At 67.5% G+C, this 56,651-nt stretch carries 51 protein-coding genes and 2 pseudogenes (2 of these 53 cut by a window edge); 27 read left to right on the forward strand and 26 right to left on the reverse strand.

What is annotated here, in order from left to right; genetic code table 11:
* On the forward strand, positions 1–561 hold the 3' end of the coding sequence (locus CGK74_RS10290) for a ribonucleotide-diphosphate reductase subunit beta (protein ID WP_094268396.1). The gene continues 618 nt to the left of window position 1, outside the view; only the last 561 of its 1,179 coding nucleotides appear in the window; its start codon lies off the left edge, out of view; it ends in the stop codon at positions 559–561.
* A 192-nt stretch (positions 562–753) separates the two neighbouring features.
* Positions 754–3,399 (forward strand): annotated as a pseudogene (locus CGK74_RS19435) (molybdopterin-dependent oxidoreductase).
* Between the two features lie 56 nt (positions 3,400–3,455).
* Here the strand turns inward: CGK74_RS19435 and torT are convergent.
* Entirely contained in the window at positions 3,456–4,574 is a 1,119-nt protein-coding gene (gene torT, locus CGK74_RS10300) for a TMAO reductase system periplasmic protein TorT (RefSeq protein ID WP_240498687.1), read from the reverse strand.
* 86 nt (positions 4,575–4,660) lie between these two features.
* On the opposite strand from torT, the gene CGK74_RS10305 reads away from it, so the two are divergent.
* The gene (locus CGK74_RS10305) at positions 4,661–7,618 is read left to right on the forward strand and encodes an ATP-binding protein (RefSeq protein WP_094268398.1); all 2,958 of its coding nucleotides are present in this window, start codon (positions 4,661–4,663) and stop codon (positions 7,616–7,618) included.
* 5 nt (positions 7,619–7,623) lie between these two features.
* Here CGK74_RS10305 and CGK74_RS10310 read toward each other — a convergent pair whose 3' ends face one another.
* The 6 genes from CGK74_RS10310 to CGK74_RS10335 all read right to left on the reverse strand — a co-directional run bounded on the left by CGK74_RS10310 (position 7,624) and on the right by CGK74_RS10335 (position 15,100).
* Entirely contained in the window at positions 7,624–8,370 is a 747-nt protein-coding gene (locus CGK74_RS10310; protein ID WP_094268399.1) for a response regulator, read from the reverse strand.
* 68 nt (positions 8,371–8,438) lie between these two features.
* Entirely contained in the window at positions 8,439–9,791 is a 1,353-nt protein-coding gene (locus CGK74_RS10315) for a sigma-54-dependent transcriptional regulator (RefSeq protein ID WP_094268400.1), read from the reverse strand.
* Complete coding sequence (locus tag CGK74_RS10320) at positions 9,788–11,596, reverse strand: sensor histidine kinase (protein ID WP_165770069.1); 1,809 nt, start codon at positions 11,594–11,596, stop codon at positions 9,788–9,790. The genes CGK74_RS10315 and CGK74_RS10320 overlap by 4 nt, the downstream gene beginning before the upstream one ends.
* A 16-nt stretch (positions 11,597–11,612) precedes the next feature.
* On the reverse strand, positions 11,613–12,011 hold the full coding sequence (locus tag CGK74_RS10325; RefSeq protein ID WP_094268402.1) for a DUF1850 domain-containing protein: 399 nt from the start codon (positions 12,009–12,011) through the stop codon (positions 11,613–11,615).
* A 13-nt stretch (positions 12,012–12,024) separates the two neighbouring features.
* Positions 12,025–14,058 carry a TRAP transporter permease gene (locus tag CGK74_RS10330; RefSeq protein ID WP_094268403.1) on the reverse strand — a complete coding sequence of 678 codons (2,034 nt, stop codon included), beginning with the start codon at positions 14,056–14,058 and terminating at the stop codon, positions 12,025–12,027.
* Between the two features lie 91 nt (positions 14,059–14,149).
* Entirely contained in the window at positions 14,150–15,100 is a 951-nt protein-coding gene (locus tag CGK74_RS10335) for a TAXI family TRAP transporter solute-binding subunit (RefSeq protein WP_094268404.1), read from the reverse strand.
* A gap of 371 nt (positions 15,101–15,471) precedes the next feature.
* Here CGK74_RS10335 and CGK74_RS10340 point away from each other — a divergent pair, with 371 nt between their 5' ends.
* A complete protein-coding gene (locus CGK74_RS10340; protein WP_094268405.1) occupies positions 15,472–16,575 on the forward strand; it encodes an NAD(P)/FAD-dependent oxidoreductase in 1,104 nt (367 codons plus the stop codon).
* 4 nt (positions 16,576–16,579) lie between these two features.
* Here the strand turns inward: CGK74_RS10340 and gabD are convergent, their stop codons facing one another.
* The 3 genes from gabD to CGK74_RS10355 are packed head-to-tail and all read right to left on the reverse strand — an operon-like array spanning position 16,580 to position 20,485.
* The gene (gabD, locus tag CGK74_RS10345) at positions 16,580–18,037 is read right to left on the reverse strand and encodes an NADP-dependent succinate-semialdehyde dehydrogenase (protein ID WP_094268406.1); all 1,458 of its coding nucleotides are present in this window, start codon (positions 18,035–18,037) and stop codon (positions 16,580–16,582) included.
* A 20-nt stretch (positions 18,038–18,057) separates the two neighbouring features.
* Positions 18,058–19,281: a CaiB/BaiF CoA transferase family protein gene (locus CGK74_RS10350; protein WP_094268407.1), complete on the reverse strand. Its 1,224-nt coding sequence runs from the start codon at positions 19,279–19,281 to the stop codon at positions 18,058–18,060.
* A 16-nt stretch (positions 19,282–19,297) separates the two neighbouring features.
* The gene (locus tag CGK74_RS10355; RefSeq protein WP_094268408.1) at positions 19,298–20,485 is read right to left on the reverse strand and encodes an acyl-CoA dehydrogenase; all 1,188 of its coding nucleotides are present in this window, start codon (positions 20,483–20,485) and stop codon (positions 19,298–19,300) included.
* Positions 20,486–20,613: 128 nt separating this feature from the next.
* On the opposite strand from CGK74_RS10355, the gene CGK74_RS10360 reads away from it, so the two are divergent.
* On the forward strand, positions 20,614–21,537 hold the full coding sequence (locus CGK74_RS10360; RefSeq protein ID WP_094268409.1) for a LysR family transcriptional regulator: 924 nt from the start codon (positions 20,614–20,616) through the stop codon (positions 21,535–21,537).
* Positions 21,538–21,544: 7 nt separating this feature from the next.
* Here the strand turns inward: CGK74_RS10360 and aroG are convergent, their stop codons facing one another.
* Positions 21,545–22,630 carry a 3-deoxy-7-phosphoheptulonate synthase AroG gene (gene aroG / locus CGK74_RS10365; protein WP_094268458.1) on the reverse strand — a complete coding sequence of 362 codons (1,086 nt, stop codon included), beginning with the start codon at positions 22,628–22,630 and terminating at the stop codon, positions 21,545–21,547.
* A 161-nt stretch (positions 22,631–22,791) separates the two neighbouring features.
* Here aroG and msrP point away from each other — a divergent pair, with 161 nt between their 5' ends.
* Together msrP and CGK74_RS10375 are read left to right on the forward strand one after the other, a co-directional pair.
* Positions 22,792–23,730, forward strand: a complete 939-nt coding sequence (gene msrP, locus CGK74_RS10370; RefSeq protein WP_094268410.1) for a protein-methionine-sulfoxide reductase catalytic subunit MsrP — start codon at positions 22,792–22,794, stop codon at positions 23,728–23,730.
* 89 nt (positions 23,731–23,819) lie between these two features.
* Positions 23,820–24,500 (forward strand): protein-methionine-sulfoxide reductase heme-binding subunit MsrQ, encoded by a 681-nt coding sequence (locus CGK74_RS10375; protein ID WP_094268411.1) that lies wholly within the window; start codon positions 23,820–23,822, stop codon positions 24,498–24,500.
* Between the two features lie 12 nt (positions 24,501–24,512).
* Here the strand turns inward: CGK74_RS10375 and CGK74_RS10380 are convergent, their stop codons facing one another.
* Genes CGK74_RS10380 through yjgA form a run of 3 tightly spaced genes read right to left on the reverse strand, consistent with a single transcriptional unit; the run spans position 24,513 to position 26,922 of the window.
* Positions 24,513–25,670: a methyltransferase gene (locus CGK74_RS10380; protein WP_094268412.1), complete on the reverse strand. Its 1,158-nt coding sequence runs from the start codon at positions 25,668–25,670 to the stop codon at positions 24,513–24,515.
* 5 nt (positions 25,671–25,675) lie between these two features.
* Positions 25,676–26,266, reverse strand: coding sequence for a molybdopterin adenylyltransferase (gene mog, locus CGK74_RS10385; protein WP_048705652.1), 591 nt, complete (start codon positions 26,264–26,266; stop codon positions 25,676–25,678).
* A 44-nt stretch (positions 26,267–26,310) separates the two neighbouring features.
* The gene (gene yjgA / locus CGK74_RS10390; protein WP_094268413.1) at positions 26,311–26,922 is read right to left on the reverse strand and encodes a ribosome biogenesis factor YjgA; all 612 of its coding nucleotides are present in this window, start codon (positions 26,920–26,922) and stop codon (positions 26,311–26,313) included.
* A gap of 63 nt (positions 26,923–26,985) precedes the next feature.
* Between yjgA and pmbA the strand changes: the two genes are divergently transcribed.
* Positions 26,986–28,332: a metalloprotease PmbA gene (gene pmbA / locus CGK74_RS10395; protein ID WP_094268414.1), complete on the forward strand. Its 1,347-nt coding sequence runs from the start codon at positions 26,986–26,988 to the stop codon at positions 28,330–28,332.
* A gap of 89 nt (positions 28,333–28,421) precedes the next feature.
* Complete coding sequence (locus tag CGK74_RS10400; protein ID WP_094268415.1) at positions 28,422–29,528, forward strand: TRAP transporter substrate-binding protein; 1,107 nt, start codon at positions 28,422–28,424, stop codon at positions 29,526–29,528.
* 115 nt (positions 29,529–29,643) lie between these two features.
* Here CGK74_RS10400 and CGK74_RS10405 read toward each other — a convergent pair whose 3' ends face one another.
* Positions 29,644–31,281, reverse strand: coding sequence for a TRAP transporter large permease (locus CGK74_RS10405; protein ID WP_094268416.1), 1,638 nt, complete (start codon positions 31,279–31,281; stop codon positions 29,644–29,646).
* Positions 31,278–31,886, reverse strand: a complete 609-nt coding sequence (locus CGK74_RS10410; RefSeq protein WP_165770070.1) for a TRAP transporter small permease subunit — start codon at positions 31,884–31,886, stop codon at positions 31,278–31,280. Before CGK74_RS10410 ends, CGK74_RS10405 begins: the two co-directional genes overlap by 4 nt.
* Positions 31,887–32,022: 136 nt before the next feature.
* On the opposite strand from CGK74_RS10410, the gene CGK74_RS10415 reads away from it, so the two are divergent.
* The 7 genes from CGK74_RS10415 to ribD all read left to right on the forward strand — a co-directional run bounded on the left by CGK74_RS10415 (position 32,023) and on the right by ribD (position 39,471).
* Positions 32,023–32,691, forward strand: coding sequence for a histidine phosphatase family protein (locus tag CGK74_RS10415; RefSeq protein ID WP_094268418.1), 669 nt, complete (start codon positions 32,023–32,025; stop codon positions 32,689–32,691).
* A 128-nt stretch (positions 32,692–32,819) separates the two neighbouring features.
* Entirely contained in the window at positions 32,820–33,902 is a 1,083-nt protein-coding gene (locus tag CGK74_RS10420) for a TRAP transporter substrate-binding protein (protein WP_094268419.1), read from the forward strand.
* Positions 33,903–34,046: 144 nt separating this feature from the next.
* Complete coding sequence (locus CGK74_RS10425) at positions 34,047–34,637, forward strand: TRAP transporter small permease subunit (protein WP_048705671.1); 591 nt, start codon at positions 34,047–34,049, stop codon at positions 34,635–34,637.
* Positions 34,634–36,448: a TRAP transporter large permease gene (locus CGK74_RS10430; RefSeq protein WP_094268420.1), complete on the forward strand. Its 1,815-nt coding sequence runs from the start codon at positions 34,634–34,636 to the stop codon at positions 36,446–36,448. Before CGK74_RS10425 ends, CGK74_RS10430 begins: the two co-directional genes overlap by 4 nt.
* A gap of 124 nt (positions 36,449–36,572) precedes the next feature.
* Entirely contained in the window at positions 36,573–37,823 is a 1,251-nt protein-coding gene (gene glyA, locus CGK74_RS10435) for a serine hydroxymethyltransferase (RefSeq protein ID WP_094268421.1), read from the forward strand.
* A 60-nt stretch (positions 37,824–37,883) separates the two neighbouring features.
* Positions 37,884–38,396 (forward strand): transcriptional regulator NrdR, encoded by a 513-nt coding sequence (gene nrdR, locus CGK74_RS10440; protein WP_094268422.1) that lies wholly within the window; start codon positions 37,884–37,886, stop codon positions 38,394–38,396.
* On the forward strand, positions 38,377–39,471 hold the full coding sequence (ribD, locus tag CGK74_RS10445) for a bifunctional diaminohydroxyphosphoribosylaminopyrimidine deaminase/5-amino-6-(5-phosphoribosylamino)uracil reductase RibD (protein WP_094268423.1): 1,095 nt from the start codon (positions 38,377–38,379) through the stop codon (positions 39,469–39,471). The genes nrdR and ribD overlap by 20 nt, the downstream gene beginning before the upstream one ends.
* Here the strand turns inward: ribD and CGK74_RS10450 are convergent.
* The 4 genes from CGK74_RS10450 to CGK74_RS10465 are packed head-to-tail and all read right to left on the reverse strand — an operon-like array spanning position 39,468 to position 43,506.
* Complete coding sequence (locus CGK74_RS10450; protein ID WP_094268424.1) at positions 39,468–40,226, reverse strand: HesA/MoeB/ThiF family protein; 759 nt, start codon at positions 40,224–40,226, stop codon at positions 39,468–39,470. The two genes, ribD and CGK74_RS10450, sit on opposite strands and share 4 nt — an antisense overlap.
* Before the next feature lie 18 nt (positions 40,227–40,244).
* On the reverse strand, positions 40,245–40,694 hold the full coding sequence (locus tag CGK74_RS10455) for a hypothetical protein (RefSeq protein ID WP_094268425.1): 450 nt from the start codon (positions 40,692–40,694) through the stop codon (positions 40,245–40,247).
* Positions 40,695–40,712: 18 nt separating this feature from the next.
* Positions 40,713–42,086 carry a S41 family peptidase gene (locus tag CGK74_RS10460; protein ID WP_094268426.1) on the reverse strand — a complete coding sequence of 458 codons (1,374 nt, stop codon included), beginning with the start codon at positions 42,084–42,086 and terminating at the stop codon, positions 40,713–40,715.
* Positions 42,087–42,132: 46 nt separating this feature from the next.
* Entirely contained in the window at positions 42,133–43,506 is a 1,374-nt protein-coding gene (locus CGK74_RS10465) for a murein hydrolase activator EnvC family protein (protein ID WP_094268427.1), read from the reverse strand.
* A gap of 130 nt (positions 43,507–43,636) precedes the next feature.
* On the opposite strand from CGK74_RS10465, the gene CGK74_RS10470 reads away from it, so the two are divergent.
* From CGK74_RS10470 to CGK74_RS10495, 6 genes are read left to right on the forward strand one after another with little or no spacing between them, the layout of a single operon-like run.
* Positions 43,637–43,966: an ArsR/SmtB family transcription factor gene (locus CGK74_RS10470; RefSeq protein ID WP_094268428.1), complete on the forward strand. Its 330-nt coding sequence runs from the start codon at positions 43,637–43,639 to the stop codon at positions 43,964–43,966.
* 24 nt (positions 43,967–43,990) lie between these two features.
* A complete protein-coding gene (locus CGK74_RS10475; protein ID WP_094268429.1) occupies positions 43,991–44,407 on the forward strand; it encodes a rhodanese-like domain-containing protein in 417 nt (138 codons plus the stop codon).
* Between the two features lie 2 nt (positions 44,408–44,409).
* The gene (gene grxC, locus CGK74_RS10480) at positions 44,410–44,679 is read left to right on the forward strand and encodes a glutaredoxin 3 (RefSeq protein WP_206186232.1); all 270 of its coding nucleotides are present in this window, start codon (positions 44,410–44,412) and stop codon (positions 44,677–44,679) included.
* Between the two features lie 48 nt (positions 44,680–44,727).
* On the forward strand, positions 44,728–45,192 hold the full coding sequence (gene secB / locus CGK74_RS10485; protein ID WP_094268430.1) for a protein-export chaperone SecB: 465 nt from the start codon (positions 44,728–44,730) through the stop codon (positions 45,190–45,192).
* A gap of 14 nt (positions 45,193–45,206) precedes the next feature.
* Positions 45,207–45,671: an SH3 domain-containing protein gene (locus CGK74_RS10490; protein ID WP_094268431.1), complete on the forward strand. Its 465-nt coding sequence runs from the start codon at positions 45,207–45,209 to the stop codon at positions 45,669–45,671.
* A complete protein-coding gene (locus tag CGK74_RS10495; RefSeq protein WP_094268432.1) occupies positions 45,659–46,660 on the forward strand; it encodes an NAD(P)H-dependent glycerol-3-phosphate dehydrogenase in 1,002 nt (333 codons plus the stop codon). The genes CGK74_RS10490 and CGK74_RS10495 overlap by 13 nt, the downstream gene beginning before the upstream one ends.
* Before the next feature lie 12 nt (positions 46,661–46,672).
* Here CGK74_RS10495 and CGK74_RS10500 read toward each other — a convergent pair whose 3' ends face one another.
* Together CGK74_RS10500 and CGK74_RS10505 are read right to left on the reverse strand one after the other, a co-directional pair.
* Entirely contained in the window at positions 46,673–47,137 is a 465-nt protein-coding gene (locus tag CGK74_RS10500) for a tRNA (cytidine(34)-2'-O)-methyltransferase (protein WP_094268433.1), read from the reverse strand.
* A gap of 53 nt (positions 47,138–47,190) precedes the next feature.
* The gene (locus CGK74_RS10505; protein WP_094268434.1) at positions 47,191–47,910 is read right to left on the reverse strand and encodes a ComF family protein; all 720 of its coding nucleotides are present in this window, start codon (positions 47,908–47,910) and stop codon (positions 47,191–47,193) included.
* A gap of 57 nt (positions 47,911–47,967) precedes the next feature.
* Here CGK74_RS10505 and CGK74_RS10510 point away from each other — a divergent pair, with 57 nt between their 5' ends.
* Positions 47,968–48,900, forward strand: coding sequence for a methyltransferase domain-containing protein (locus CGK74_RS10510; protein ID WP_094268435.1), 933 nt, complete (start codon positions 47,968–47,970; stop codon positions 48,898–48,900).
* Between the two features lie 47 nt (positions 48,901–48,947).
* Positions 48,948–49,595: a pyrimidine 5'-nucleotidase gene (locus tag CGK74_RS10515; RefSeq protein WP_094268436.1), complete on the forward strand. Its 648-nt coding sequence runs from the start codon at positions 48,948–48,950 to the stop codon at positions 49,593–49,595.
* Between the two features lie 3 nt (positions 49,596–49,598).
* On the opposite strand, the gene CGK74_RS10520 is transcribed toward CGK74_RS10515, so the two are convergent.
* The 3 genes from CGK74_RS10520 to yihA form a co-directional block, all read right to left on the reverse strand.
* The gene (locus CGK74_RS10520) at positions 49,599–50,072 is read right to left on the reverse strand and encodes a GNAT family N-acetyltransferase (protein WP_240498688.1); all 474 of its coding nucleotides are present in this window, start codon (positions 50,070–50,072) and stop codon (positions 49,599–49,601) included.
* A gap of 26 nt (positions 50,073–50,098) precedes the next feature.
* Entirely contained in the window at positions 50,099–51,115 is a 1,017-nt protein-coding gene (gene hemB / locus CGK74_RS10525) for a porphobilinogen synthase (RefSeq protein WP_094268438.1), read from the reverse strand.
* A gap of 196 nt (positions 51,116–51,311) precedes the next feature.
* The gene (yihA, locus tag CGK74_RS10530) at positions 51,312–51,989 is read right to left on the reverse strand and encodes a ribosome biogenesis GTP-binding protein YihA/YsxC (RefSeq protein WP_106408402.1); all 678 of its coding nucleotides are present in this window, start codon (positions 51,987–51,989) and stop codon (positions 51,312–51,314) included.
* Between the two features lie 122 nt (positions 51,990–52,111).
* On the opposite strand from yihA, the gene CGK74_RS10535 reads away from it, so the two are divergent.
* The 3 genes from CGK74_RS10535 to ccsB all read left to right on the forward strand — a co-directional run bounded on the left by CGK74_RS10535 (position 52,112) and on the right by ccsB (position 56,127).
* Positions 52,112–52,741: a c-type cytochrome gene (locus CGK74_RS10535; RefSeq protein WP_094268439.1), complete on the forward strand. Its 630-nt coding sequence runs from the start codon at positions 52,112–52,114 to the stop codon at positions 52,739–52,741.
* A 126-nt stretch (positions 52,742–52,867) separates the two neighbouring features.
* Positions 52,868–54,946 carry a cytochrome c biogenesis protein ResB gene (locus tag CGK74_RS10540; RefSeq protein WP_094268461.1) on the forward strand — a complete coding sequence of 693 codons (2,079 nt, stop codon included), beginning with the start codon at positions 52,868–52,870 and terminating at the stop codon, positions 54,944–54,946.
* Positions 54,943–56,127: a c-type cytochrome biogenesis protein CcsB gene (gene ccsB / locus CGK74_RS10545; protein ID WP_240498689.1), complete on the forward strand. Its 1,185-nt coding sequence runs from the start codon at positions 54,943–54,945 to the stop codon at positions 56,125–56,127. Before CGK74_RS10540 ends, ccsB begins: the two co-directional genes overlap by 4 nt.
* Before the next feature lie 12 nt (positions 56,128–56,139).
* Here ccsB and CGK74_RS10550 read toward each other — a convergent pair.
* Positions 56,140–56,651, reverse strand: a pseudogene (locus tag CGK74_RS10550) (ferritin-like domain-containing protein) (it continues 339 nt past the right edge of the window).

The raw sequence follows: 56,651 nt of genomic DNA on the forward strand, positions 1-56,651 counted from the left end.
CGCCGCCTCGAGCGTGTGATGCGGGCCGACTTCGACCTCACCGACCGCGACAACCTGCACGAATTCGCGCTCTCCTACCTCTTCTTCGCGGCCATCTTCGAGGGCTGCTGGTTCTACAACGGCTTCACGCCCATCTTCGCGCTGCAGCGGCGCGGGCTGATGAAGGGCACGGCCGAGCAGCTGCAGTACATCATGCGCGACGAGGTGCTGCACTGCGCCTTCGGCATCCGCACCGTGCGCACGCTCATCGCCGAGGAAAACCTGCAGCTCGATCCCGCGGCGCTCGCCCGCCTGTGGGAAGAGGCCGAGGCCGCCGAAGCCGCCTACGCCGGCTATCTGCTGCGCGAGCCCATCCTCGGCTACTCGGCCGCGCAGCACATGGGCCAGTTCCGCTACATCGCCAACCGCCGCGCCCGCCAGCTCGGGCTGGCCGAGCCCTTCCCCGGTGCGGAAAACGTGCTGCCCTGGCTGGACGAGCAGGCCAACCTACGCAAGGAGAAGAACTTCTTCGAGACGCGGGTCACGGAGTACCAGACCGGCGGCGCACTGAGCTGGGAGTGAGTCGCTGCCGGGTAGCAGACGCGGGCATCGGGCCGCGCTGCACCCGGCGCCCGGCGGTTTCGTTAATCCCATTCACACACCCGCAGCCTGCATTAGCAATTCTCCGGCCGCCGTTAACCCGTGCGGCGGAAGATCACGCTCAACAGGACCGCCGACCTTCGTCGGACGGGAGCGTGATCAAGGAGAAGCATCATGTCGTTCAGCCGCCGCGCCTTTCTGAAGTCCACCGCCGCCTTCGCCGTCGCCAGCGGCGGGCTCAAGCTGTTCGGGGTCCACGAGGTGTTCGGCGCGGACACCGTGCTGATCCCCCACGCCTCGCACTACGGCCCGTTCAAGGCGGTGGTGAAGAACGGGGTCCTGGTCGGCGTGCAACCGCTGAAGCACTTCGACCCGATGCCCACGCAGATGCTGCTCGAAGGGGTGCTGAGCCGCACCTACCACCCGACCCGGGTGCAGTATCCGATGGTGCGCCGTTCCTACCTCGCCAACCCGCGCGGCGACATCAAGGGGCATCTGCGCGGCAAGGAACCCTTCGTGCGCGTGTCGTGGGAAGACGCGCTCGCGCTGGTCGCCGACGCCAGCCTGCGCACGATCGAGCAGCACGGCAATGACGCGGTGTTCAGCTCGTCCTACGGCGGCTGGTCGCACGCCGGCGTACTGCGCCCGCAGGTGCTGCAGGGGCGGCTGTTCGGCCTCATCGGCGGCCACAGCGTCACCACCGGCGACTATTCCGGCGGCGCCTCGCAGGTCAGCCTCCCGCACATCATCGGCGACATGGAGGTGTACTCACCGCAGACGTCCTGAGAAGTGATCCGCGACCACACCGAGGTCTTCGTGCTGGTCGGTTGCGACCCGTGGAAGAACAACCGCATCGAATACACGGTGGCCGACCACCAGATGTACTCGCGCTGGGAGGCAATCCGCGATGCCGGCGTGAAGTTCGTGTCCATCAACCCGCAGCGCACCACCACCGACGAGGCCATGCGCGCCGAGTGGGTGAAGATCATCCCCAACACCGACACCGCGCTGTTCCTGGCGATGTGCTGGCACGTCTATACCACAGGCAAGTACGACAAGACCTACCTCGACAAGTACACGGTGGGCTTCGACAGGTTCCTGCCTTACCTGCTCGGCAAGGACGCCGACGGGACCCCGCCCAAGACGCCGGAATGGGCCGCGAAGATAACCGGCATCCCGGCGGCGAAGATCGTCGAGATGGCCGACCTCTTCGCCAGCAAGCGCACGGAGTTCGCCGGCGCGTGGTCGCTGCAGCGCGCCCACCACGGCGAGATGACGCACTGGGCGATCATCGCCTTCGCCGCCATGACCGGCAAGATCGGCAAGCCGGGCGAAGGCGTGGGCTTCTCCTGGCACTACGGTGGTGGCGGCATGCCGGTCTCCGGCAAGCGTGGCGCGGTGGGCATTCCGCAGGGGCGCAACCCGGCCAAGGGCCGCTGCCCGGCCTCGCGCATCTCGGAGATGCTGCTCAACCCCGGCAGGCCCTACACCCGCGATGGTGCGAACTTCACCTTCCCCGACGTGCACATGATCTACAACGCCGGCAACAACTTCGTCCATCACCAGCAGAACACCAACGAGCTGATCGAGGCGATGGCGAAGAAGGTGCACACCGTGGTGAACCAGGACCCGTGGTGGTGCGCCTCTTCGCGCTACGCCGACATCGTGCTGCCGGCCACCAGCCACCTCGAGCGCAACGACATCAGCACCGGCGGCACCTACAGCAACGACAAGATCTGGGCGATGCGCCAGGTGATCCAGCCCTACGGCGAGAGCCTGGACGACTTCGAGATCTTCCGCCGCCTGGCCGAACTGTTCGGCGTCGAATACGGCTTCACCGAAGGCCTGACGGTGATGGACATCGTCAAGAACAGCTACGCCAGCACCGACGCCACGATCCCGTTCGAGGAATTCTGGGAAACCGGCGTGGCCGAGATGGAAGTGCCCGAGGCCGCCCGGCGCTGGGTGCGCCATGGCGATTTCTACGCCGACCCGGTCAAGAACCCGCTGCACACCGCCACCGGCAAGATCGGCCTGTATGTTGAAGCCTTCGAGCGCTTCGGCACCAAGGAATGCCCGCCGATCCCGAAGTACCTCGAGCCGGCCGAGTTCCTCGGCAACGCCAAGCCGGGCCAGGTGCATGTGGTCAGCCCGCACCCCTTCATGCGCGTGCATTCGCAGATGGCCAACGCCGAATGCTCGAAGCACCTCAACATCCAGGGCCGCGAATTCGCGCTGGTGAGCGAGGAGGACGCGCGCGAGCGCGGCGTCAAGGACGGCGACCTGATCGAGGTCTACAACGATCGCGGCGCGGTCATCGTCGGCGCCCGGGTGTCGCCCAACATCATGAAGGGCGTGATCAGCATCTACGAAGGCGCCTGGCTGTCGAAGGACAGCAAGGGCCGCTGCAACAGCGGCGCGATCAACGTGCTGACCACGAGCGTGGCGGCGAGCGACCTCAGCCAGGCCACCAGCGCCAACACCTGCCTCGCCTCGTTCCGCAAATGCACCGACGCCGAAGGCCCGAACCGCGCTTACGAGCCGCCGGTGGTCGAGAACAGCACAGCCCGCATCGAAGCCGCCGCACTGAGCCTCACCGAGCGCGCGCAGAAGGCCAAGGCCGCCTCCACCGCCGGCCTGACGCCGGGTGAAAAGCTCTTCTACGAGCGCTGCACGCTGTGCCACGTGCCGCGCGAACCGGGCGACTACACCGTGAAGCAGTGGCACGGCATCACCGAGAGCATGTTCCCGCGCGCAGGCCTGACCGACGACGAGCGCAAGCTGGTGCTGGAATTCCTCGAGAAGAACGCGAAGAAGTAAGCCCTTCCAACCCCAACCCCTAAGCGGCGCAAGCCGGCATGGCGCCGGCCCGGTCCTCAAGGCCGGGTCGGCGCCACTTCGTAGACCGGCACGAAGCCCGCCGGCGGCAGCATCCAGTGCGCCGGGAAACGCTTCAGCGTGGCGGCATCGACCAGTTCCACGCCGGGGCCGACGTGAGGTTCGATCTCCATGCCTTCCAGCGCGCGCAGCGCCTGCCGTACCGCCATGCGCCCCTGCAGCACCGGAAAATCGCTGACCGACACCAGGATGCGCCCGCGCAGCAACCCGCTATACACGCCGGGCGTCACGTAGGACGACACGATGCCGACCTCGCCCTCGCGAGCGCGCCGCCGCAACTCGGCAATCGCCGCCTCCGCCATCGGTGCGTTGCCCACCAGGTAATCGAGCCGGGAATGGGCGTCGAGGACCTCCTCGACCAGCTGGCGCTGGATCGAGCGCCCGGTATCGCCGCCGCGCACCGCGACGATGCGCACCGCGCTGTCCGCGATCGCGTCGCGAAAGCCACGGTCGATGAAGTCCACCCAGCCCGCATCCTGCGGCCCGGGCAGCCAGGCGATGTCGGCCCCGGCGGACCCCGCCGGGTGGCGCTCGGCCAGCCAGCGGCCGATCTTCCAGCCGAGCTGGTACCAGGGCACGCCGACCTTGCCCTGCACCGCGCTGGCGTCGATGTCGTTCACCAGGGCCAGCACCGGCCGCCGCGCCGCCTCGGGCGCGAGCAGGTCGTTGAGGCCGGCGTAGCTCACCGTGCCCACCAGCAGCGCATCGCTGCCTTCGTCCGCAAGGCAGGCGCGGACGCGCTCGCGCTGGCGCTCGAGATGCTCGTAGCCGGCCGACTCGAGCACCTGCAGGCCCAGGCCCAGCGCACGCGCCTCCTCCACCATGCCGAAGTTAACCGCCAGCCAGTAGCTGTCCTTCAGGTGCGGATAGACGGCGCACAGCCGCCACGGCCGCGACGCCGCGACATGCTCGAAGATGCCCGACGCCTGCCCTGCGCCTTCCGGCGCGCGCTGGTCGCCGCGCCAGCGCTCGACGGGCCAGCGCTCGACGGGCCAGCGCTCCGCCAGCCAGTCGGCGTACCCTGCCGCGGGGGACGCCAGCGCGGCGGACGAGACGACACCTGCGGCGAAGAGCGTCGCAAGCAGCGCGGTTTGCATCACCCGGCGGGCACCTCGCCGGTAAGATGAGGGCCAGCCCGGTCTGGCAAGGGCACGAAGCGGATCCACGACGACATCACCTCAATATGGACGCCCCATCTTACGTGAAAGCCCCGCCACGGCGCCGCTTCGGCCTGCGCGAACGGCTGATGCTCGGCCTGCTGCTCGGGGCGCTGGGCACGATCATCGTCGCCGTCGTCGGCTGGGCCAGTTTCCAGCGCGTGGTCGACAGCCAGCAGATCATCGTCCGCGAGACCCTGCCCACCGCCGACGCCCTGCACGACGCGGTGCGCGGCAACGCCCGCCTGGCCGCCCTGGCCCCGCGCCTGGCGCGCGCCGACACGACCGGCGAACTCGCGCAGCTGCGCGCGACCCTGGACGCCGAGCTGCCACTGATCCGCGACCGCCTCGCGCGGCTCGACTCGCCGCACGTCGAACCCGAGTTGCGCGCGCGCCTGCAGGCAACCGGCGACACCCTGGCCGCCCGCCTCGGCATCATGGCCGACACCATCGCGGCCCGCCTGCAGGTTCGCGACGCACGCCTCGCCGCCACACACGCCCTGCGCGACAGCATCGACGAGCTCGATGCGCTCGCACGGGCGCAGACCGACAACGCCATCGCCCTGCTGGTGTCGACGCTGACCATGCTGCTGCAGGCCGGGACGGGCGCCCCCTCGACGCCAGCCCCCCCAACCGATCGCGCGACGGCAAGCGACCGCCTGCTCGACGTCGACCTCGACACCCTCGAGCGCATGCATGAACTCGTGCTCACCGCCCACGCCCTCGGCAGCCTCGTCGACCGTCTCGACGAAGTCGACACCCCTGCACGGCTGCAGGAGGCGCGTACCGCGTTCGACACCCAGCTTGCCTTGCTGGCGCGCCGGGTGCGCGACGTCGCCGACCCGGGTGCCCGCGCGCAGGGCGAGACGCTGCACGCCGCGCTCGCCGGCGCGACGGGGCCTGGCGGCGCCTTCGACATGCGCGGTGCAGAACTTGAACTGCGCGCCCGCAGCGACGCCTCCCAGGCCGAGGTCGGTAAGCTGACCACCGAACTCGACGCGCTGGCCGGCGAGCTCATCCATCGTGGCGGCCGCATCCTCGCCGAAGCAGGCCTGAGCGCCGAGCGCAGCGCCAGCTCCGGCGTGCTGGCCTTCGGCGTGATCGGCGCCGCGCTGTTGCTGGTCACGGCACTGGTCCTCGTCCAGGTCCTGCGCCGGCACACCCTCGGCCGCCTGCTGGCGCTGGAGGAGGCGACGCTGGCGCTGGCCGGCGGCAAGCGCGACGTGCGCATCGACACCGACGGCGACGACGAACTGGCTTCGCTGTCCCGTGCACTCGCCCGCTTCCGAGACGACGCCATCGAACGCGACCAGCTCGCTGCCGCCCTGCGCGTGCAGCAACAGCAACTGGAGCACGAGGTCGCCGCCCGCACCGCCGAGCTGCGCGACAGCAATGCCGCACTGGCGCGCGAAACCGCCGAGCACGCCGCGGCGCGCCTCACCGCGGAGAAGGCCGACCACGCCAAGACCGCCTTCCTCGGCACGGTGAGCCACGAGCTGCGCACGCCGATGGCGGGCATCCTCGGCCTGCTGGAATTGCTCGACGACACCCGCCCTGCGCCCGGGCAGCAGAAGTACCTCGAGCAGATCCGCTCCGCCGCGGTCCTGCTGCTCGAGCTGCTGGAGGACATGCTGGACTTCGCCCGCATCGAGGCCGGCGGGGTGCAGGTGGAGAACACGCCCTTCAGCCTGCGCGACACGGTCAACGACGTGTTTGCGGTGCAGGGCACGCGGGCGGCGTCGCGCGGCCTGGCGCTGGTGGCCGACATCGCCCCCGGCGTGCCCGACGCCCTGCTCGGCGACCGGCGCAAGCTCAGCCAGATCCTGCTGAACCTCGTCGGCAACGCGATCAAGTTCAGCGACGAAGGCGCCGTCACCGTGCATATCGCACCGGGCATCAGGCCCGATGGCCTGCGCTTCGCGGTGCAGGACCACGGGATCGGCATCGACCCGGCGCGCCAGCGCGAGGTGCTCGAACCCTTCGTGCAGGTACGCGACAGCGGCCGCCACCACGGCGGCACCGGCCTCGGCCTGGCGGTGTGCAAGCGCCTGATCGAAGCCATGGGCGGCGAGATCGCCATCGACAGCGCGCCCGGGCAAGGCACGACGGTGAGCTTCGAGCTCACCTTCGCGCCGGCGCCGGCGCCCGCCGAGGCAAGGGCCAGCGCATCGTCGGCGCATCTGGCGCCAGGACACAGCGTGCTGGTGGTGGAAGACGACGCCGTCAACCGCATGGTGGTCGAGCGCTTCCTGCAGGCGCTCGGCCAGCATCCGCTGTGCGCCGGCGACATCCAGGCCGCGCTCGCTGCCGTTGGTCGGCAGGTGCCGGACCTGGCCCTCGTGGACATGAACCTGCCGGACGGCGACGGCCGCGAGTTGCTGACACGCCTGCGCGCCCTGCCCGGCGTGCCACAGCTGCCCGCTGTGCTGATGTCCGCGCACGTGCCAGCCAGCGAAGTCCAGGCCCTTCTCGACGCCGGTTTCGCCGCCTTCCTGTCCAAACCCTTCTCGCGCGCACAACTGCAGGCCCTGCTCGCACGGCTGCTGGGCGACGGCGCGGCGCCAGCGCCCGTCCCGCACACCCGCGACGCGGTGCCATCGGACGCAACGGATACGCCACCGCCGGACCGGGTCAGCGAAGACTTCCTGCGCGCCGAACAGGCGGCGCTCGGCGAAGCGGTGCTCGGCCAGATCGCCGCGGTATTCGAATCGCAGGGCGATGCGCTGATCGACGCGCTGCTTGCCGCCGCGCACGCGGGCGATGCGGAGGAATGCCGCAAGCTGGCGCACAAGCTGCGCGGCGCGGCGTCAAACCTCGGGCTGGAAGGCCTCCGGGCGCAGGCGGGTGGCCTGGAACAGGACCTGCTAGGCGCGGCGCCCGACCTCCGCCTGCCCGATCGCGCCCGTGCGCTGCAGCAGACCTACCACGACACCGTCGAGGCGCTGCGAGCCACGCTGGCCCGGCTGGCTGAAGGCAGATCCTGAAGGCTTCAGGACGCGCGGGTTTCGACCTCGGTCGCGAGCCGGTAGCCCTCCCCGCGCACCGTGGTGATCAGGGAGTCGGCCTGGCCCTCGGCGTCGATCTTGGTGCGCAAGCGGCGCACCAGCACGTCAATCGTGCGGTCCTGCGGGTCCCAGTCGTGCCCACTGACAGCCCGCGACAGGCGATCGCGGCTCATGACCTCGCCGGGGTGGCGCACCAGCAGGGCCAGCACCTCGAACTCGCCGCGCGTCAGGGCCACCTCGCCCCCCGCCCGGTCGAACAGGCGGCGGCGAGGCAGATCGAGCGTCCAGCCGGCAAAGCCAAACACCTCCTCGCGCTCGCTCGCCCGGCCAGCGGCGCGAACCTCGCCGGAGCGGCGCAGCAGGCTCTTGACCCGGGCCAGCAGTTCGCGCGGGTTGAAGGGCTTGGTGACGTAGTCGTCGGCGCCGACTTCGAGGCCCACGATCTTGTCCACGTCGTCGTTGCGGCTGGTGACGAGGATGATGCCGATCGCGCCGTTGCGCGCCCGCAGGTCGCGCGCCAGCGACAGGCCATCCTGCCCGGGCAGGTTGATGTCGAGCAGCACCAGGTCGACCGGCGTGCGCGCCAGCGTCTGCCACAGCGCCTCGCCGTCCCCCGCCAGCAGGACCTCGTAGCCCTCCTGGCTGAAATAGGCGCTCAGGCGGGCCTGGGTGACTAGATCGTCATCGACGACCAGCAAGGTGGGCGAGTGGGCATCGCGGGCAGGCTGCATGGTGTTGCCTTTCGAACGGTAAGACCCAATCTTACCGATTAAGCGCCGCGCCGACGTCCCCGCGCGACTCAGGGGCGGGCCTCTGCGCCGCGGTAAGCCGCCATGTCGATGCCGAAGCGGGCGATCTTGTCATACAGGGTCTTGCGCGGCACGGCCAGGTGCTCGGCCGCCGCGGCAACGTCGCCGCCGCAGTCGCGCAGGGCGTTGTCGATCAGCAGGTGCTCGAAGGCGGCGAGGCGCTGCGCGAGCCCGGCGCTCTCGTCCGCAGCGACCTCGGCACCGGGCCGCCAGACGCCGAGCACGAAACGGTCGGCGGCGTGCTGCAGTTCGCGCACGTTGCCCGGCCAGTCCTGCCCCATCAGCCAGTCGAACACCGCCGGCGACAGTGCCGGCTGGGGGCGGTGGTAGCGCTCGGCGGCCTGCAGGCAGAAGGCGGTGAACAGCTGCGGGATATCCTCGCGCCGCGCGCGCAGCGGCGGCAGCGCGATGGTGACGACGTTGAGCCGGTAATACAGGTCGGCACGGAAGCGCCCGGCCGCGACCTCGGCCTTCAGGTCGAGCTTGGTCGCGGCCACCACGCGGCAGTCGACCGGGATCAGGCGGTTGGCGCCGAGGCGCTCGACCACACGCTCCTGCAGCACGCGCAGCAGTTTGGCCTGCAGCGGCAGCGCCATGCCCTCGATCTCGTCGAGGAACAGCGTGCCGCCGCTGGCATGCTCGATCTTGCCCGCGCGGCTGCGCGTGGCGCCGGTGTAGGCGCCCGGCTCGACACCGAACATCTCGCTCTCGAACACGCTCTCGGGCAGCGCCGCGCAGTTGATGGCGACGAAGTTGCCGTCACGGCGGCGCCCGGCATCGTGCAGGCCGCGCGCCACGCGCTCCTTGCCGGTGCCGGTCTCGCCCTCGATCAGCACGTCGACGTCGGTGTCGCCCAGCTCCATCACCAGGCGACGCACGTTCTGCATCTGCGGGCTGTCGCCGATCAGGCCGCCGGGGCCGTCGGCCTGCGCCAGCCGCGCCTTAAGCGCGCGGTTCTCCAGCACCAGGCGGCGCTTCTCCATCGCGCGGCCCACCACCTCGACCAGGTGCTCGGGCGCGAACGGCTTCTCGATGAAATCATAGGCCCCGGTGCGCATCGCCTCGACCGCCATGCCGACGTCGCCATGGCCGGTGACGAGGATGACCGGCAGGTCGGGATCGATCTCGGCCACGCGGCGCAGCAGGCTCATGCCGTCCATGCCCGGCAGGCGCACGTCGGTCACGAGCACCACCGGACGGTCGGTACCGAGTTCGGCCAGCGCCGCCTCGGCGCGCGCGAAGTCGATCACCGCCATGTCGGCCAGCGCGAAGGTCTGCCGCCCCGCGGCGCGCACGGCGTCGTCGTCCTCGACATAGACGACGCGGATTGCGTGTTCGGTCATGCTGCTGTTTCCTCGGTCGATTGTCGGGCTTCAGGCGCAAGCGGCCAGCTCGCCCGCATCAGCGCGCCGCCGCCCGGGCGATCCAGCACCTCGAGCCGTCCCCCCGCGGCCTCGACCAGGTCGCCGACGATGGACAGGCCCAGGCCCAGCCCCTGGCCCAGCGGCTTGGTGGAAAAGAAGGGTTGCAGGATGCGGTCGCGCACTTCGGCGGCGATGCCCGGCCCATTGTCCGCCACTTCGAGACACAGGCGCCCGCCCGCCACGCGCGTGCGCAGCTCGATCAGCCCGTCAGCGCGGCCGGCCAGCGCATCGAGCGCATTGCCGACCAGGTTCGAAAGCACCTGCTCCAGCGCCTGTGGCTGCAGCGGGAACTGCAGGCCCGCATCGTCGACGACGAGGCGCACGCCGGCCTTCGCCAGACGCTCGCGGAACCAGCCCGCCACCACCTCCATCGCCTGCGCCGCCGGCGCGGTGCCACCGCTCGCCTGCTGGCGCGAGGCGAACACCTTGAGCTGCGAGGTGAGCCGCGCCATGCGCTCGACCAGACCGATGATCTGCTGCAGGTTGTCACGCAGCGCATCGAGCCGGCCACGCTCGAGGAAGGTCAGCGCATTGCCGGCGAAGCTGCGCATCGCCGCCAGCGGCTGGTTGATCTCGTGCGCGACACCGGCCGCCATCTGGCCGAGCGCGGCCAGGCGGTTGGCCTCGATCAGCGCGCGCTGCGCGCCGCGCAGCTTCTGTTCGGCCACGGTGCGTTCGGAGATCTCGCGCAGCAGTTGCTGGTTGCTCGCGGCGAGGTCGGCCGTGCGTTCGGCCACGGTGCGCTCGAGCTCGGCCTGCGCCGCAAGCCGCTCGCGCAGGCGGCGCACGCGCTGGCGCCAGTAGAGCCCGGCGGCCAGCAGGGCGCTCAGCACCAGGCACACGCCGGCCACCGCCTGCCATGCCGCGGCATGCACGGGTCGGGTGTCCTGCAACATCAGCATGCGCCAGTCCAGCCAGTCGAGCGCGCGGCTGCCGACCACGTACTCCGGACCGCCGAGGCGGGCGCGCTGGTCGTCCGTCCATTCCAGCGGCAAGGGGCGCAGCCCGGCCGTGTAGTACTGGCGCGTGGCCTGCAGCTCGCGCTGCGACACATCGTTCAGAGGCGCGAGCGTGCCGAACTTCCACGCGGCGTTCGAGGTCAGCGCGATCACGCCGTGGCGGTCGACGACCATCACCGCTTCGCCGCTGTCCGACCAGGTCTGTTCGAGCTGGGTGAGCTCCACCTTGACCGCGAGCACGCCGATCACGCCCTGCGGCCCCTGTACCGGATGGGCGAAGAAGAAGCCCGGCACCCGGGTGGTGGCGCCGACAGCGAAGAAGCGCCCCGCCCGGCCGGCCAGGGCATCGCGGAAGTAAGGGCGGAAGGCATAGTTCTCACCGACGAAGGAGTCCGGCCGACGCCAGTTGCTCGCGGCCAGCGTGTTGCCGTCGGCGGCGATCAGATACAGCATACCGGCCCCGGCACGGTCGTTAACCTGCTCGAGCAAGGCGTTGGCGCGCCCGAGCAGGACCGGGTCCTGCGGATCGGCCAGCAGCGCCGGCAGCAGGGGGTGCTGCGCGAGCACCGAGGGCAGGCTCTCGAAACGCAGCAACTGCGCATCGAGGCTCGCCGACAGCAGGGCCAGGCGCTGCGCCGCATGGTGCGACAGCTCGTCGATGCCGGACTTGAGCCGGTAGGCGTGGGCCGCCCACGCCAGCGGCAGCACGAGCGCGAGCAGCGCCAGCGCGCGTGCGAGGGGGTGCCGGTGGGAGCGGCTGCTCATGCGGATGCGTCTCCGATCAACGCGGCGGGCCAGGCGCCGCCGGGTCTGCGATTGTGCATGGGCGCAGCTCGGTGACGCCACCATCGGAAGGCAGCACGGCCGCCATCGGCCGGCACGCGCCGGTCTCGTCGCACCAGTAGTAGTCGGCAGTGTGCTCGGAGCGCGTGAGACGCAGCCGCGCATGGCGCGTGCGCGGATGCCACACCCACACGCCGTCCTGCAGAACGGCGCCGGGGGGCGGCTCCATGCCGGCGCCGTGACCACGCACGCGCACGGCCTCGAGTACCAGCACCTCGCCTTCGACGCGCCAGCTCTCCTCCCAGCGCACGCGCTCGATCGAATGCGTCCACCCCAGCGTGAAGGCGTTTGCCGCCAGCGCCGCGGTGGCGACGCTGGTGGAGAGGCACACAGGCATGATCAGGCCGCCGTCACACGGTCAGCGCCTGCGCACTGCGCGAACGCCAGATGTGCCAGCCGAGCACCAGTGCTGCCATCCCGAAGCCGATCTCGTCGGTAACCGGCAGCGCCACCACCAGCGTCGCCGCCGCGACGAAGCACAGCACGCGTTCGATCACATTCATCGGCGAGCGGAAGTGTCCCACGACGGCCATGCCCCACAAGGTGACCGCCAGCAGCGCCTTGAACACGACGTAAAGCGTCGCGTCCAGCCCCTTGTCGCCCTGCAGCATCAACTCCGGCGCGTAGACCGCCATGTAGGGCACGACGAAGCCGGCAATGGCGATCTGCACTGCGCGCACGCCGATCTTCAGCCCGGTCTCCTTGGCGATCGGTGCCGCGGCGAAGGCGGCCAGGGCCACCGGCGGCGTCAGGTCGGCCATGATGCCGAAGTAGAAGACGAACATGTGCGACACCACCAGCGGCACGCCGAGGTCGAGCAGCGCCGGCGCGGCGATGGAACTGGTGATGATGTAGTTCGGGATCGTCGGGATGCCCATGCCCAGCACCAGGCAGGTCAGCATCGTCAGCACCAGCGACAGGAACAGACTGTCCTGGCCGATCTGGATGATGTAGCCGGCGAAGGTGGTGGCACCGCCCGTGAGCGTCAGCGAACCGATGATCACGCCCACCAGCGCGCAGGCCACGCCTACCGGCAGCGCATGCAGCGCGCCTTCGACCAGCGCGGTGACCGCCACCCGCAGCGTTGCGCGGCCGTCCTTGCGCAGGGCCAGCAGCACGGCCAGCACCGCGATCACCGCCACCACCGAGATGATGCCGACCTTGGCGAAGGCCGAGCAGGCCAGCCCGAGCGCGATCCAGAAGATCAGCCGCAGCGAGGTGCCGTTGAGGTGCCTGGAAAACGAGGCGCCGAAGATCAGCACCACGGTCAGCGCCAGGCCGAACATGCCGGCGAACATCGGCGTGAAGCCGGCGAACAGCAGGTAGACCAGTCCGGCCAGCGGCAGCAGCAAGTACCAGCGTTCCTTCACCGCCGCCCAGGGGTCGGGGCAGTCCTCCTTCGGCAGGCCCTTCAGCCCGGCCCGGCCCGCTTCCAGGTGCACCATCCAGAACACGGTGAAGAAGTAGAGCATGGCCGGGATCGCCGCCGCCTTGGCGATCTCGACATAGGGCACGTTGATGGTCTCGGCCATGATGAAGGCCACCGCGCCCATCACCGGCGGCATGATCTGGCCGCCCATCGAGCTGGTCGCCTCCACCGCGCCGGCGAAGGCCGGCTTGTAGCCGAACTTCTTCATCAGCGGGATGGTGAACTGCCCGGTGGTGACCACGTTCGCCACGCCCGAGCCGTTGATCGTGCCCATCAGCCCGGACGACACCACCGACACCTTGGCCGGCCCGCCCTTGGTGTGGCCGACGGTGCCGAGCGCGAAGTTGGTGAACAGCGTGATCATGCCCGCCTGCTCGAGGAAGGCACCGAACAGGATGAACAGGAAGATGTAGCTGGACGACACGTAGGTCGGCGTGCCGTAGATGCCTTCGGTGCCGAAGGCGAGCTGACCGACGACCTGGTCGAGGCCGTAGCCACGGTGCGCGAGCGCGCCCGGCAGGTGCTCGCCGAACAGCGCGTAGCCCATGAAGACGAGGCAGATCAGCGGCAGCGCGGGGCCCATGATGCGACGCGCGGCCTCGAACACCAGCACGATGGTGACGATGCCCACCGCCATGTCGGCGTCGGTCAGCTCGCCGGCGCGGGCGACGAGGTCGGCCTCGTAGATCCAGTGGTAGGTGGCCAGCGCCAGCGCGCCAAAGCCGACCAGCTTGGTGACGATGCTGGTGCGCCCCTGCCCCCCGGTGACCGGGTAGAGCAGGAAGGTCAGCAGCAGCAGAAAGCCGACGTGCAGCGCACGCACGACGGTGCTCGACAGCGGGCTGAAGGCCGACATGACGAGCTGGAATACGGAGAACAGGATGGCGCTGTAGAACACGACGCGCAGCATCCCCTTGCCCGCCTCGACGGCGGGCGAATGGCTTGAAGTACTCATGGCGGTCCCGGGAAGACTTTCGGCGGGCGGACGCCTGCCGCAGCGCGGGGCCGAAGAGGGCCGGGCGCTGCGGCAGGACGGGTCGGAGGGCTTACTTGATCAGGCCCTTCTCGCGGTAGAACTTCTCGGCGCCCGGGTGCAGCGGGATCGGCAGGCCTTCGGCGGCCTTCTCGAGCTTGATCTGGCGCGCGGCCGAATGCGAGGTACCCAGACGCTCGAGGTTGTCGAAGATGCTCTTGGTCATCTGGTAGGCCACCTCGTCCGACACCTTCTCGTGCGTCACCAGCAGGTTGTTGATGGCCACGGTGTCCACATCGGCGGTCTGGCCTTCATAGGTATTGGCCGGCACCTTGGCCGCCTGGTAGGCCGGGTCGCCGACCTTGGCCACCACCTCGGCCGGAATCGGCACGAAGTTCACCTTCACCGCCGCCGACAGGTCGCGCAGCGCGGCCACACCCAAGCCGGCGGACTGCAGCGTGACATCGATCTGGCGGTTCTTCATCAGTTCGACCGACTCGCCGAAGGGCAGGTACTCCACCTTGGCGAAGTCGTTGTAGCTCAGGCCCGCGGCCCTCAGGATCGCGCGCGCATTGAGTTCGGTGCCCGAGCGCGGCGCCCCGACCGAGATGCGCTTGCCCTTGAGGTCGGCCAGCGACTTCACGTTGGCGTCGGCGAGCGCGACGATCTGGATGTAGTTGGGATACACCGAGGCGATGGCGCGCAGCTTGTCGAGCGGTTTGGCGAAACCCGCGTCCGCATTGCCCTTCCACGCGTCCGACACCGAGTCGCCGAGCGAGAAGCCGATCTCGCCGCGGCCGGCCTGCAGCAGGTTGAGGTTCTCGGCCGAGGCCTTGGTCGCCTGCACCTGCACCTTGCTGTCGGCGATGACCTCGCCGTAGATCTGCGACAGAGTCACGCCCAGCGGGTAATACACGCCGCTGGTGCCACCGGTCAGGACGTTGACGAAGGTGGCCGCCGAGGCGACCGAGGTGGCCGCGACGAAGGCGGTACCGATGACACATTTGCGGACCAGGGATTTCATCTGGGAGTCTCCTCTATAAGTATTGATTATTCGCCCATCAATGGACGAAAGATCTTTAGCAACCCCTGTGCCAGCAGTGCGGCAACGCGGCCGTCGGCGCCTTCCCCTTCCAGCACGGGGATTTGGCGCGCGGGATGGCGCAGTGCCGGTGCGCCCGTCGCGAAATCCCGGAATCGTCGCGGGCGGGCTGTCGGCGATTCCGCACACTGCAGTGCACAAGGGTCTCAGCCGCTTTGATGGCAGGTGCCACGACCCGGCCTGCACCTCTTTCCAGTGGCCGCAACGATCTGCTACAACCCCCCGATCGAACCTCCCTCACCTGCGGGTACGTCCGCAACTCATGCGGCTATCCGCGGCCATTCGGAACACACATGGAAAGCATCGACTGTGCAGTGATCGGCGCCGGCGTCGTCGGCCTCGCCTGCGCCCGCAGCCTCGCCGCCGCGGGCCGCGAAGTGGTGATCCTCGAGCGCGAGGCGGCGTTCGGCACCGGCATCAGCGCACGCAACAGCGAGGTGATCCACGCCGGGCTTTACTACCCGCCGGGCTCGCTGAAGGCGCGGCTGTGCGTCGAAGGCCGCCGGATGCTCTACGCCTGGTGCGCCGCGCGCGGCGTGCCGCATGCGCGCTGCGGCAAGCTGGTGGTGGCGGGCACGGCTTTGCAGATGGAGGCGCTGACGCAGATCGCGACCCGGGCGCGCGCCAACGGTGTGGATGACCTGCGCCAGCTCGCCCGCGACGAAGTCGCTGCGCTGGAACCGCAACTGGACGCCCATGCCGCCCTGCTGTCGCCCTCCACCGGCATCGTGGACAGCCACGCGCTGATGCTGTCGCTGCTGGGCGAGGCCGAGCGCCACGGCGCAATGCTCGCGCTCGGCAGCCCGGTCGTGGACGGTGAAAGCACGGCCGACGGCATCGTGCTGCGCATCAGCGGCGAGATGCCGACCGAGTTGAACGCGCGCCAGGTCATCAACGCCGCAGGGCTGGATGCACCGGCGCTCGGGCGCGCCATCCGCTCGCCGGCCGCCGCGCAGGCGCCGCAGGCACGCTTCGCCCGCGGCGTGTATTTCAGCTACACGGGCAAGGCGCCCTTCTCGCGCCTGATCTATCCAATCCCCGAGCCGGGCGGACTGGGCGTGCACCTGACGCTGGACCTGGGCGGCCAGGCCAAGTTCGGCCCCGACGTCGAATGGATCGACGCGCCCGACTACCACGTCGATCCGGCACGCGCGGAGCGCTTCTACACGGCGATCCGCCGCTGGTGGCCGGCGCTGGAGAACGGCCGCCTGCAGCCGGGCTATGCCGGCGTGCGGCCCAAGATCGTCGGCCCGGGGCAAGCCGATGCGGACTTCCGCATCGACGGTCCGGACAGGCACGGCGTGCCCGGCCTGATCCACCTCTACGGCATCGAATCCCCCGGACTCACCGCCGCGCTCGCCATCGGCGACCATGTGGCCGCGATGGCGCAGGGGTGAGCGTTCAGCGAATTCCGCCCATGCACAGGTACTTGATCTCGACGAAATCGTCGATGCCGTACTTCGAGCCCTCGCGGCCGATGCCGGACTCCTTGACGCCGCCGAAGGGCGCGACCTCGGTCGAGATGATGCCTTCGTTGATGCCGACGATGCCGTATTCCAGGCCCTCTGCCACGCGCCACACGCGAGCGATGTCGCGCGCGTAGAAATAGGCGGCCAGCCCGAATTCGGTGTCGTTGGCCATGCGGATCGCCTCTTCCTCGGTGTGGAAGCGGAACAGCGGCGCCACCGGGCCGAAGATTTCCTCGCGCGCCACGCGCATCGCCGGCGTCACGCCGGTGACGATGGTGGGCTCGAAGAAGGTGCCGCCCAGCGCATGGCGCTTGCCGCCGCAGACAATCTTCGCGCCCTTCTCCACCGCGTCGCCCAACAGCTCCTCGACCTTGGCAATGGCCTCGGCGTTGATCAGCGGGCCCTGCTGCACGTCGCCCGACAGGCCGGGACCGACCTTGAGCTTCGCCACCGCCTCGGCCAGCCTGGCGGCGAAGGCGTCGTAGATGCCGTCCTGCACCAGCAGGCGGTTGGCGCACACGCAGGTCTGGCCCGCGTTGCGGTACTTGGAGGCCATCGCCCCGGCCACCGCGGCGTCGAGGTCGGCGTCGTCGAAGACGATGAAGGGCGCATTGCCGCCCAGCTCGAGCGCGACCTTCTTCACCGTGTCGGCCGACTGGCGCATCAGCAGCTTGCCGACCTCGGTCGAGCCGGTGAAGGAAACCTTGCGCACGATCGGGTTGGAGGTCAGCTCGCCGCCGACCTCGGCCGCCTTCATCGTCGTGACGATGTTGAGCACGGCCTTGGGCAGGCCGGCGCGTTCGGCCAGTTCGGCCAGCGCCAGCGCGCACAGGGGCGTGTCCTCGGCCGGCTTGATCACCATCGTGCAGCCGGCGGCCAGCGCCGGGCCTGCCTTGCGCGTGATCATCGCGATCGGAAAGTTCCACGGCGTGATCGCGGCGACCACCCCGATCGGCTCCTTCAGCACGAGGATGCGTTTGTCGGCGCCGTGGGCGGGGATCACGTCCCCATAGACGCGCTTGCCCTCCTCCGCGAACCATTCGATGAAGGAAGCGCCATAGGCGACTTCGCCGCGCGCCTCGGCCAGCGGCTTGCCCTGCTCCGAGGTCATCAGCACCGCCAGGTCCTCCTGGTGGGCCATGATCAGCTCGAACCACTTGCGCAGGACCGCCGCACGCTCCTTCGCGGTACGCGCGCGCCACGCCGGCAGCGCCGCCGCCGCGGCGTCGATCGCACGCCGGGTTTCGGCCGCGCCCATGTCGGGCACGCTGGCCAGCACACTGCCGTCGGCCGGGTTCCTGACCTCGAAGCGACTGCCGTCCGCCGCGTCGGCCCAGGCGCCGTCGATGTAGGCCTGCTGGCGCAGCAGGCGCGAATCCCCAAGTTGCATGCTCGATCCTCGAAAAAGTGTCAGACGATACCCCCCGCGCGCAGCGCGGCGATGCGCGCCGCATCCAGGCCCAGCGTGGCGGCGAGCACCCCATCGGTGTGCTCGCCCAGCATCGGGGGCGGCAACCGGTAGTCCACCGGCGTGGCCGAGAGTTTCATCGGATTGGCGACCAGGGGCAAGCTGCCCGCCACCGGATGCGGCATCGTCACCTTCAGCCCGCGGGCCTGCACCTGCGGGTCGGCGAACACGTCGGCCAGCGTGTTGATCGGGCCACAGGGCACGGCCAGCGCCTCGAGCGCGGCGACCCAGTCGGCGGTGCTGCGCTCGATGGTGAGGCGCTTGAGCATCGGAATCAGCTCGCCGCGGTTCGCCACGCGCGCGCGGTTGGTGGCGAAGCGCGGGTCGGCCGCGATGCCGGGCTGGCCGGCTTCCTCGCAGAAACGCGCGAACTGCCCGTCGTTGCCGATGGCGAGGATCATGTAGCCGTCGGCGGTCGGAAAGTCCTGGTAGGGCACGATGTTGGGATGGGCGTTGCCCAGCCGCCTGGGGTTCTGGCCGGTGGCGAGGTAGTTCATCGCCTGGTTGGCGAGGCAGGCGACCTGCACGTCGAGCAGCGCGAGGTCGATGTACTGCCCTTCGCCGCTCTTCTCGCGCCAGGCCAGCGCGGCCAGCACGGCGTTGGTCGCATACAGGCCGGTGAGGATGTCGGTGAGCGCCACGCCGACCTTCATCGGCCCGCCGCCGTCCTCGTCGTCGGGGCGGCCGGTCAGGCTCATCAGTCCGCCCAGGCCCTGGATCAGGAAGTCGTAGCCGGCACGCGGTGCGTACGGCCCGTCCTGGCCGAAGCCGGTGATCGAGCAGTACACCAGGCGCGGGTTGACCGCCTTCAGGCTGTCGTAGTCGAGGCCGTACTGCGCGAGGCCGCCCACCTTGAAGTTCTCCAGCACCACGTCGGACTGCGCGGCAAGGTCGCGCACCAGCTGCTGGCCCTCGGGCCGCGTGATGTCGATCGTGATCGAGCGCTTGTTGCGGTTGGCGCACAGGTAGTACGCGGCCACGTTGGTCTCGGCGCCCTGCTCGTCCTTCAGCCAGGGCGGCCCCCAGCCGCGGGTGTCGTCGCCGGCGCTGGGGCGCTCGACCTTGATGACGTCGGCACCGAGATCGGCCAGCATCTGCCCGGCCCACGGGCCGGCCAGGATGCGCGAGAGATCGAGCACGCGGATGTGCGACAGGGCACCGGCCATGGCGGTCTCCGGGAGCTCAGTTGCTGAAGGCGGCGATGCCGGTGATGGCGCGGCCGAGGATCAGCGCATGCACGTCGTGCGTGCCCTCGTAGGTATTCACCACCTCGAGGTTCACCAGGTGGCGGGCGACGCAGTATTCGTCCGAGATGCCATTGCCGCCCAGCATGTCGCGCGCGGTGCGGGCGATGTCGAGCGCCTTGCCGCAGGAGTTGCGCTTGATGATCGAGGTGATTTCCACTGGCGCGTTGCCCTCGTCCTTCATGCGGCCCACGCGCAGCACCGACTGCAGACCGAGGGTGATCTCGGTGAGCATGTCGGCGAGCTTCTTCTGCACGAGTTGGTTGGCGGCGAGCGGGCGGCCGAACTGCTGGCGGTCCAGCGTGTACTGGCGCGCGGTCTCGTAGCAGGCCTCGGCCGCGCCGAGCGCACCCCAGGCGATGCCGTAACGCGCCGAGTTGAGGCAGGTGAAGGGTCCCTTGAGGCCGCGCACGGTCGGGAAGGCGTTCTCTTCCGGGCAGAACACCTCATCCATCACGATCTCGCCGGTGATCGACGCACGGAGGCCGACCTTGCCGTGGATCGCCGGCGCGGAAAGGCCCTTCCAGCCCTTCTCGAGGATGAAGCCGCGGATCTGGCCTTCATCGTCCTTGGCCCACACCACGAACACGTCGGCGATCGGGCTGTTGGTGATCCACATCTTGCTGCCCGACAGGCTATAGCCGCCATCGACCTTGCGCGCGCGGGTCACCATGCTGCCGGGGTCGGAACCGTGGTTGGGCTCGGTGAGGCCGAAGCAGCCCACCCATTCGCCGGTCGCGAGCCGGGGCAGGTACTTCCTCTTCTGCGCCTCGGTGCCGAATTCGTTGATCGGCACCATCACCAGCGAGCTCTGCACGCTCATCATCGAGCGGTAGCCGGAGTCGACGCGCTCGACCTCGCGCGCAATGAGGCCGTAGCACACGTAGTTCAGGCCCGCGCCGCCGTACTCCTCGGGAATGGTGGCGCCGAGCAGGCCGAGTGCGCCCATCTCGTTGAGGATCTCGCGGTCGGTCCGTTCATGGCGGAAGGCCTGCTGCACGCGCGGCAACAGCTTGTCCTGGCAGTACGCGCGCGCGGTGTCGCGCACCATGCGCTCGGTCTCGGTCAGCTGCTGGTCCAGCAGCAGCGGATCGTCCCAGTTGAAGCTCGCCTTGTTCGATGCCATGCCCGTTCTCCTCTTCGTGTTAGTTCGACAGGCGACCGCCTGTGCATGAAGCGCATGTTATGAACGCACCCAAGGCATTTCAAACGCTATTTTTGAAGTAACCTGTGCGCTTTTCTCACTCCGAGATCATGCGCAAGAAGATCCCCAGCACGGCCGCGCTGCTCGCCTTCGAGGCCGCGGCGCGGCACCAGAGCTTCACCCGCGCGGCGGACGAGCTCGCGCTGACGCAGAGCGCGATCTGCCGCCAGATCGCGGGGCTGGAGGACTTCCTGGGCGTAGCGCTGTTCCGCCGCACGCGGCGCGGCGTGCAATTGACCGAGGCCGGCGAGAGCTACGGGCGGCAGATCGCACCGCGGCTCGATGCGCTCGAGCGCGACACGCTGTCGATGATGGCCCACCATGGTGCGGGCGGTGCGCTGGAACTGGCGGTGGTACCGACCTTCGCCACGCGCTGGCTGCTGCCGCGGCTGGGCGGATTCCAGGCACAGAACCCGGAGATCGTGGTCAACATGAGCACGCAGACGCGGCCCTTCCTGTTCGACCAGACGGAGTTCGACGCCGCGATCTACTTCGGTGACGCCGGCTGGCCCGGCACGGAGGCGCACTTCCTGATGCACGAATTCGCGGTGCCGGTGTGCAGCCCGACGCTGCCCGGTGCGCGCGAGGGGATGGCGCCGGCCGAGATCGCCCTGCTGCCGCTGCTGCAGCAGTCCACCCGCCCCTACGCATGGCGGCAGTGGTTCGAGGCCGCGGGGGTGGAAGCCGCGCGCGACATGGCGGGGATGCGGCTGGAACTGTTCTCGATGCTGGCGCAGGCCGCGATAGAGCGCATGGGCGTGGCGCTGATCCCGCCCTTTCTGATCCAGCAGGAGCTCGCCGCCGGGCTGCTGATGACGCCGTGCCGACGCAGCTTTCCGAGCACGCGCGCGTATTACCTCATCGTGCCCGAGCGCAAGGCCGAGCGTCCTGCGCTGACCCGCTTTCGCGAATGGCTGGTGGCAACGGCGCATGTCGCCGCCGGCGCGGCTGCGCCGTCAGCGACCGTCGATTGAGGCGCGCTTACTCGAACTGCGCGGCGCGCTTCACGCGGCGCTGGCGCACGCCTTCGGCCAGCGTGTCGAGCACCTGGAGGCTGTCTTCCCAGCCGATGCAGGCGTCGGTGATGCTCTTGCCGTACTCGAGCGCCTTGCCCGGCACCAGATCCTGGCGTCCTTCCTTGAGATGGGACTCGACCATCACGCCGATGATGCGGTCCTCGCCCGCTGCCATCTGCGCGGCGACGTCGTTCGCCACCTCGATCTGCAGGCGGTGCTGCTTGCGGCTGTTGGCGTGCGAGAAGTCGATCATGACCTTTCCCTGCACGCCGCTGGCGGCCAGTTCCTTGCACGCGGCGTCGACACTGGCGGCATCGTAGTTGGGCGCCTTGCCGCCGCGCAGGATGACGTGGCAGTCCTCGTTGCCGCGGGTCGACACGATGGCCGAGTGGCCGGCCTTGGTGACCGACAGGAAATGGTGCGGCGACTGCGCGGCCTTGATCGCATCGACCGCGATGCGCACATTGCCGTCGGTGCCGTTCTTGAATCCGACCGGGCAGGACAGGCCGGAGGCGAGCTCGCGGTGCACCTGGCTTTCGGTGGTACGGGCGCCTATCGCGCCCCAGGAGATCAGGTCGCCGATGTACTGCGGCGTGATCATGTCGAGGAATTCGGTGCCGGCCGGCAGGCCGAGCTCGTTGATTTCCCAGAGCAGCTTGCGCGCCAGACGCACGCCGTCGTTGATGCGGTAGCTGTTGTCGAGGCCGGGGTCGTTGATAAGGCCCTTCCAGCCCACGGTGGTGCGCGGCTTCTCGAAGTAGACGCGCATCACGATGAGCAGGTCTTCCTTCAGGCGTTCGGCCTCGGCCTTGAGCTTGTTGGCGTACTCGATCGCCGCTTCGGGATCGTGGATCGAACAGGGGCCGATCACCACCAGCAGGCGATCGTCCGCGCCGTACAGGATGCGGTGGATCGACTGGCGCGCCTCGTACGCGACTTCGGCCGATTTCGGCGTGGCCGGGAACTCGCGCAGCACGTGGGACGGCGGCACGAGTTCCTTGATCTCCTGGATGCGGACGTCGTCGATGTGGATCTTGTTCGAAGCGGGCATGTCGAAACTCTGCGTCATGACTGGGATTAGCGCCCGATTCTAGCCGAAATCAGTGCTTTTCCGCCCCGCGGCGTCGCAATCGTGTCGATACGCTGAACCGATCGGCCGTTCCGGCGTCTGTTCGTAAGATTACGATTTTTCCTGCCGCCCACAGGCCCGCCATGCTCATCCGCCGCCCTGCCGACATCGCCCCCTCCGAAATTACTCCCCGCTCGCTGTTCGAGGACCGTCGCCGCTTCATCACGCGCGCCGGGCTCGGGCTTGCCGCGGGTGCCGCGCTGTGGCATGGCCTGGGAAGCGAGGCCCGCGCGGCGAGCAAGCTGTCGACGGTTGCCTCGCCGCTCAGCACCACCGAGCCGCAAACCGACCACAAGTCGGTCATCACCTACAACAATTTCTACGAGTTCGGCACCGACAAGGGCGACCCGGCGCAGAACGCGCACAGAATGGCGACCCGCCCGTGGGCGGTGAAGGTCGAAGGCCTGGTCGGCAAGCCGCGCACTTTCGACATCGACGAACTGCTCAAGCTCGCCCCGCTGGAAGAGCGCATCTACCGCATGCGCTGCGTCGAGGGCTGGTCGATGGTGATCCCGTGGGTCGGCTTTCCGCTCGCGGCGCTGCTGAAGGCAGTCGAGCCACTGGGCAGCGCGAAGTACGTCGAGTTCCTGACCCACTACGATCCCGAAATCATGCTGCGCCGCCCGGTGCTGGCCTGGCCCTATGGCGAAGGGCTGCGCCTGGACGAGGCCCTGCACCCGCTGACGATCCTGGCGGTCGGCCTCTACGGCGAGGTGCTGCCCAACCAGAACGGCGCACCGATCCGTCTCGTCGTGCCGTGGAAGTACGGCTTCAAGAGCGCGAAGTCGATCGTGACGATCCGCCTCACCGAGAAGCAGCCGCCCACCGCCTGGAACCGCGCCGCACCGCATGAATACGGCTTCTACTCGAACGTGAACCCCGAGGTGTCGCACCCGCGCTGGAGCCAGGCCACCGAGCGCCGCATCGGCGAGATCCGCAAGCGGCCGACGCTGATGTTCAACGGCTATGGCGAGCAGGTCGCGAGCCTGTACCAGGGCATGGACCTGCGCAAACAGTACTGATCGCTGCGGCCACCGCAGCGGCAGGCTTGCGATCTGCCGCCCGGCACGGACAATACAGCCTGCACTCACACAATAGAGCGTCTCCCGCAATGCCCACGTTCCTGCGCGCGCCCTCCGGCGCGCAGATCGCCCTGATCAAGGCGATCGTCTTCCTGCTCTGCCTGCTCCCAGCCCTGAGCCTCGCGCTCGGCTGGTACGACGACGCGCTCGGCGCCAACCCGATCGAGACCATCACCCGCGCCAGCGGAGAATGGACGCTGCGCTTCCTGCTCATCACGCTTGCCGTGACCCCACTGCGCCGCTACACCGGCCTGCACTGGCTGCTGCGCCTGCGCCGCATGCTGGGCCTCTTCGTCTTCGCCTACGCCGTCGGCCACCTGACGACCTATCTCTGGCTGGACCAGTTCTTCGACTGGCAGGCGATCGCCAACGACATCCTCGACCGCCCCTTCATCACGGTGGGGTTCGCTGCCTTCGTGCTGCTGATCCCGCTCGCGGTGACCTCGAACAGCTTCGCCATCCGCCGGCTCGGCGGGCGGCGCTGGCAATCGCTGCACCGCTCGGTGTATGGCATCGCCATCCTCGGCGTGGTGCATTTCTGGTGGCTGGTGAAGGCGGACCTGCTCGAACCGTTCATCTATGCGCTGATCCTGGCGGTGCTGCTCGGCCTGCGCGCCTGGTGGCGCGAACTCGAGCGCCGACGCCAGCTGTCGGTGCCGCCGCCGGCCAAGCATCTGGAGCGCCCGGTCATCCGTATCGTGCCGAAGTAATCCGGCGCGAACTCAGCGCACGCCCAGCCGCCACAACGAAGTCACTTCCGCCGAACGCGCCTTGTGGAGCGGATCGGTCTCGTCCGCCGCCTTGCCGTGGCGCGGTCGGATGTCGTCGCGGCCCAGCACTTTCAGCCCCGCGACCTCGATCCAGCCAAGCAGTTCGTCACGGCTGCGCAGGCCGAGATGCTCGGCCAGGTCGGACAGGATCAGCCAGCCCTCCCCGCCCTCCTCCAGGTGCGCGGCCAGCCCGCCCAGAAAGCCGCGCAGCATGCGGCTGTCCGGGTCGTAGACCGCCTGCTCCACCGCGGCGGTCGGCTTGGCCGGCACCCAGGGCGGATTGCACACCACCAGGGGCGCAAGGCCCGGCGGAAAGAGGTCGGCCTCGACCACCTCGACACGATCGTCCAGCCCCAGCCGCGCGAGGTTGTCGCGTGCGCAGCCCAGCGCCCGCGGCGACAGGTCGGTCGCAACCACCCGCTGCACGCCCCGGCGCGCGAGCAGCGCGGCGATGACGCCGGTGCCGGCACCGATGTCGAAGGCCAGCGCCTTTGACGGCAGCGGCGCACGCGCGATGAGGTCGAGGTATTCGCCGCGGATCGGCGAAAACACGCCGTACCAGGGATGGATGCGGTCGCCCAGCGCCGGCACCATCACACCCTTGCGCCGCCACTCGTGTGCGCCGATCAGGCCCAGCAGCTCGCGCAGCGCAAGCACGAAGGGCGCCTTCAGCAGCACGGCGTGCTCGTCACCGAAGGCCTCGGCCAGCGCCTCGCGCACCTCGGGCGCGCGCCGCAGCGCGATGTGTCCGCCCTCCTCGACCGGGATCAGCAGCATGCCCAGCGTGCGGGCGCGCTGCGCCTGCGCCATGCGGTGCAGATGGAAACTATCGGCGAGCGGGCGCGCCTTGTCAGCGGCCTTGCCGGCAGCCTTCTTAGGCCGCCGATCGGCGCGCCGCGCCATCGCCTGCAGCAGCTGACGGGCGTTGTGATAGTCGCCGCGCCACAGCAGTGCCGTGCCTTCGCAGGCCAGACGCCATGCCGTGTCGGCCGTCATCGTGTCGTCGGCAACGACCACCCGCCGCGGGGGCAGTTGGCCGTTCTCGGAACGCCAGGCGGCGATATGCGGGGTGTCGTCCTCGCTCCAGTGCAACTGCGGTTGTTCGCTCACGCCGGTCAGGCCTGCTTCGGCCGGATCGCGTGCTTGGGGCGGAAGGCCTTGATCACAGCGTCGTCCGTTTCGATGTAAGGCCCGCCGATGAGGTCGATGCAGTACGGCACGGCGGCGAAGATGCCGACGTGGCGCACAGTGCCGTCGGCGTCGCGCACTCCCTCGAGCGTCTCGCGGATCGACTTGGGCTGGCCCGGCAGGTTGATGATCAGGCAGCGACCGCGGATGACCGCGACCTGGCGCGACAGGATGGCGGTGGGCACGAAGTTGAGGCTGATGCGGCGCATCTCCTCGCCGAAGCCCGGCATCTCCTTGTCGGCGATGGCGAGCGTGGCCTCGGGTGTGACGTCGCGCACCGCAGGGCCCGTGCCGCCAGTGGTCAGCACGAGGTTGCAGCCGGCGGTATCGACGAGGTCGACCAGCGTTCGCTCGATCAGCGGACGCTCGTCCGGGATCAGCCGGGTCTCGGCGCACCAGGGCGAGGTCAGCGCCTTGCCGAGCCAGTCCTTCAGCGCGGGAATGCCCTGGTCTTCATATGTGCCGTCGGAGGCCCGGTCGCTGATCGACACGAGGCCGATGCGGATGTGTTCGCTCATGGATTCAGTCTCGCTATCAAAGGTCGAACGGGAGGTACGCGGTCTCAGGCGCGCAGTTCACCGCTCTCGCCGTCGTCTTCGTGTTCGTCAACGCCTTCCCCCGCCTGCGCCTCGGCGGCGGCGTCCTGCGCCTCCTGCAGCTCGCGCAGCACGCGAAAGATCTCGCGGAAGGACTTCGGCGGCTTGCCCGCCTCACGCTCCTTGAGCGCATTGCGGCGCAGCGTGCGCAGATACTGCAGGTCGGCCTCGGGCCAGGTCTCGGCGATGGCACCGAGGGTCTTGTCGTCCTCCAGCAGCTGCTCGCGCAGGCGCTCGAGGCGGTGCATCTTCGCGACTTCGGCGGCCGAGTTGCCGCTGAAGATGTCGAGCTGGGCCTGGATCGGCGCGGGGTCGATCTTGCGCATCAGCTTGCCGATGTACTGCATCTGGCGGCGGCGGGCTTCCATCCTGAAGCCCTGCGCGGCGCGGACGGCCTCATACAGGGAATCGGGCAGCGGCACCTTCTTAAGGCGCTCGGGCGACAGCGCGACAAGCTGCTCGCCGAGGTCCTGCAGCGCATGCATTTCGCGCTTGAGGCTGCTCTTGCTGGGCGGTTCGATGAAGTCGTCTTCCTCATCGTGGCCGTGATGGCCGTGGTGGCGCGAATCTGAACGCATTGCGGGTGGGCTTGAGGCTTGAACGGGTTAAGATTATAGCCTTTGCCCGACACTCGCCCGCTCATGTCCGATCAAGGCTTCTCCTTCTCCCAGGCGCACCTGCGCGAAATTGCCACCGACATCCTCAAGTACGCGAGGAAACACGGCGCCTCGGCCTGCGAGACCGACGTCTCGGAGGGCTTCGGCCAGTCGGTCGGCGTACGCAAGGGCGAGGTCGAGACGATCGAGTACAACCGCGACAAGGGTGTCGGCGTCACCGTGTATGTCGGCCAGCAGCGCGGCTACGCGAGCACTTCGGACTTCTCGAAGAAGGCGCTGAAGGCCACGGTCGAGGCCGCGCTGTCCATCGCCCGCTTCACGGCGCCCGACCCCTGCGCCGGCCTCGCCGACGCGGCGCTGATGGCACGCGAGAAGGACCTGCCGGATCTCGACCTGTTCCACCCGTGGGCCATCGACGTGAACGAGGCCATCGGGCTGGCACGCCGTTGCGAGGATGCCGCTTTCGCGGTGGACGCGAAGATCACCAACTCCGAAGGTGCCAACACCTCGATCCAGCAGTCGCATTTCGTCTCGGCCAACAGCCAGGGTTTCATCGGCGGCTATGCTACGACCCGCCACGGCCTGTCGTGCTCGGTGATCGCCGGCGAAGGCGACGGCATGCAGCGCGAGTACTGGTATGACTCGCGGCGCGATCCGGCGGACCTGGCGAGCCCGGAGGAGATCGGCCGCCTCGCGGGAGAACGGGCACTGGCCCGCCTCGGGGCGAAGAAGATCCGCACCTGCGAAGTGCCGGTCATCTTCGAGGCGCCGCTGGCGGTGGCCCTCATCGGCAACTTCGTGCAGGCCGTCAGCGGCGGCGCGCTCTACCGCAAGTCGAGTTTCCTGCTCGACAGCCTCGGCCAGCAGGTGTTCTCGCCGGTGGTGAGCATCGCCGAGCGGCCGCACCTGAAGAAGGCCTTCGGCTCCTCCCCCTTCGACAGCGACGGGGTCGCCACCCGCGACCGCGAGGTGGTCACCGACGGCGTGCTCAACGGCTACTTCCTGTCGACCTACTCGGCGCGCAAGCTCGGCATGCAGACCACCGGCAATGCGGGCGGCTCGCATAACCTGATCGTGAAGCCAGGCGACAAGGACCTGGCCGGCCTCATAAGGCAAATGGACCGCGGGCTGCTCGTGACCGAACTACTGGGCCACGGCGTGAACTACGTCACGGGCGATTATTCGCGCGGTGCCGCAGGCTTCTGGGTCGAGAAGGGCAAAATCAAGTACGCGGTGGAAGAAATCACCATCGCCGGCAACCTGCGCGACATGTTCCGCAGCATCGTCGCCATCGGCAACGACGCGCTGCCGCGCGGGGCGAAGCATTGCGGCTCGATCTTGATCGAGCGCATGAAGGTGGCCGGCCGCTGAAAGGCGGCAGGTCGCAATAACAGCTTCGGCACAGGTATCGTGCCGGGCTAATATAACGTTTCGTTAATCCACATCTTGAAGGAGTTCGCGTGGAACGTCGTTCATTCCTGAAGAAGGCTGGCGCAGGCCTGGCCGCTGGTGCGTCTGCTGCCGTCGCCTCCACCGCCGTCTCGGCCGCTCCGGCCGTGCAGACCGGCCTGCCCGAGATCAAGTGGCGCATGACCTCGAGCTTCCCCAAGAGCATCGACACGCTCTACGGCAGCTCGGAACTGCTGGCAAACCGCCTGCGCGAGATCACCAACGGCAAGTTCGACATCCGCGTGTTCCCGGCCGGCGAAATCGTGCCGGGCCTGCAGGCGCTCGACGCCGTGCAGCAAGGCACGGTCGAGATGTGCCACTCCTGCTCGTACTACTACGTCGGCAAGGACAAGACCTTTGCCTTCGGTACCGCCGTGCCGTTCGGCATGAACGCACGCCAGATGGACGCCTGGGTCATCGGCGGCGGCGGCCAGCAACTGCTGGACGAGTTCTACAGCAACTACAACGTCTATTCCTTCCTTGGCGGCAACACCGGCGTCCAGATGGGTGGCTGGTATCGCAAGCAGATCAACACGCTCGAGGACATCAAGGGCCTGAAGATCCGCATCGCCGGCCTCGGCGGCGAGATCCTGTCGCGCATGGGCGCGATCCCGCAGCAGATCGCCGGTGCCGACATCTACCCTTCGCTGGAAAAGGGCACGATCGACGCCGCCGAGTGGGTGGCGCCTTACGACGACGAGAAGCTGGGCTTCTACAAGGTGGCCCCGCACTACTACTCGCCGGGTTGGTGGGAGCCGGGTCCGGTCGTCCACTTCTTCGTGAACAAGGCCGAGTGGGACAAGCTGCCGAAGGAATACCAGGCCGCTTTCCGCGCCGCGTCGCGTGAAGCTCACCTGCAGATGACCGCGATGTACGACCACAAGAACCCGCAGGCGCTGGCCCGCCTGCTGTCGCAGGGCGTGAAGCTGCAGAACTTCTCGCAGGAGATCATGAAGAAGGCGTACGACGTCTCGCGCGAACTCTACGCCGAGGAAGCCGCCAAGAACCCGGCCTGGGCCAAGATCTACGGCGAGTTCGAGAAGTACCGCAAGTCGCAGAACGCCTGGTTCAGCGTCGCGGAAGCGGGCTTCGACCGCTTCATGCAGTCGGTGCGCTGATCACGCTTCGCGCCGGCAGAACAAACAAAAAACCCGCGCAATGCGCGGGTTTTTTGTTGGCGCCCAGAGGAGCCGAGGACCGGGCGCATCGCGCCCGATCAAGCCGGCAAAGCCCTCAGTTGCCCTGCAGTTGCCGCAGCAGGTCGCTGGCGTCCTGGTCGGCCGCCCCACCCCCGCCCGGCAACAACTGGTCCAACCTCAGCTCTTCCTGCGGTACCGCCTTGGCACCCTTGTCGCCGTAGGAGACGATGCCCGGGAAGGCGATGATCAAGCCTACCGCTACCAGCTGAATGATCAGGAAGGGCACGGCACCCCAGTAGATCGATGCCGTCTTCACCTTCTCCGATGCGACCGAGCGCAGGAAGAACAGCGCAAAGCCGAATGGCGGGTGCAGGAAGGAAGTCTGCATGTTCACCGCCAGCAGCACGCCGAACCAGATGAGGTCGATGCCCAGCTTGTCGGCCACCGGCGCCAGCAGCGGCACGATTATGAAGGCGAGTTCGAAGTAGTCGAGGAAGAAGGCGAGGAAGAACACGAGGATGTTCACCGCGACCAAGAAACCGGTCTGTCCCCCTGGCAGCGAGGTCATCAGGTGCTCGACCCACAGGTCGCCATCCACGCCGCGGAAGGTCAGGCCGAACACGCTCGAGCCGATGAGGATGAAGACCACGAAGCAGGACAGCTTGGTCGTGGAATCCATCGCCTGCTTGAGCAGCGGCAGTGACAGGCGCCGGCGCGACAAGGCCATCAGCAGCGCACCCGCCGCCCCCATGGCGCCGCCCTCGGTCGGCGTCGCGACGCCGATGAAGATCGTTCCGAGCACCAGGAAGATCAACCCGAGCGGCGGGATCAGCACGAAGGTGACGCGCTCGGCCATGCGCGACAGCAGGCCGAGGCCGAGCACGCGGTTGGCCATGGCGACGACGAAGGCGATGCCGATGCCCACCATCGAAGACACGACGATGACCTCGTCGCGCGGCGCGTTCGCGGCATAGAACTGGTTCGCGAACAACCATGCACCCGCCACAGACAGCGCGAACAGGACGCCCAGCGAACGCAGGCCGCTCGAGCCGTCATCCTGGCGCAGCGTGCGCGCCTCGGGCGGCATCGCCGGCGCCATCGACGGACGGAAGATGGCCACGGCCGCCACGTACAGAAAGTACATGCCCGTGAGCATCAGCCCCGGCAGCAGCGCGCCCTGGTACATGTCGCCGACGCTGCGCCCGAGCTGGTCGGCCATGACAATCAGCACCAGCGAGGGCGGCACGATCTGCGCCAGCGTGCCCGAGGCCGCAATGACGCCGCTCGCCAGGCGATGATCGTAGCCATAGCGCAGCATGATCGGCAGCGAGATCAGGCCCATTGAGATCACCGAAGCGGCAACGACGCCGGTCGTCGCCGCAAGCAGCGCACCGACGAAGATCACGGCGAAAGCCAGCCCGCCGCGCACCGGGCCGAACAGCTGCCCGATGGTGTCCAGGAGGTCCTCGGCCATGCCACTGCGCTCGAGCACCAGCCCCATGAAGGTGAAGAAAGGCACCGCCAGCAGCGTGTCGTTGGCCATGATGCCGAAAATGCGTTCGGGCAGGGCCTGGAACAGCGCGCCATGGAGCAAGCCGAGCTCGATACCGATCAGACCGAACAGGATGCCATTGGCGGCCAGCGCGAACGCCACCGGAAAGCCGAACAGCAGGAACACCACCAGCGACGCGAACATCAGCGGCGCCATGTTTGCGATCAGAAATTCCGTCATTTCGTCGCGCCCCCTGCCGAACCCTGGCTCTGCGCCTTGATTGCTGCAACGAGTTCATTGGTCGACGCACTCGCCGCGCCCCGCTTCAGCAAAGGATTCGGACCGTGTCCGGTGACGAAGGCGATGCGCTTGATCAGCTCCGACACGGCCTGCAGCACCAGCAGGGCCAGGCCGAGCGGCAACATCAGCTTCACTGGCCAGCGGATCAGGCCGCCGGGGTTCTGCGACATCTCGCCGGACTGTATCGACATCATGACGATCGGCCACGACAGCCAAAGGATCAGCGCGGCCATCGGCATCAGGAAGAAGAGGATGCCGAGGATGTCGATGATGTTCTGCGCCCGTGGCGACAGCCTGCTGGTCAGGATGTCGATGCGAACGTGCTCGTTGCGCAGGAAGGTGTAGCCCGCCGCCAGCATGAAGATGGCGGCAAACAGGTACCACTGGATCTCGAGCAGGGCATTCGAGCTTGTGTTAAACAGCTTGCGGACGAGCGCGTTGCCTGCACTGATCAGGACTGCGATCAGCACCAGCCACATCACGCTACGGCCGACCCGTTCGTTGATCCAGTCGATCAACCGGGAGATTCGTAGCAACAGGGACACGAGGAAACTCCAGAAGGGCGCCGTGAAAATATCCTCACTGCGCCGGCGCGCACCATCACGCGGACAGATTTCGAACTAAATATTATTTCACAGCAGGGCGGAATTCCGCTCGGCACATTTCACGATCCCGTTGAACATGACGAACATATCGAACACCGAACGGACGTGCCGTATCTGCCTCGTTCGCCATGGCGAGACCGCCTGGAACGCAGAGCGCCGCCTGCAGGGCCATATCGACATCCCGCTCAACGAGACCGGGCTGGCGCAGGCCGAGGCGACGGCGCTACGACTGCTGGGACAGGAACTGCGGTTCAATGCTCTCTACTCCAGCGACCTGCAGCGCGCCCGCCAGACCGCCGCGGCCATCGCCCGCCACCACCGGCTGGAGCTCAACCACGATGAACGCCTGCGCGAGCGCCACTACGGCTTCTTCCAGGGCCTGACTTACGACGAGGCCGAGCGACAGCATCCGGAGTTCTATCGCCGCTTCAAGTCACGGGAGATCGAATTCGCATTTCCCGACCGCGGCGAGAGCCTCGCGGAGTTCGCCGAACGGGTCCATGACGCGCTGCACGACATCGCCAACCGCCATGCCGGACACCATGTACTGGTCGTCACGCATGGCGGGGTACTGGACATCGTCCATCGCCTTGCCACCGACGAACCTCTCGACAGCCCGCGGAACTTCCCGATCCCGAATGCGGCATTGAACTGGATCGCGCATACCGATGGCGAGTGGCAACTGCTTGCCTGGGCTGACGAAAGCCACCTTGGGGACACGCTGGACGAACTGCCCAATGCATGAAGGCGGCATCGAAGCTGGCAATTAGGCCTGGTATTAGGGTTTTCCGTGGATTACGGCCGGCGATCGAGCCTACCTATAATCGCATGCAAGCTTTCGATCCTTCCCACCCCAAGTAACAAGGAGACAACGTGGAACGTCGTAAATTTCTGCAGGGCGCCGGCGTAGCCGGTATTCTGGCCGCCGGCACCGCGCCGGCCATCGTCCACGCCCAGCAGCAGATTCGCTGGCGCCTGGCATCGAGCTTCCCGAAGTCGCTCGACACCGTATTCGGTGCGAGCGAAGCCTTCGCCAAGCACGTTTCGGATGCCACCGGCGGCAAGTTCGTGATCTCGGTTCACCCGGCCGGTGAACTGGTTCCGGCCTTCGGCGTGGTCGACGCGGTCCAGCAGGGCACCATCGAGTGCGCCCACACCGCGCCCTACTACTTCTTCGGGAAGGACGAGACCTTCGCCTTCGACTGCACGATTCCCTTCGGCATGACGTCGCGCGCGATGACCGCGTGGATGTACGAAGGCAACGGCATGAAGCTGATGCGCGAGTTCTACGCTCAGTACAACATCGTCAACTTCCCCTGCGGCAACACCGGCGCGCAGATGGGCGGCTGGTATCGCAAGGAGATCAAGTCGGTCAAGGACGTCGAAGGTCTCAAGTTCCGCGTCGGCGGCTTCGGCGGCCGCGTGCTGGCCAAGCTCGGCGCTGTGCCGCAGAACATTCCCGCGGGCGAGATCTACCAGTCGCTGGAGAAGGGCACCATCGACGCCGCCGAATGGATCGGTCCTTACGACGACCTCAAGCTGGGCCTGCACAAGGTCGCCAAGAACTACTACTACCCGGCGTGGTGGGAAGGCAGCACGCAGTTCTCGGTGTACATCAACGACAAGCAGTGGAACAGCCTGTCGGCCGAGTACAAGGCCATCGTCGAGCAAGCCGCCGCAGCCGCACACGTGGGCTGCCAGGCCCGTTACGACGCCCGGAACCCGACCGCACTGAAGCAACTGGTCGCCGAAGGTGCCAAGCTGTCGCGCTTCCCGAAGGACTTCATGGATGCCGCGTTCAAGGCCTCCCGTGAAGTCTATGCCGAACTGAACGACAAGAACCCGAACTGGAAGAAGGTCTACCCCGACTACAGCCGCTTCCTGGCTGACCAGGTCCAGTGGGAGTCGGTTGCCGAAGGCAACTACGCCCAGTATCTGGCCGCCCAGAAGCTGTAATCCGCCCTGCCGCCGAGGACGCTCAGTCGTCCTCGGCGTTGTCGTTTCTGCACCACTCGTTTCTGCAACACCCGCATTTTTCCGCCGAGCGCGCCACCCGCCCAGCTCGGCATTTTTGTGCTCAAAAGGTTCCAGGCCACCCCAATGGACGCCCTTCTTCGCATTTCCGGTGTCATCGATGCCGTAAGCCGGTTCTTCGGCAAGTTCATCATCTGGCTAGTCTTGGCAGCGACGCTGATCAGCGCAGCCAACGCCATCGCCCGAAAGGCCTTCAACATCGGCTCGAACGCCTTCCTCGAGATCCAGTGGTACCTGTTCGGTGCCGTCTTCCTGCTCGGCGCCGGCTATGCGTTCCTGCAGAACGCGCACGTCCGCATCGATGTGATCGCGGGCAAGCTGTCGATGCGCACCCGCATGTACATCGATATCGCCGGCATCCTGATCTTCCTGCTGCCGATGTGCTGGTTCATGATCCAGTTCGCCTGGCCCGTCGTGCAGGGCGCCTACGAATCGGGCGAAGTCTCGTCCAACGCCGGCGGCCTGATCCGCTGGCCTGTCTACGCCCTGGTGCCGGTCGGCTTTGCGCTGCTCGGGCTGCAAGCCATCTCCGAACTCATCAAGCGCTTCGCTTTCCTGCAGGGCAAGGCGCCGAACCCGCTGCTGCACGGCGCGCACGGCGGGCACGACGAAGCCCACGCCCACAATGACGAGGCCAAGGGCGAGGTGCAGAAATGATCGAACTCTTCGCTGCCCACGTTCCCGAACTGATGTTCGGGTCGCTCATCCTGTTCCTGCTCACCGGCTTCCCTGTCGCCTTCTCGCTCGCCGCCTGCGGCCTGATGTTCGGCTTCCTCGGCATGGAGCTCGGCCTCCTGCCGCCGAGCCTGTTCCAGGCGCTGCCGCTGCGCGTCTTCGGCATCATCCAGAACGACACCCTGCTGGCGATTCCCTTCTTCACCCTGATGGGCCTGATCCTCGAACGCAGCGGCATGGCCGAGGACCTGCTCGATACGGTCGGTCAGGTGTTCGGCCCCATCCGTGGCGGACTTGCGCTGGCAGTGATCTTCGTCGGCGCGCTGCTCGCGGCGACCACCGGCGTCGTTGCCGCATCGGTGATCTCGATGGGCCTGATCTCGCTGCCGATCATGCTGCGCTATGGCTACAGCCCTGCGATCGCCAGCGGCGCAATCACGGCGTCGGGAACCTTGGCACAGATCATTCCGCCCTCACTGGTGCTGATCGTCATGGCCGACCAGCTCGGGCGCAGCGTCGGTGACCTGTACAAGGGCGCCTTCATCCCGGCCTTCGTGCTCGTCGGACTCTACGCCCTGTTCATCATCGGCCTCGCCATTTTCAAGCCGACGATGGTGCCCGCGCTGCCGCCCGAGGCACGCGCCTACCGACAGCCCGACGGAAGCTCCGGGATCCGCTCGCTGGTGGTGTTCGGCCTGCTTGTATCCGCCGTATCCATGGCATTCGGCCTAAGCTACGGCGACATCCTCAGTGCGATCAAGGGCGAGGACGTCACCCCCGCGCTGGACGAAACCATCGTCATCGCACTGACGGGCGGCACCCTGCTTGCGCTGGTGGGCGCGCTGATCAACAAGGCCCTCGGTCTCGGCCTGCTGTCGCGCATCACCGAGCGCGTGACCTTCGTGCTGATCCCGCCGCTGGCGCTGATCTTCCTGGTGCTCGGTACGATCTTCCTCGGCATCGCGACGCCGACCGAAGGCGGCGCGATGGGCGCGGTCGGCGGCATGATCATGGCGTGGGCGCGCGGCAAGCTCGACATGGGGCTGCTCAAGCACGCGCTGGAGTCGACGGCCCGCCTGTCCTGCTTCGTGCTGTTCATCCTGATCGGCTCGACCATCTTCAGCTTCACCTTCACCGCGGTCGATGGCCAGATCTGGGTCGAGCACCTGTTCGACAAGCTGCCGGGCGGCGAGATCGGCTTCCTCGTCTTCGTCAACACGGTCATCTTCATCCTCGGCTTCTTCATCGACTTCTTCGAGATCGCATTCATCTTGGTGCCGCTGCTGGCGCCGGTGGCCGACAAGATGGGGATCGACCTGGTGTGGTTCGGCGTGCTGCTGGCAATGAACCTGCAGACCTCGTTCCTTACGCCGCCGTTCGGCTTTGCGCTGTTCTACCTGCGCAGCGTGGCACCGGCCAAGGATTACCTTGACCGGATCACGAACAAGCGCATCGCCGGCGTGAAGACGATGGACATCTATCGCGGCGCCATCCCCTTCGTGATCATCCAGATCGCAATGGTCGCAGCACTGATCGCCTTCCCGGGCCTGGTCACCTTCGGCCTGGACAAGAAGATCGAAGTCGATCTCGACACCATCGAGATCAATGTCCAGAGCGGCAGCGAAGGCGGTGGTGGCTGGGGTCAGCAAAGCGACACCTGGGGCGGTGGCGGCGCAGCACCGGCCGACGACGGCGGTGCGGCCAGCGAACCCGCACCCGCCGACGGGCAAGCGCCCACCGACAGCGGCACTCAATCCGGCGAAGGGTTCGGCACCAACCAGCGCGGCTGGTAAGCCTCCTCCGCCCTTCTGCAGCGCGCGCCCCTTGGCGCGCGCTGCTTTTTCGTGCACCGCCGCGTGCTAGAATCCGGCGCTCGAATCAATCGATTCCCCCTTTCCCATTTCAGACGGGCAAGCCATGTTCTCCTCGCAAGACACCCTCGCCAAAGTCGATCCCGAGCTGTGGTCCGCCATCCAGGCCGAAAACAAGCGCCAGGAAGACCACATCGAACTGATCGCCTCCGAAAACTACGTTTCCCACGCGGTGATGGAAGCCCAGGGCTCCCAACTCACCAACAAGTACGCCGAGGGCTATCCCGGCAAGCGCTACTACGGTGGTTGCGAGCACGTCGACGTCGCAGAACAGCTGGCCATCGAGCGCCTGAAGACGCTGTTCGGCGCCGAAGCCGCGAACGTGCAGCCGAACTCCGGCTCGCAGGCCAACCAGGCCGTGCTGATGGCCTTCGCCAAGCCGGGCGACACCATCATGGGCATGAGCCTGGCCGAAGGCGGCCACCTTACCCATGGCATGCCGCTGAACATGTCGGGCAAATGGTTCAACGTCGTCGCCTACGGTCTCAACGAAAAGGAAGAGATCGATTACGACGCGATGGAGCGCCTCGCACGCGAGCACAAGCCGAAGATCATCATCGCCGGCGCCTCGGCCTACGCACTGCGCATCGATTTCGAGCGCTTCGCCAGGATCGCAAAGGAAGTCGGCGCCATCTTCTGGGTCGACATGGCGCACTACGCCGGCCTGATCGCCGCGGGCTTCTACCCGAACCCGGTGCCGCACGCCGACGTCGTCACCTCGACCACCCACAAGACGCTGCGCGGTCCGCGCGGCGGCATCATCCTGATGAAGGCCGAACACGAGAAGGCGCTGAACTCGGCGATCTTCCCCGGCCTGCAGGGTGGCCCGCTGATGCACGTCATCGCCGCCAAGGCGGTCGCCTTCAAGGAAGCCGCTTCGCCCGAGTTCCGTGACTACCAGGAACAGGTGATCGCCAATGCCCGCGTGATGGCGCGCGTGCTGTCGGAAGAGCGCGGCCTGCGCATCGTTTCCGGCCGCACCGAGTCCCACGTCTTCCTGGTCGACCTGCGCAACAAGAAGATCACCGGAAAGGCCGCCGAAGCGGTGCTGGGCAGCGCCCACATCACGGTGAACAAGAACTCGATTCCGAACGACCCCGAGAAGCCCTTCACCACCTCGGGCATCCGCATTGGTTCGCCGGCGATGACCACCCGTGGCTTCACCGAGATCGAAGCCGAGAAGATCGCTCACCTGATCGCCGACGTGCTCGACGCGCCGGAAGACCAGGCAGTGATCGAGCGCGTGCGCGGCCAGGTGGCCGAGCTGTGCGCGAAGTTCCCGGTCTACGGCAAGTAAGCCGCCTGGCGGGGTGCGCATCGAGACGACGCCCGCCCCGCCCGCCAGCGCCTTCCGGCCATGAAATGCCCCTTCTGCGGTGACCCCAATACCCAGGTCACCGACACGCGCGAGAACGAGGACGGCGACGTCGTCCGCCGCCGCCGTCGCTGCGTGAAGTGCGACAAGCGCTTCACCACCTACGAGCGCATCGATCTCAAGATGCCGCACATCGTCAAGCGCAACGGCAACCGCACCGAGTTCGACCACGCCAAACTCGCCGGCAGCATGAAGCTGGCGCTACGCAAGCGCCCCGTCACGATCGAGGACATCGACGCAGCGGTCGACCGCATCGAGGCCCGCCTGCTGGCAATGGGCGAGCAGGAAGTCCCGAGCGAAAAAATCGGCGAACTGGTGATGAAGGAGCTCAAGAAGCTCGACAAGGTCGCCTACATCCGTTTCGCATCGGTCTATCGCAACTTTGCCGACGTGGACGAGTTCTCCGAGGTCATCCGCGAGGTGCAGGCCCGTCCGCGCCGCGGCAAGGCTGGCAAGGCCGGTCCGGATCCCGAACATGACCTTTTCGGCAGCTGACCATGCTGCCATGGCGCGCGCGCTGCAGCTCGCCGCCCTGGGTCTGAACACCACCTCGCCGAATCCGCGCGTGGGCTGCGTGCTCGTGCGCGACGGCATCACGGTCGGCGAAGGCTGGCATCGGCGCGCAGGCGAGGCTCACGCCGAGATCCATGCCTTGCGCCAAGCCGGCGCGGCCGCACAGGGCGCCACCGCCTACGTCACGCTCGAACCCTGCTCGCACTTCGGTCGCACCCCGCCGTGCGCCGACGCGCTGATCGACGCCGGCGTGGCCCGCGTCGTCGCGGCCATGGAAGACCCCAATCCGCTCGTGGCTGGGCGTGGCATGGCACGCCTGCGCGCAGCCGGCATCGTCACGGAGCATGGCCTGCTGGAGAATGACGCGCGCGAAATGAACATTGGCTTCGTGGCGCGCATGACGCGCGGCCGGCCGTGGCTGCGCCTGAAAGCAGCCGCCAGCCTCGATGGGAAGACCGCGCTGCAGAACGGCGTCAGCCAGTGGATCACCGGCCCCGAGGCCCGACGCGACGGCCACGCCTGGCGCGCCCGCGCCTGCGCGGTGCTGACCGGGATCGGTACGGTCAAGGAAGACGACCCCCAGCTCACGGTGCGCGACGTGCCCTGCGAGCGCCAGCCGCTGCGCATCCTGATCGACGCCCGGCTCGATGTGTCGCCCACCGCCCGCATCCTGCAGGGCGAACCGATCCTGATTGCCACCGCGAGCGAGGATTCGGCCCGCCATGCCGGGCTGTCGGCCGCCGGCCACCGCCTGATCGTGCTGCCGAACCCGGCGGGCAAGGTCGACCTGCCGCGGCTGATGAACGAACTGGGTGCCCTCGGACTCAACGAGATCCACGCCGAGGCGGGCTTCAAGCTCAACGGCTCGCTGCTGCGCGAAGGCTGTGTGGACGAGCTGCTCCTCTACATGGCGCCGATGCTGGTTGGCGACGCTGCCCACGGACTATTCAACCTGGCCGCGCTGACCAAGCTGGAAGATGCAACCCGGCTGGAATTGCGCGACGTTCGCCAGGTCGGACGCGACATTCGCGTCGTCGCCCGCCTGCCGCGCGCCTAACGCTCCTCCGTCGTACCGCAGACAGCGCAGCCCGGGTCGCGCCCGAAGTCGACGCTGCGCCACTCCATCGCCAGCCCGTCGAGCAGAAGCAACCGGCCCGTGAGCAGCGTTCCGCAGCCGACGATCAGCTTGAGCGCCTCGGCCGCCTGGGTGGTACCGATCATGCCGACGATGGGGGCAAACACCCCCATCACCGCGCAGCGCACCTCCTCGATGTCCTCGCCCTCGGGAAACAGGCAGTGATAGCAGGCGGCCTCAGGGTCACGCATGTCGAACACCGACACCTGCCCATCGAAGCGGATGGCAGCCCCCGAGACCAGCGGCTTGCGATGCTTCACGCAGGCGCGATTGACCGCGTGGCGGGTTGCGAAGTTGTCGCAACAATCGAGCACGACGTCCGCCGCGGCAACCTGTTCGTCGAGCGCGACACCTTCAAGCCGCGTGTGCAGCGGCACGACGTTGGCGAGCGGATTGATGCGCTGCAGGCTCGCCCGCGCCGACTCCACCTTGGGACGGTCGACCATCTTGGTCGAGTGCATGATCTGGCGCTGCAGGTTGGTGAGATCCACCGTGTCGTTGTCGGCAATCACCAGTGTGCCCACGCCCGCCGAGGCCAGATACATCGCTACCGGCGAGCCCAATCCACCTGCGCCGATCACGAGCACCTTGGCGTTCAGGATAGCTTCCTGCCCCTCGACCCCGATCTCGGGCAACAGGATGTGGCGGCTGTAGCGCAGCAGCTGGTCGTCGTTCATGGATACGGGTCTGTTGGCTTACTTGTATTCGCGCAGATCGACCGGCGTGTCGTCGTGATCGCCGTGCGCGTGCTGGTCCCAGGCCTGGATGTAGACCTCGTGCGATTGCTTGATCAGGCGTTCCGGGGAAATCAGGTTGTGGCGCTGCGTTTCTTCACAGAAGTACACGAGCGCACGGACCAGCTTCGAATACAGTGCGTTGTCGAGCGCATAGCCCGCTTCCCGCAGCGCGTCCTCGAGCGTCTCGAGCGAATAGTCCAGCACGGAGTAACGAACGCGCAGGCACAGCGGATCCTGAGTCCGCTCGACGTGCAGATCCTTCAGCACCCGCAGCGCCAGCCACGCGCGTTCGACCTGCCCCGGAGGCAAGGCCTTGAAGCGGATGTCCCGCTCCTTCTCGATGCCTGTACCTGGCGCAGGATGGTCGTGATGCCTGCCTGCCAGCTTGTAGGCGGTCTCCCGACGCATCACGCTCCCCCTGTAGCCTTATGGTTTTTTATTCTGGACGATCTGCAGCCCCTTGAGAAGGTTGATCGCCTGCATCAGCTGGTGATCGTCCTTGCTGGCAAGCTCGAAACGTGCCGCCTCGGCCTCGTCGTCACCATTGTCCTGCCCGGCTTCCTTTCTGGCCTTCTTCTCGGCCTCGGGATCCTTGTCGTTGCCCAGATGCCCTTGCAGATCAGCCTCGCGCACCCGGCGGCTGGAGCCGTTCGCGCTCTCCTCGACGACGATGTCCGGCTCGATACCCTTGGCCTGGATCGAGCGACCGCTCGGGGTGTAGTAGCGAGCGGTCGTGAGCTTGATCGCGGTACTGTTGTTGAGCGGCAGGATGGTCTGCACCGAACCCTTGCCGAAGGTCTGCGTACCCATCACGACGGCACGCTTGTGATCCTGCAGCGCCCCGGCCACGATCTCGGACGCCGAGGCCGACCCGCCATTGACCAGCACCACCATCGGCACGTCCTTCGCCGCCGGCGGCAACCGGCGCAGGAAATCGTCGCGCGAGCCACGGAGGTAGTCCTCAGGCGTCGCGCGGTATTCACGCTTGGCATCCTCGGTGCGGCCGTCGGTCGAAACGACCAGTTCGCCGGCCGGCAGGAAGGCCGCCGAAACGCCCACCGCGCCGTGCAGCAAGCCGCCCGGGTCATTGCGCAGATCGAGCACCAGACCGGATAGCGGCCCCTCGGCGGTGAGCTTGCCCAGGTGCTGTACGACCGACGCCGCGGTGTTTTCCTGGAACTGGGCGACGCGCAGATACGCATAGCCAGGCTCGACGAGCTTGGACTTCACGCTCTGCACCTTGATGACTTCGCGCGTCAGCGTCAGCACGATCGGGCGACTCTCGCCCTTGCGCATGATGGTCAGCGTGATGTCGGTCTTGGGCTTGCCGCGCATGCGCTTGACCGCATCGTTCAGGCTCATGCCCTTCACCGGCGTGTCGTCGAGCTTGACGATCAGATCACCCGCCTGGACGCCGGCGCGGAAGGCCGGTGTGTCCTCGATCGGCGAGATGACCTTGACGAAGCCGTCTTCCATGCCGACCTCTATGCCGAGCCCGCCGAACTCGCCCTGCGTGCCAACCTGCAGATCCTTGAAGGCCTCGGCGTCGAGATAGGCGGAATGCGGGTCCAGCCCCGAAAGCATGCCGCTGATCGAGTCGACGATCAGCTTCTTGTCCTCGACCGGCTCGACGTAGCCCTGCTTGATCGCATTGAACACGTCGGCATACGCGCGCAACTCCTCGACCGGCAGCGGCACTTGCGTCGTGCGGTCGGCATTGGCGGAGAAATTGAGACTGAGCATCACGCCGGCGAACACGCCAGTCATGACAAGGCCGAACTGTTTCAGCTTGCTGCGCATGAGAACTCCATCGGGGAAGCGGCCCTTGCCCTTCACGCCGGATTAACTAGTTGAGTCGCACCCACTGCATCGGATCGAGCGGACGACCCTGATGACGGAGCTCGAAGTATAAACCCGATTCCCCGCCCCCTCCGCTGGTGCCCACGCTGGCGATGGCGTCGCCGCCGGCCACCGCATCGCCCACCTCTTTCAGCAGCGCATCGTTGTTGCCATAGACCGAAAGATAGTCGCCGCCGTGATCAACGATGATCAAATTGCCATAGCCCCGCAGCCAGTCGGAATACACCACTTCACCCCCGGCGACGGCCCTGACGTCTGCACCGGTGCCGGCCCGGATGAACACCCCCTTCCAGGTCGTGCCACCTTCCGCCCTTGGAGCACCAAAGCGCCCCACGAGTTCTCCGCGTACGGGAAAACGCAGCTGGCCGCGAAGCTGGGCAAAGCGCACGCCGGTCGGCGTCGCACCGGCGCTGCTGCGGACCTCGCCAACAACGGGTTCGACCCGCTTCGGCGCGGGGGCGGGGGCACGGCCGGCCGGCGCAGAGGCGCTACCCGCATTGGCCTGCGCCTGTGCCGCAGCGCGCTCCGCCGCGGCACGCTCCTCGGCAGCCCGTCGTTCGGCCGCACGCTGTTCGGCCAGGCGCCGCGCGGCCTCCCGTGCCGCCGCCTCGCGGGCACGCTTGACGAGCGTGTCGATCACGCGGGCAAGGCGCTGCTCGTCCTCGCGCAGCGTCGCAACCTCCCGCTTCTGGGTCTGCAACTGCCTGGACAGCGCGGCAAGCGCGTCCTTGCGCTGCACCAGACTCGCCTCGAGCAGGGCGCGCTGGGCGCGCTGGTCGGCCTCCAGCGCGGCGAGACTGTCACGGCGGGCGAGGATTTCCTGCGCCCGCTGCTCGGTATCGCGCAGGTCAGCGCGCATCGCCTCGAGCAGCGCCAGCCGGGCGCGGCCGAGATGCTCGAGGTAGTAAGCGTCGCGTGCAAGCTGGTTGGGATCCCGGGCGGACAGCAAGGGGGCCACGCTGTCGGCCGCACCATTCAGATAGTGCCGACGAAGCCACTCGGCCAGCTCTTCGCGCCGCGCCGCAATCCGCCCCTCGACCTCACGCTGCGCCTGCTCGAGCGCCGCCAGCCGTGCTTCAGCCTCGGCGCGCTCGCGCTCGAGTTGCAGCGCTCGGCGCTGGGCTCGCGAAACCTCGCGCTCCGAATCGGCGACGGCCTTCGCCGCACCCGAGCGATTCGCCTCGGTGCGCGACATCTCCTGCTGCAGCTCGCGAATCCGCTTCTTCAGGTCATCGAGGTCGGAGCGCTTGTCGGCAATCTCGCCGCTGGCCTGCGCCCACACCGGAGTCGGCATCACGCCGGACGCCAGCACGCAACCGAAGGCAAGGGCTGCCAGATAGCGACGACCAGCCAGGCTCATGAAGCGCGGGTTCCGGGTGAATACGTGGGAGAGTGGGCGAGCCGGCGAGAGCAAACGACAATCGTTCGCGGACTGCGCAAGACCCGAACGCGTTATTTTATACTAGCGCTTTACGTCGGCCCGCCCCATCGTGAACAAAGACGACATTTTCACGCTCATCGACAAGCATGAGCACATCGAGACCGCAGCACGCGCGCTCAAGGCCATTGCCCACCCCTTGCGACTCAAGATCCTGTGCGTGCTCGGCGAAGGCGAAGTCTGCGTGCAGGACATCGTCGACGCGGTGGGCACTTCGCAGAGCAACATCTCCCAGCACCTTGCCATCCTGCGTGACAAGGACGTACTGCAGACGCGCAAGGATGCAAACCGCGTGTTCTATCGCGTGGGCGATCCGCGCACGCTGCAGCTCGTTTCCCTGATGAGGGAAGTCTTCTGCGGCGTCGACAACGACGACAACTAACCCCTAACCGGAGCACCCCAATTCGTGGAATTCCTGCAACAGAACTGGTACTGGGCCGCCTTGGCCGCCGCAAGCGGCAGCTGGCTGATGGTCGAACTGATTCGCGGCCGCGGTGACAAGAGCCAGATTTCCCCGGTCGAAGCCACCCTGCTTATCAACCGCGAAGACGCGATCGTCATCGACGTCCGCGAGCAGGGCGAATACGCACAGGGGCACGTGCCCAACGCGCGCCATATCCCGCTGGGTGAGATTTCGCGTCGCAGCGCCGAAATGGAGAAGTGGAAGGATCATCCGCTGATCCTGTGCTGCGCCAGTGGCGCACGCTCGGCCGCGGCCGGCGCCCAGTTGCGCAAGGCCGGTTTCGACAAGATCTACAACTTGAGAGGCGGCATGGCCGAATGGGAAAAGGCCGGCCAGCCCATCAGCCGCAAGCGGAAATGAGCATGCAGCCTGATATCCGCATGTACGCCACCGCGGTGTGCCCGTACTGCGTGCGCGCCGAACAACTGCTACGCAGCAAGGGCGTCGCCGACATCGAGAAGATCCGCATCGACCTCGACCCGGCCCAACGCGACCACATGATGCAGCTCACCGGACGTCGCACGGTTCCTCAGATCTTCATTGGCGACTACCATGTCGGCGGCTGCGATGATCTGTATGCCCTCGACCGCGCCGGCAAGCTCGACCCCTTGCTGCGCGGAGAACCAGCCTGATCCGCCGTCAGTCACCCACTTCCCAGCCCATTCACCGGACCCAATTCAATGTCTGAAAACGCGCAACCCGTCTTCTCGATCGAAAAACTCTACGTCAAGGACCTGTCGGTCGAAGTGCCCGGCGCGCCGCAGATCTTCCTCGAGCGCGAGGCACCCCAGGTCAACGTCCAACTGCGCACCGAGGGCCAGAACGTGGACGACGGCGTCTATGAAGTAACACTGACGGTCACCGTGTCGGCCAAGATCGGCGAAGATCGCAGCCTGTTCCTCGTCGAGGTTGCGCAGGCCGGCATCTTCCAGATCCGCAACGTGCCCGAAGCCGACCTAGAGCCGGTGATGATGATCGGCTGCCCGAACATCCTCTTCCCGTACGCACGCGAAGCCGTGTCCGACGCCGTCACCCGCGCGGGCTTCCAGCCGGTGCTGCTGTCGCCGGTCAACTTCGAGGCGCTCTATCAGTCGCAGCGCCAGAAAGTCGCCCAGCAAGCCACGGGCGAAGTGCCGATCCAGTGACGAGGCTTCAACCCATGAAGCGCCTGCGCCGATCCTCCCTGCCCCGCCTTGCCACGATGCTCGTCGCACTCGCCGGCGCATCGGTCGGCACGGCGCAGGCCATCGAGTTCCGCTCGCTGAGCGAGCCCGCGATCATGTATGACGCCCCCTCCGAGCAGGGCAAGCGTCTCTTCATCCTGCGGCCCGGCACGCCGGTGGAAGTCGTCGTCACGCTGGACAAGTGGATCAAGGTGCGCGAGCCGGGCGGCTCGCTCAACTGGGTCGAGCGCCGAGTGCTGGCCAATCGCCGCACGGTGCTGGTGACAGCCGAGCGCGCTGCCGTCCGGCGCGAGGCGCGCGACGACGCCCCGCTCAGTTTCGAGGCGGCGCGCAACGTCGTGCTCGAGCTGGCCGAACCGCCGAGCCTCGGCTGGGTAAAGGTTCGCCACGCCGACGGCCTCATCGGTTACATCCGCGCGGGCGACATATGGGGGCTGTAAGCCGCCAGCGCATCGCGGTGTTCGGCGCCGGCGCCTGGGGCACCGCGCTGGCGCAGGCCTTCAGCGGCACGCACGACGTGCGCCTGTGGGGGCGCGACTCGGCGCATCTGCAGACCATGGCGCGGACGCGCGAGAACCGTCGCTACCTGCCCGACGTGCGCCTTCACGACGCACTGATCTTCGAGCCCGACTTCACCCTCGCCGCCCAGTCCGCCGACCTGCATCTGGTCGTGACGCCGCTGGCCGGCCTCCGTGACACGGTGCGCGAGCTGCACCGGCTCAGGCCACGCACGCCACTGATATGGGCGTGCAAGGGCCTCGAAGCCGGCACCGGCCGCCTGCCGCACGAAATCGTTGCCGAAGAACTCGGCAGAGACGCCGCTTGCGGTGTGCTCACCGGCCCGAGCTTTGCCGCCGAAGTCGCGCGTGGCCTTCCAACGGCCATCACGCTCGCCGCTGGCGACGAGCAGTTTGCCAGCCGCTGGGTGGCGACGCTGCACCAGCCGCGACTTCGGATCTACGCCAACACCGACCTGGTCGGCTGCGAGATCGGCGGCGCCATCAAGAACGTCATGGCGATTGCTGCCGGCGTCTCGGACGGCCTGGGTTTCGGACTCAACGCACGCGCCGCGCTCATCACACGCGGCCTCGCGGAGATCGCCCGCCTCGCCGCTGCACTCGGCGGCCGCAGCGAAACCCTGATGGGTCTCACCGGCATGGGCGACCTGATCCTCACCTGCACCGGCGACCTGTCGCGCAACCGTCGCGTCGGCCTGGAACTGGCCAAGGGCAGCACGCTGACCGATATCCTGCGTGACCTGGGCCACGTCGCCGAAGGGGTGTCCACGGCGCGCGAGGTCGTGACACTTGCCCGCAGCAAGGGGGTCGAGATGCCGATCTGCGAAGCGGTCGATGCCCTGCTGCATCACGGACTCGACGCCCGCAGCGCGGTCGAGCGCCTGCTCGCGCGCGATCCGCGGCACGAATAACCCCCTGTTCGGCTACGCTGCCCCGGCGAAGCCCTGCTGACGCCAGGCCTCATACACCACCACCGCCACTGCGTTGGACAGATTGACGCTGCGGTTGGTGGGCCGCATCGGTATGCGGATCCGCATGTCGGCGGCGAACTGCTCCAGCATCTCCGCAGGCAGCCCCCGGCTCTCCGGCCCGAACACCAGCACGTCGCCTTCGCGGTAGTCCACGCTGTCATGACGGCGCGAGCCGCGCGTGGTCAGCGCGAAGAAGCGCCGTCCCTCCAGTGCAGCACGGCACGCACCCCAGTCGCGATGCACGGTCACGCAAGTGAGATCGTGGTAATCCAGCCCGGCGCGGGCCAGATGCTTGTCGGACAGGTCGAATCCGAGCGGCTCGATCAGGTGGAGCCGGCTGCCGGTATTGGCCGCGAGGCGGATGATGTTGCCGGTGTTGGGCGGGATCTCGGGCTGGAAGAGAACGATTTCGAACATCGTGCAGGGGCTTTCGGTCTGCGCCTGGCCGGCGCGAAGGCCGCAACTGTAGCTCAGCCCGGCATCGGCGTGCGTGCCACGACGAGATTCCCGACCCAGCCGGCCCCCTGACGCTTGAGGCAGCGCGCGAGCTCGTCAAGCGTGGCGCCGGTCGTCATCACATCATCGACCACCAGCACCCGCGCACCAGCCAGGACCAGGTCGCAGTCGAACGCCCCGCGCGGACTGCGGAGCCGTTCCTCCCGATCGAGCGTCGCCTGCGCGGGCGTATCTCGCACCCTCTTCACCCGCGCCAGTTCCATCGGCAGGCCCGACGCCCTGGCCAGCAGCCGCGCAATCTCGACCGCCTGGTTGAAACCGCGGTCGGCCAGCCGCCGCGCATGCAGCGGCATCGGCACGAGGAGATCCGCGCGACGGGCGAATTCGCTGCCGACGGCGCACAGCTCCTGGGCAAGGTAGCGCGCCACCGACAACTGGTGGCCGTACTTCAGCCCGTGGACCAGCCGATCGACCGGAAAGGCGTAATCGAACAGCGCCAGCGTGGCATCGTAGTGCGGCGGCTCACGCAGGCACTGTGCGCAGGGGCCACCGTTGAGGCCCGGCAACGCGCAGACCGGACAGGCGGTGGGCGGCCGCCGTGGAAGCTCGCTGCAACAGTCCGTACACAGGCCGTCAGGCCCTGCCGGCTCGCCGCAGAGGAGGCAATCCTGCGGCATCAGGACGTCCAGGACGCGGGCAAGCAGGCGGCGGGAGTCACGGGCTAGGTTTGACAAGATTTCCGGCCTTGGCAGAACATGCGAACCTCGCAATTACAGCCCCTCGCGCCGGAAATGACAACGACTTCGACTGCGCCGTCCGACGCCGGGCACTTCTCACTCGACCATCGTCTGCTGCGACGACGCTTCGAGAACGCCGCTCCGCGCTGCGACGAGACCGATGTCGTGGTGCGTGAGATCTCGCGGCGCATGGACGAACGCCTCGACTACATCCGCATCGAGCCGCGACGCATCCTCGACCTTGGCTGCGGCACTGGCGCCGATCTGCCGAGACTGGCACAGCGGTTTCCACACGCCACACTCCTCGCGGCCGACTTCGCCGCCCAGATGGTCACTCGCGCCGGCGTGCGATTGCGGGCCGAAGCGCGGCAGCCTGGCCTGCTGCGCCGCCTGCTGGGCGGCAACCCGCCTTCCCTGCCCCACCTCGTCGCCTCGGCCGACGCCCTGCCCCTGGCCCGCGGCAGCCTCGGATTGGTGTGGTCCAACCTGATGTTTCCAGCCCTGGACGATCCGCTGCCTGCGCTGAAGGAGATCCACCGCACGCTCGAGGTCGGTGGCCTGCTGATGTTCTCGACCCTGGGCCCCGATTCGCTGAAGGAACTGCGGACTTGCCTGCCGAACTCGGCCGGCGAACGTGTTCATCGCTTCATCGACATGCACGACCTTGGTGATGCGCTGGTGGGCGCCGGCTTCTCCGACCCGGTGATGGACATGGAGATCCTTACGCTGACCTACGCTGACCTCGACGGCCTGCTGCACGACCTGCGCGCAAGCGGCGCTGCCAATGCGGCTTCGACGCGGCCGCGCGGCCTGTCGGGCCGCGCCGGCTGGGCAAAGGCTCGCGCCGCCTACGAAGCCCTGCGCCAGAATGGTCGTCTGCCGGCTACGCTGGAGATCATTCAGGGCCACGCTTGGAAAGCCGCCCCCAAGACCACCGAGGACGGACGCAGCATCGTCCGCTTCCAGCCCCGTCCGGCAACGCGCTGACCGACCGTCACACGCCCCGCCGCGACACGTCCCACTGCCCAGAGCCCATGCATTCCGACCCCGTCTGGCTGTTCGACCTCGACAACACGCTGCACAACGCCAGCCCGCACATCTTCCCGCACATCAATCGCAGCATGACCGCCTATCTCGAACAGCACCTCGCGCTGTCGAGGGAGGAAGCCAACACTCTGCGTATGCAGTACTGGCACCGCTACGGCGCCACGCTGCTCGGACTGATGCGACACCATGGCACGGACCCGCGGCACTTCCTGGTAGAGACGCATCGCTTCGAGCGCCTGCACGAGATGATGGTGTTCGACCGCGCGCTGCGCGGCATGCTGCGCAAGCTGCCGGGACGCCGCTTCGTGTTCTCGAACGCACCGCGCCACTACGCGCTGGCCGTGCTCGACATCATGGGCATCCTTGACCTGTTCGAGGACGTGATCGGAATCGAGGACCTCGACTACCACCCCAAACCCGGGATTCGCGGCTATCGCAAACTCCTGTCGTCGCGCCGGCTGAATCCCGCGCGCTGCATCATGCTGGAGGATTCAGCGGTCAACCTGCGCACGGCCAAGCGCCTGGGCATGCGCACCGTGCTCGTCGGCCGGAACCTGCGCACCCCGGCCTACGTCGACGTCAAGCTCGCCTCGATCCTGGATCTCAGACGCGCACTCGGCCGCCTGCTGGGCTGAAGCTCACCCCAGCCGCATCAGCACGGCACCCTTGCCGTAGCCTTCCGGCAGCGCCTGCGCGCAGGGGACGAACCCCAGCCGGCGCCAGAAGCCAACCGCATCGGCCAGCGCCACCAGTTGCAGGCCCCGGTGCCCCGCTGCCCGCGACCAGTCCAGCACCTGCGCAAACAGCTGACCTCCCAGCCGCTCACCGCGCGCGCGCGGTGAGACGGCAAGGTCGTGCAGGAAGCCGTGGTCAGCCACAGGGGGTAGCGTCACGATCGGAGCATGCAGCCGGGGAGCATCCGCAGACCACGGATGGGCAAAGACATAACCGAGACCGACGCCATCGCGCTCGGCGAACCAGCAGGCGTCCGGCGCGAGGCGCAGCTTGCGGCCAAGCACCTGGGCGGACTCCTGGTAGTCGTCGCCGTAGGCCTCGCGCTGGATACGGAGCACCGCATCGAGGTCGTCCATGCGCATCACCCGCAGTGTCACGGACGATGCATCCGACACCCGCGCGATCACGCGCCGGACTTCATCCAGCGCGCAGCGTCGAGCGCGTAGTAGGTCAGGATGCCGTCGGCGCCGGCGCGCTTGAACGACAGCAGGGCCTCCATCGCGCAGGCCTTCTCGTCGAGCCAGCCATTGGCCCCGGCCGCCTTCAGCATCGCGTATTCGCCGCTGACCTGATAGACGTAGGTCGGCACCTCGAGCTCGCGCTTCACGCGACGCACGATGTCCAGGTAGGGCATGCCGGGCTTGACCATGAACATGTCGGCCCCTTCGGCGATGTCGAGCGCGACCTCGCGGATCGCCTCGTCGCTGTTGGCCGGGTCCATCTGGTAGGTGTACTTGTTGCCCTTGCCGAGGTTGCCGGCCGACCCCACGGCGTCGCGGAACGGACCGTAGAAGCTCGAGGCGTACTTGGCCGAATAGGCGAGGATGCGGGTATGGATGTGGCCGGCGCGGTCGAGTTCGGTGCGGATGCGACCGATGCGGCCGTCCATCATGTCCGACGGCGCCACCACGTCGGCGCCTGCCTCGGCGTGGCACAGGGCCTGCTTCGCCAGCGCTTCGAGCGTCTCGTCGTTCATGACGTAGCCGCGCGGGTCCCGCGGGTCGATCAGGCCGTCCTGGCCGTGGCTGGTGTAGGGGTCGAGCGCGACGTCGGTGATCACGCCCAGCTCCGGGAAGCGCGCCTTGAGCGCCTGCACCGTGCGCGGCACCAAGCCGTCCGGGTTCCACGCTTCTTCGGCGCCGTCGGTCTTGCCCGCGGCGTCGATCACAGGGAACAGCGCCAGCGCCGGGACGCCCAGCGTCAGCGCCTGCTCCGCCACCAGCAGCAGCCGGTCAATCGACACCCGCTCGACACCCGGCATCGACGCCACCGATTCGGTGCGCTGCTCGCCGTCGAGGACGAACACCGGGAAGATCAGGTCGTTGGCCGTGAGCACGTTCTCGCGCATCAGGCGGCGGGAAAAGTTGTCGCGGCGCATGCGGCGCATGCGGGTTGCAGGGAAGGCTCCAGTCGGTCGCATCGGAATCTCGTGATCTGGTTGATTTCGCTCCGCTTTCCCGCTGCCGCGACACATGCGGTAACGGATGAACTACGGAACTTTCGTTATTGGCGGTCTATCTTAGCAAGCAGACGGCAGCGCGCCCCCGCGTCATCCCGTCTCCCGCTTCACCTCCCTGAGCGGGTGCCCCATGCCAGTGGGGCATTTTCACCCCCGGCTACTCCCCTGGTCGGGGGTTTTTGTTTTCTGGGTCGGTGACGGCCAGTTCCGCGTCGGCCGAAGGCGCTTCGATCGCGGGCTCGCCCAGACCCAGCCAGCCAGCGATCACGCGTTCGGCCTCGTCGACCCCGCTCTTCTTCAGGCTCGAGAACAACTGGACCGTCACTTGCGGCCCGAGCGGCGCAAGCTGGCGCCTGACGTCCTGCAGCACGCCGGCCGCAGCGCCGCGCGAGAGCTTGTCGCTCTTGGTCAGCAACACGTGCATCGGCCGCCCCGACGGCGCAAACCAGTCGATCATCTGCCGGTCGAGCGGCGTCAGCGGGTGACGCGAGTCCATGATCAGCACCAGACCGATCAGGCTTTCGCGTTTCTTGAGGTAGTTCTCGATCAGCCCCTGCCACTGCCTGCGCACCTTCTCGGGCACCGCGGCATAGCCGTAGCCGGGCAGGTCGACCATCAGCGCGCCGCTGTTGAGGCGGAAGAAGTTGATGAGTTGCGTACGGCCGGGCGTCTTCGAGACGAAGGCAAGGCGGACATGGCCCGCAAGCGTGTTTATCGCGCTCGACTTGCCCGCGTTCGAGCGCCCTGCAAAGGCGATCTCCGCGCCGGAGGGGGGCGGCAAGCCAGACGGCTTGGCGATCGATATCTCGAATTGTGCGTTGCGGAACAGGGGCATGAAAAAAAGGGGCAAAAGGCCGGCGGACTGCGGTACAAAGCCCACATCGCATCGCGCAAGGCGGGTTTCCTGATATAGAATACCGCGTTTGAAACAATCACTCACGGCTTTCCGAGGACATCATGATCAAGCGTTCCCTGCTGCTCTCGTCCCTGTTGCTTGTCGCCGGCGGCCTGCAGGCCCAGGACCAGGCTCCGGACCTCGCCAAGGCGAAACAGACCGCCGAAACGATCTGCGTCGCCTGCCACGGCGCTGACGGCAACAGCCAGCTGTCGGCCAACCCGAAGCTCGCCGGACAGCACGAGGACTACCTCTACAAGCAGCTGCGCGAGTTCAAGGGCTGGGACGGCAACAAGCCCGCGCGTGAGAACGCGGTGATGACGGCGATGGTCGCCGGCCTCGAAGATGCCGACATGAAGGGCCTGGCAAAGTACTTTGCGTCCTTCGAGCTGCAACCCGAGCCGGCCAAGAACCTCGAGACCATCGAACTCGGCCAGAAGATCTGGCGCGCCGGCATCGCATCGAAGGGCGTGCCCGCCTGTGCCGCCTGCCATGGTCCTGCCGGCGCAGGCCTCCCCGCCCAGTACCCCCGCCTGTCGGGCCAGTTCGCCGAGTACACCGAAGCCCAGCTCAAGGCCTTCCGTGACGGCGGCCGCGACAACGACCCGAACCGCATGATGCGCATGATTGCGCTGAAGATGACCGACGCCGAGATGAAGGCAGTCGCCGACTTCGCCGCCGGCCTGCGCTGAGCGCTCCAGTCTTTGACGAGTCCCGTGGAGGGGTGGATTGCTCCACCCCTTTTTCTTTTTCCGGCCGGCCCTGCGCAGGATATTTGACGCCATGGCCGACGCCCTGACCCAATGCCCGGGGGCCTGATGCAACGCGGCACCTCACGCGCCCTGTTCGAGCTGCTGAGCTCGATGCGCTTCGCCATCAGCCTGCTGACCATCCTGTCGATCGCCTCGGTGATCGGCACCGTCATCAAGCAGAACGAACCCTTCAACGCCTACCTGAACCAGTTCGGTCCGTTCTGGTTCCCGGTGTTCGACAAGCTCGGCCTGTACTCGGTTTACAACGCGCCGTGGTTCCTCGTCATCCTTGCCTTCCTCGTGCTGTCGACCTCGCTGTGCATCGCGCGCCAGTCGGCCCCGATGCTGCGCGAGATGCGCCACTTCCGCGAGCACGCGCGCGAGGCCTCGCTGCGCCAGTTCGGACATCAGGCGAGCTTCGCACCCGCGCTCGAGGGCGCGGCGGCCGTCGAGCGCACCCAGGCCTACCTCGCGCGTGCGGGCTTCCAGTTCCGCGCCAATCCGCGCAGTGATGGCACGCTGGTGGCCGCCAAGCAGGGCAGCGCCGGCCGCCTCGGCTACTTCCTCGCTCACGGCGCCATCGTTCTGATCTGCATCGGCGGCCTGCTCGACGGCGACCTGCCGCTCAGGATCCAGATCTGGGCCGGCGACAAACAGCCCACCACCGGCAACCAGCTCATCGCCAGCATTCCCGACTCGGCGCGAATGAGCGAATCCAACCCGAGCTTCCGCGGCAACGTCTTCATCCCCGAGGGCCGATCGGCGAACGTCGCGGTACTCGCAGTGGGCGACAACATCCTGCTGCAGGAACTGCCCTTCACGATCTCGCTGAAGAAGTTCCACATCGACCACTACGAAAACGGCATGCCCAAGCGCTTCGCCAGCGACATCCTCGTCACCGACGACGAGACCGGCGAGAGCTTCGAGCACACCGTCGAGGTCAACAAGCCGCTCGAGCATCGCGGCATCACGCTCTACCAGTCGAGCTTCGACGATGGCGGTTCCATCCTCGAACTCGTCGGCCACAGCCTGCTGGTGGGCGAAACCGGCAAGTTGCTCGAGTTCAAGGCCGAGGTCGGCGAGGCGCGCCAGATCGAGCACCCGAAGTTCAGGTACACGCTCGAACTGACGAACTTCAGGGCCTTCAACATCGAGGACATGGGCGAAGGCGGCAATGCGACGGAGACCGCGCGCGGCATGGCCAAGCTGCAGGAGCACCTCGGCAGCGGCGCGAAAACGCCGCACGAGAAGGACCTGCGCAACATCGGCCCGAGCTACACCTTCAAGCTGCGCGACGAAGCCGGCCAGGCGCGCGAGTTCCAGAACTACATGCTGCCGATCGTGCAGGGCGGCCGCTGGTTCATGTATTCGGGCACGCGCGATGCACAGTCCGACCCCTTCCGCTACATCCGCCTGCCGCTGGACGAAGACGGCCGCATCGACACCTGGTTCGCGCTGCGTCAGATGATGTTCGATCCGGAGAATCGCGCCGAGATCGCCGCACGCTTTGCCGCGCGCAGCTTCGGCCTCGATGACGCCCGCGCCCCGATGCGCGACGCGCTGGCCCAAACCGCCGCGCACACGCTGACGCTTTTCGCCGACCGCGGCTACGAGTCGGTGGGCCGCTTCCTCGAGAGCACCGTCGCCGCCACAGAACAGGAACGCGCCGCCGACGTGTTCGTGAAGATCCTGCAAGGCCTCGCCTGGGAAGCCTGGGCGCTGGCGCGCGAGCGCAGCGGCATGATGCCGCTCGAGCTGAACCAGGCGCGCGCCCAGTACCTCAACGACACGCTGGCTGCGCTCTCGGACAGCCTGTTCTACGGCGTGCCGGTCTTCCTGCAGCTGATGTCCTACGAGGAGCGCCAGGCCACGGTGCTGCAGGCCACCCGCTCGCCGGGCCAGCCGCTCGTGTATCTGGGCTCGCTGCTGCTGGTGCTGGGCGTGTTCGCGATGCTGTACATCCGCGAGCGCCGCCTCTTTGTGCTGCTCAAGCCGAACGAAGCCCTGGTGGCGATGTCTTCCAACCGCAAGGCGATGGATGTCGACGAGACCTTCCAGCGCCACGTCGATGGCCTGCGCGCCGCGCTCGGCACGGCGCCCACCGATTCAACCCTTGCCGCAACCGACCCCGTCAGAGGTTCATGATGGACATCGCCCAGCCTCGCCCCTCCGGCCCGACCAACCTGCCACCCGAGGCCCTGCCGCCCCAGCGGCACTGGCTCCGCCAGCTCGGCACGCTCGACTGGCTCTACGCCCTCGCTCTGGTGCTCGGCGCGATCTTCGCGCTGCGCGAGTACGGCGATTTCATGGACGTGTACGACAAGGGCATCCTGATCCTGCACGTACCGATCCTCGCCGCGATCGGCTGGCACTGGAAGGCTTTCCGCCCTTACCTCGCCGCCGTCACCGTGCTGTCGCTGACCGCGATCACCCTCTACCACGGCGACCTGGCGCGTGCCGAGCAGACCTTCTTCCTCAAGTACCTGATCTCGAGCCAGACCGCGATCATGTGGATGAGCGCGCTCATCTTCATCGCCACCGGCGCCTACTGGCTGGGCCTGCTGGCGCGGTCGGACTTCGGCGATCGCACTGGCACGGCGCTGACCTGGATCGCAGTCGTGATGGGCACGACCGGCCTCTTCGTGCGCTGGTACGAGTCCTACCTGGTCGGCCCGGACGTCGGCCACATCCCCATCAGCAATCTGTACGAAGTCTTCGTGCTGTTCTCGCTGATCACCGCCCTGCTCTACCTGTACTACGAACTGCGCTACGCCACGCGCAAGCTTGGCGCTTTCGTGATGCTGGTGATCTCGGCCGCGGTTGCCTTCCTGCTTTGGTACACCTTCACCCGCGGTGCGCACGAGATCCAGCCCCTGATTCCCGCCCTGCAGTCGTACTGGATGAAGGTGCATGTGCCGACCAACTTCGTCGGCTACGGCGCCTTCGCGCTGGCGGCGATGGTCGGTAGCGCCTATCTGCTGGCCGAGCGCGGCATCCTCGCCTCGCGTCTGCCTGCGCTGCGCGTACTCGAAGACGTGATGTACAAGTCGATCGCGATCGGCTTCGCCTTCTTCACCATCGCCACCATCCTCGGTGCGCTGTGGGCTGCCGAGGCCTGGGGCACCTACTGGCAGTGGGACCCGAAGGAAACCTGGGCGCTGATCGTGTGGCTGAACTACGCCACCTGGCTGCACATGCGCCTCACCAAGGGCCTGCGCGGCGCCGTACTGGCGTGGTGGGCGGTGGTCGGCCTGCTGGTGACGACCTTCGCCTTCGTCGGCGTCAACATGTTCCTGTCCGGCCTGCACTCCTACGGCGCGCTCTGACCGGCGCCGAACTCACGCCTTGCGGGGACGGGACAGCACCTCCAGTTCCGCCGCGCTGAACCCTGCCGCCCGCCGCGCCTCGACGTGCAGCGGCGGCTGCGGGCGCGGCGCACGGAAGTCGTCGATCAGCTTCAGATAGGTCGCCTCCGGCTCCAGCCCGCGCGCCGCGCATTGCTGGCGGAACCAGTGGTCGCCGATGGCGACATGGCCGATCTCGTCGTGCAGGATGATCTCCAGGACGGCGACGCTCCCGGTGTCGCCGACCGCCTTCAGCTTCTTCATGATCGGCGGTGTCGCATCCAGCCCGCGTGCCTCGAGCACCCGCGGCACCAGCGCCATGCGCGCCAGCAGGTCGTGCGCAGTGCGGCAGGCCATCTCCCACAGACCATCGTGCGCGGGGAAATCGCCATAGTCGAAACCGAGCCTTGCAGGCGTGCCACCACCAGCCCGAAGTGATAGGCCTCCTCGGCCGCGACCTTGAGCCAGTCGTCGTGGAACGCGGGCGGCTGGCTGCGGAAGCGATG

Source organism: Thauera propionica, from assembly GCF_002245655.1.
GTDB classification, from domain to species: Bacteria; Pseudomonadota; Gammaproteobacteria; order Burkholderiales; family Rhodocyclaceae; genus Thauera; species Thauera propionica.

Bases quoted from the DNA above. Each gene is read 5' to 3' on its own strand.
- CGK74_RS10415 (WP_094268418.1), top strand. From the start codon at position 32,023: ATGACGAACATATCGAACACCGAACGGACGTGCCGTATCTGCCTCGTT.
- gabD (WP_094268406.1), bottom strand. From the start codon at position 18,037: ATGCAACTTGGGGATTCGCGCCTGCTGCGCCAGCAGGCCTACATCGAC.
- CGK74_RS10350 (WP_094268407.1), bottom strand. From the start codon at position 19,281: ATGGCCGGTGCCCTGTCGCACATCCGCGTGCTCGATCTCTCGCGCATC.
- CGK74_RS10425 (WP_048705671.1), top strand. From the start codon at position 34,047: ATGGACGCCCTTCTTCGCATTTCCGGTGTCATCGATGCCGTAAGCCGG.
- msrP (WP_094268410.1), top strand. From the start codon at position 22,792: ATGCTCATCCGCCGCCCTGCCGACATCGCCCCCTCCGAAATTACTCCC.
- CGK74_RS10335 (WP_094268404.1), bottom strand. From the start codon at position 15,100: ATGAAATCCCTGGTCCGCAAATGTGTCATCGGTACCGCCTTCGTCGCG.
- secB (WP_094268430.1), top strand. From the start codon at position 44,728: ATGTCTGAAAACGCGCAACCCGTCTTCTCGATCGAAAAACTCTACGTC.
- ribD (WP_094268423.1), top strand. From the start codon at position 38,377: ATGACCTTTTCGGCAGCTGACCATGCTGCCATGGCGCGCGCGCTGCAG.
- torT (WP_240498687.1), bottom strand. From the start codon at position 4,574: ATGCAAACCGCGCTGCTTGCGACGCTCTTCGCCGCAGGTGTCGTCTCG.
- CGK74_RS10430 (WP_094268420.1), top strand. From the start codon at position 34,634: ATGATCGAACTCTTCGCTGCCCACGTTCCCGAACTGATGTTCGGGTCG.
- CGK74_RS10330 (WP_094268403.1), bottom strand. From the start codon at position 14,058: ATGAGTACTTCAAGCCATTCGCCCGCCGTCGAGGCGGGCAAGGGGATG.
- CGK74_RS10320 (WP_165770069.1), bottom strand. From the start codon at position 11,596: ATGAGCAGCCGCTCCCACCGGCACCCCCTCGCACGCGCGCTGGCGCTG.
- CGK74_RS10340 (WP_094268405.1), top strand. From the start codon at position 15,472: ATGGAAAGCATCGACTGTGCAGTGATCGGCGCCGGCGTCGTCGGCCTC.
- mog (WP_048705652.1), bottom strand. From the start codon at position 26,266: ATGAGCGAACACATCCGCATCGGCCTCGTGTCGATCAGCGACCGGGCC.
- CGK74_RS10460 (WP_094268426.1), bottom strand. From the start codon at position 42,086: ATGCGCAGCAAGCTGAAACAGTTCGGCCTTGTCATGACTGGCGTGTTC.
- CGK74_RS10500 (WP_094268433.1), bottom strand. From the start codon at position 47,137: ATGTTCGAAATCGTTCTCTTCCAGCCCGAGATCCCGCCCAACACCGGC.
- CGK74_RS10495 (WP_094268432.1), top strand. From the start codon at position 45,659: ATGGGGGCTGTAAGCCGCCAGCGCATCGCGGTGTTCGGCGCCGGCGCC.
- CGK74_RS10455 (WP_094268425.1), bottom strand. From the start codon at position 40,694: ATGCGTCGGGAGACCGCCTACAAGCTGGCAGGCAGGCATCACGACCAT.
- pmbA (WP_094268414.1), top strand. From the start codon at position 26,986: ATGTCCGATCAAGGCTTCTCCTTCTCCCAGGCGCACCTGCGCGAAATT.
- glyA (WP_094268421.1), top strand. From the start codon at position 36,573: ATGTTCTCCTCGCAAGACACCCTCGCCAAAGTCGATCCCGAGCTGTGG.
- CGK74_RS10490 (WP_094268431.1), top strand. From the start codon at position 45,207: ATGAAGCGCCTGCGCCGATCCTCCCTGCCCCGCCTTGCCACGATGCTC.
- CGK74_RS10325 (WP_094268402.1), bottom strand. From the start codon at position 12,011: ATGCCTGTGTGCCTCTCCACCAGCGTCGCCACCGCGGCGCTGGCGGCA.
- nrdR (WP_094268422.1), top strand. From the start codon at position 37,884: ATGAAATGCCCCTTCTGCGGTGACCCCAATACCCAGGTCACCGACACG.
- CGK74_RS10360 (WP_094268409.1), top strand. From the start codon at position 20,614: ATGCGCAAGAAGATCCCCAGCACGGCCGCGCTGCTCGCCTTCGAGGCC.
- hemB (WP_094268438.1), bottom strand. From the start codon at position 51,115: ATGCGACCGACTGGAGCCTTCCCTGCAACCCGCATGCGCCGCATGCGC.
- aroG (WP_094268458.1), bottom strand. From the start codon at position 22,630: ATGCCCGCTTCGAACAAGATCCACATCGACGACGTCCGCATCCAGGAG.
- ccsB (WP_240498689.1), top strand. From the start codon at position 54,943: ATGATGGACATCGCCCAGCCTCGCCCCTCCGGCCCGACCAACCTGCCA.
- yihA (WP_106408402.1), bottom strand. From the start codon at position 51,989: ATGCCCCTGTTCCGCAACGCACAATTCGAGATATCGATCGCCAAGCCG.
- grxC (WP_206186232.1), top strand. From the start codon at position 44,410: ATGCAGCCTGATATCCGCATGTACGCCACCGCGGTGTGCCCGTACTGC.
- CGK74_RS10510 (WP_094268435.1), top strand. From the start codon at position 47,968: ATGACAACGACTTCGACTGCGCCGTCCGACGCCGGGCACTTCTCACTC.
- yjgA (WP_094268413.1), bottom strand. From the start codon at position 26,922: ATGCGTTCAGATTCGCGCCACCACGGCCATCACGGCCACGATGAGGAA.
- CGK74_RS10450 (WP_094268424.1), bottom strand. From the start codon at position 40,226: ATGAACGACGACCAGCTGCTGCGCTACAGCCGCCACATCCTGTTGCCC.
- CGK74_RS10535 (WP_094268439.1), top strand. From the start codon at position 52,112: ATGATCAAGCGTTCCCTGCTGCTCTCGTCCCTGTTGCTTGTCGCCGGC.
- CGK74_RS10375 (WP_094268411.1), top strand. From the start codon at position 23,820: ATGCCCACGTTCCTGCGCGCGCCCTCCGGCGCGCAGATCGCCCTGATC.
- CGK74_RS10465 (WP_094268427.1), bottom strand. From the start codon at position 43,506: ATGAGCCTGGCTGGTCGTCGCTATCTGGCAGCCCTTGCCTTCGGTTGC.
- CGK74_RS10315 (WP_094268400.1), bottom strand. From the start codon at position 9,791: ATGACCGAACACGCAATCCGCGTCGTCTATGTCGAGGACGACGACGCC.
- CGK74_RS10310 (WP_094268399.1), bottom strand. From the start codon at position 8,370: ATGCAGCCTGCCCGCGATGCCCACTCGCCCACCTTGCTGGTCGTCGAT.
- CGK74_RS10515 (WP_094268436.1), top strand. From the start codon at position 48,948: ATGCATTCCGACCCCGTCTGGCTGTTCGACCTCGACAACACGCTGCAC.
- CGK74_RS10355 (WP_094268408.1), bottom strand. From the start codon at position 20,485: ATGGCATCGAACAAGGCGAGCTTCAACTGGGACGATCCGCTGCTGCTG.
- CGK74_RS10305 (WP_094268398.1), top strand. From the start codon at position 4,661: ATGGACGCCCCATCTTACGTGAAAGCCCCGCCACGGCGCCGCTTCGGC.
- CGK74_RS10405 (WP_094268416.1), bottom strand. From the start codon at position 31,281: ATGACGGAATTTCTGATCGCAAACATGGCGCCGCTGATGTTCGCGTCG.
- CGK74_RS10540 (WP_094268461.1), top strand. From the start codon at position 52,868: ATGCAACGCGGCACCTCACGCGCCCTGTTCGAGCTGCTGAGCTCGATG.